Origin of the sequence: Agreia sp. PsM10, from assembly GCF_030433855.1 — a bacterium.
Taxonomy (GTDB): Bacteria; Actinomycetota; Actinomycetes; order Actinomycetales; family Microbacteriaceae; genus Agreia.
The window spans coordinates 56,019-112,935 of the sequence record NZ_JARUXC010000012.1; the positions used below are offsets into that span (position 1 = coordinate 56,019).

The window sequence follows — 56,917 nt, forward strand, 5'->3', positions numbered from 1 at the left end:
AGGAGACGGGGCGGCTCCAGCGCATGTGTGTCGATGTCGTGGCGGCCGTACTCCGAGATTAAGGGGCCGTGGCGTCGTCGACGGCCTGGGATGCCTGGGCCAAGGCGCGTCGGGCGCGCGAGATGCGTTGTCGTACGTTTGCGCTGCTGATGCCCATCGCCGAAGCGATGTCGTCTGCAGAGGTGCCCTCGATCGCACTCATCAACAGGGGAACGCGGAGCGTCTCCGGCAGCTTCTGGATCGCCTGGAGAGTGCGTCGAAGCCGATCTCTGAGCTCGGTGTCGACCTCGATGTCGTCTGCGGAGGGCTCGTCGTCGTCGAGCTCGACCTCGCTGCGTCGCGAGCGCTGGCGAACGACGTCGACCACGGTGTTTCGGGCGATCGTGTCGAGCCAGGAGCACATGGGTCGATATTCGGTTGCCCTGACGCCGTTCACGGAATGCCAGGCGCGCAGCGCGACCGTCTGCGCGACATCGTCGGCCTCGGATGGATGGACGCCGAGGGAGATGCTGCGTCGTCGCAGGCGAAGGGGTTCGGCCGTGAACATCGAGGCCAGCGATGACTGCGCCTGCGAGTAGGTGCTTCTCTCCATGGGTGTCCCCTTCGATCGAGTGCCGGTGTCACTCATTAAGACGGTGTTCGCCGTTGATTGTGACATCGATTCGCAAAAATATCTCGAGATGCATGGAGCGAGGCGAGGTGCGTCACATCTCGCACGGTTCTCCGTCTCTCTCTGGGGCGTCTCGACGCGAGGCGCATAATCAAGAGAAAGCAGACCCATGACCGTCATCTCCGAACTCAGCCAGCTGCACCCCGCATGGGCCGACGCCTTCAACGCGTCCGACATCGATGCGATGCTCGCCCTCGCCGAGACCGACCAGGTGTTCGTTCCGGCACCGGGCGCCGCGCTCCAGGGCGAGCATGCGAAGGGTGCTCTCGAGCAGTTCCTCTCGCTTGGCCTGCCCATCTCAATGGCCGTGCGCCACGCTTTCGAGGCGAACGAGATCGGCCTCGTGATCGTCGACTGGAGCATTTCGGGAATGGGCCCGGATGGATCGCCGGTAGAACTGGCCGGAACGACTGCGGATGTCGCCCGTCGTGGTGCCGACGGCTGGAAGTTCGTGATCGACAACCCGTTCGGTACCGCCTGATCAGGCCCGCCCGGCGACCCGCCAGCAGGAGGGACGCGCGTCAGAGGCTGCGGGGCATAGATTCGACTTCTGACGGCGGAAGCGTTCCTGCCTGGTCTGTGTCCACGGGCGAGAGGGGCCTCGAATGCCGCGTAGCATCGACGGGCGTCTGGGTCGCCGTTCCGGCAGGACGAGGGCCACGGTGCCGCTCGATCAACTGGACACCCGTGCGATCGCCCTGCTCGGGGTCGGGTGGCCTGTGATTGCATTGATCGGAGCCGTCGTCTTCGGCCTCGTCGTGGCTCCCGCCATCGGGGGCACCTTCGTCATCGACCTCTGGGGACGAGGAAGGGCCACGTCTCTCGAAACAGACACCGACGCGTTCGCTGTCGTGCAGTTCGTCTGCGCTGGAGTCGCCCTCATCGCGAGCGTGGTCGCCGCCGTGGTGGCTCGACGTGCCGCGCGCTTCTCGGTGTGCATCGGCGTGCTGGTCTCGATCCTCACGCCGCTTCTGCAGGGAATCGTCATCGTCAACGCGGTCGTCCCCTCCTACAGCGACCTCGACCGCGCGGGTCTCGCTTCTCTGGGGATGCTCGGCGGCACGATTCTCGGTGCCGTCTCGTTCTTGCTCGTGGTTGTCATCACGCGACGGCGGGATACGCAGGCGACGGCCTGATCGCATCCGAGGTCTCGACACCACGAACGCGGCCTGCCGTGTCAAGATCGATCATGGCCGACCGATTGATGCTGCTCGACACCGCCTCGCTCTACTTCCGCGCGTTCTACGGGGTGCCTGACGCCATCAAACGAGACGACGGCACGCCTGTGAACGCGGTGCGCGGCCTGCTCGACATGATCGCGCGGCTCACGACGGAGTTCGAGGCCACGCAGCTCATCGCCTGCTGGGACGACAACTGGCGCCCGCAGTGGCGGGTCGATCTGCTTCCGAGCTACAAGGCGCAGCGGGTGGCCGAGACGGTGTCGAGCGGCAATGACATCGAAGAGGTGCCCGAGGGGCTGGTCGCCCAGATTCCGCTCATCCGCCACGTGCTCGACCTTGCCGGGATCGCCATCGTGGGCGCGGAGGACCACGAGGCCGACGACGTGATCGGCGCCTACGCCGCCCACGCGAACTCCGCCGTCGATGTCGTGACCGGCGACCGCGACCTCTTCCAGCTGGTCGACGACGCGCACGATGTGCGAGTGATCTACACGGCGCGCGGCATGAAGAACCTCGAGCTCGTCACCGATGAGGTGATCGTGGGCAAGTACAAGGTTCTGCCGAGCCAGTACGTCGACTACGCGACCCTCAGGGGTGACGCCTCGGACGGGCTGCCCGGGGTCGCGGGCATCGGCGAGAAGACGGCCGCGACGCTCCTCGCCGAGCACGGCACGCTCGAGTCGATTCGCGACGCCGCGCAGGATGCCGACAGCGGCTTGAGCGCGTCGGTGCGGTCGAAGATCGTGGCGGCCGGCGACTACCTCGACGTGGCACCCACGGTCGTGACCGTGGTGCGCGACCTCGACCTGCCCTCGCCGGCCAAGACCGGCGCGCGTCTCGCGCCCGTGGGCGGCGACGCACGCGACGAGCTCGAGAGGCTGTCGAAGGACTGGAACCTGGGTGGTTCCGTCACCCGACTGTTGGCCGCCCTCGACAGCTACGCCTGACGATCCGAAAGTTACAACGTGACCACGAACTTCGTCGCCGACGCCCCGGCTCGAAGTGCGTCGAGAGCGGGCTGAATGCTCTCGAGGCCCGTGCCGATGACCTCTGACCTCGGCGCGGTCACGTAACGGCCCTCGGCGAGCGCCTCGGGCAAGAACCGTCCCCACAGCATGGGCCCGACCTCGTTCGTCATCAACGAGCTGCCCCAGACGAAGCGGGTGCGAATTCCCCGAAGGCGGCTGCGGACCATCAGCGGCGCAGTGCGCGCGAGCATCCGCAGCCCGAAGCGTGCCAGCGCCAGCGGCGCGCGACGGCGAGGGAGGCTGCTCATCGACACCGACGGGCTGGCGAGGCTGACCCGGCGCGCGCCGGTCGCGATGGCGATCGACAGAGCCGGTTCGGCAGAGCCCGTTCCGACGGCGAACACGCCGGCCACCGGGCGGCCGCCGACGAGGTCGACCACCTCGTGCGCGGCCGACCCGCTGCGGTAGTCGACGACATGCCGGGCCCCGAGCGCCCGCATCCGGTCGTGGTTGATCGGCGACGCCGTCGTGATCACGGAGTATCCGGCCGCGACGGCGAGCTGGATGGCGTTGCTTCCGACGCTCGTCGATCCTCCCCAGACGATCACCCACTCCGCCGCGTCGGTGTCTGCGTCCGCGTCTGCAGGAACGGCGCCGCTCGTGGGATGCCGGAGGCCGAGCTGGTCGGTCTGGAACAGGGCGGACGCAGCCGTCGAGATGGCGAGGGGGAGAACGACGGCGTTCTCGAACGACAGCTCATCGGGGATGCGCGCTGTCAACTGCGCCTGCACGACGGTGAACAGCTGGAAGGCGCCCTCGGTGGCATGGTTGCGATTCTTCTCCATGCCCACCGCATAGCCGATGACGCGGTCGCCCGCCGTGAAGCCCGACACGCCCGCGCCGACCTCCACGACCTCACCCGCGACATCCTCGCCGAGGACCGCAGGGCTGGGCAGCCACCCGTACATCACGTTTCCGGTGGACTGCTTGATCTCGTCGAGGGGGTTCACGGCGACGGCGCGTGCCCGGATCACCAGTTCACCCGCAGCGGCAGACGTGTAGGGAGCTTCGGCGACGGTCAGATCGGCGTAGGGGGCGGCCAGATAGGCGGCGGAATTTGTGGGCATGACTGGCGTCCTCTGCGTGATCGACAAGTGATGGCATTGCGTGACATCAGAATACACGTGATGGCACGCCGTGTCATCACTAGACTGACCTCATGGCTCGTTGGCAACCGAATGCGCGTGGGCGGCTCGAACGTGCGGCGTTCGAGCTCTTCGTCGAGCAGGGATTCCAGGCCACGACGGTTCCCCAGATTGCGGAACGCGCCGGACTGTCGACGCGCACCTTTTTCCGGCACTTCGCCGACAAGCGCGACGCCCTCTTCGCCGAGGAGCACGCCGTACCGGAGCAGGCGGCGCGCATCATCGCCGAGGCTCCCGCGTCGCTCGGCCCCCTGCAGATCGTCGCCGACGGATTCGACGCAGTCGCGGCGGCGCAGTTCTCGCGGGAGAAGAGCTACTACATCGCCCGCCATCGGATCATCCAGTCCGATGACGGACTGAGAGAACGGCAACTGCGCATGCCTGCCGCCCTGGTCGAGGCGCTGCGCACCGGTTTCGAGCATCGCGGCGTCGACCCCGTCGACGCGACGCTCGCGGCGCACCTCACGGCCACCGTGTTCAGCGTCTCGATCGGTCGCTGGCTCGCCTCGCCTTCCGATGAGCCTCTCGCCGCGCTGCTCCGCGACACCTTCGATCGGATGCGGCGCACCGCCTCGTCGTAGGCCGGGCGACGGCGGTCAGTAAGGCGAAGACACTCCGCCGATGCGCCGCGACAGCTCGCGGGCGTGCCGCTGGGTCTCCTCCACCAGTCGTGCGCGGCTGGGCTCGTCGTGCGATTCGCGCTCGAACGTCACCGCGATCGCCGCTGCGGGCCATCCCGCATGGTCGATGACCGCGACCGCGATGGAGGCGAGCCCGGGCGTGATCGTCTGGTCTTCGATCGCGAATCCTCGAGTGCGGGTCTCCGTGAGGATGCGACGGAGTCGACCGTACGTCTCCGGTCCGGTCTCCTCGCCGCGCCGTGTGAAGGCAGCGGCGTCGGGAAACAGGGCGCGCACCTGGGCGGCGGGCATCGCGGCGAGCATGGCGATGCCGCTGGCCGTGAGGTGTGCGGGCAGTCGCACCCCCACGTCACTGACGAGCGCCTGCTTGCGAGGAGCCCGTTCCTCGATGAGATACAGCACGTCGCGGCCGTGCATCACGGCCAGATGCGCGCTCTCGACGATGCGGTCGACGAGCAGGGCGAGAACCGGGTGGCCGAGTCGGGAGAGCGGCTCCTGCCGGCCGAATCCGGAACCGAGCTCGAACGCCGCGATTCCGAGGCCGTACCGCCTGATGTCGGCGAAATGCAGCACGAAGCCGGCATCCACGAGCACCCCGAGCAGCTTGTAGACCGACGAGCGGGGCAGCGAGAGAGCGGATGCCAGGGTCGCGGCGGGCACGGGCCGGCTCTGGGCTGCCAGATGGCTGAGGATGCGCAGCGCCGCGCTCGCGGCGGGTGCTCCCGATTCGATGGACACACTCAACTGTCTCGCATACGAGACGGTTTCGTCGCATCCGGACCACCGGCATCCGCTCGCCCGCGGTCGAATGGGTGTCATGACCGCGCCAACTCCGACCTCCTCCCGCATCTCGGCCCCCGTGCGTATCGGCACCGGCCCCATCGATATCGACGACGTGGTCGCGGTGGCGCGTCACGACGCTCATGTCGAGATCGACGCCGACGCTCGCGCCGCGGTGGCGGACAGTCGAGCGGTCGTCGAGGCGCTCGCGGCGGACCCCGCGCCGCACTATGGAATCTCGACCGGCTTCGGGGCCCTCGCCTCGACCTTCATCGCGAGCGAGCAGCGCACGCAGCTGCAGCGCAGCCTGGTTCGATCCCACGCGGCCGGCTCGGGGCCCGAGGTCGAGCGCGAGGTCATCCGCAGCCTGATGCTGCTGCGCATCTCGACACTGCTGACCGGGCGCACCGGCATCCGCCTGTCGACGGTCGACAGCTACGTCGCCATGCTCAACGCGGGCATCACGCCCATTGTGCGCGAATACGGCTCTCTCGGCTGCTCGGGCGACCTGGCGCCTCTGGCGCACTGCGCGCTCGCGCTGATGGGGGAGGGCGAGGTGCGCGACGCCTTCGGGGTCGTGATGCCGGCCGCGGAGGCGCTCGCGGCGGCGGGCATCGATGCCGTGGTGCTGGCAGAGAAGGAGGGGCTCGCCCTGATCAACGGCACCGACGGCATGCTCGGCCAGCTGAGTCTCGCCATTCACGACCTGCGGATGCTGCTGACGAGCGCTGACATCGCCGCCGGCATGAGCGTCGAGGCCCTGCTCGGAACCGATGCCGTGTTCGCCGCCGATCTGCAGGCGCTGCGGCCGCAGCACGGCCAGGCACTGTCCGCCTCCAACCTGCGCTCGATGCTCGCGGGGTCACCGATCGTCGCGAGCCACAAGCCCTCCACCCACACGGTGGTGCAGGACGCGTACTCGCTGCGCTGCGCGCCGCAGGTGCACGGCGCTGCTCGAGACACGGTGGACCACGCCGCCCTGGTCGCGGGCCGCGAGCTGGCCTCGGCGGTCGACAACCCGGTCGTGACGATCGACGGGCGTGTCGAGTCGAACGGCAACTTCCACGGTGCGCCCGTGGCCTATGTGCTCGATTTTCTCGCCATCGTGGCGGCCGACGTCGCGAGCATGTCGGAGCGACGCACCGACCGTATGCTCGACCCGGCTCGCAACCACGGGCTCCCCGCGTTCCTGGCTCACGACGCGGGAGTCGACAGCGGCCTCATGATCGCCCAGTACACGGCCGCGGGGATCGTGTCGGAACTGAAGCGGCTCGCGGTTCCCTCATCGGTCGATTCGATCCCCTCCTCGGCGATGCAGGAGGATCACGTGTCGATGGGGTGGGCCGGCGCCCGCAAGCTCCGCACCGCCATCGACGGGCTGACCAGGGTCATCGCGATCGAGGTGATGACGGCGGCCCGCGCGCTCGACCTGCGCGCACCGCTCGAGCCCGGCGATGGATCGAGCGCCGTGCTCGAGCTTGTGCGGGCCGAGATCGACGGGCCGGGGCCCGACCGGTTTCTCTCGCCCGAGATCGAGGCCGTCGCATCCCTCGTTCGACGGGGAGCCGTGCGCGATGCCGCGGCCGAGCGGCTGGGCGGACTGAACTGACCGGGCGCGGCCCGGGACGGCGCGCCCGCTACTGTACGGCGGCGGTGAGACGGGCGACGGTGTCGAGCGCCTGCGCCACCGCGGGGCGTGCCAGCCACTGTTCGAGCGTGATCTCGCGCGACCGCTCGCGATAACCGTCTTCGATGGCGCGCAGACGTTCGACGAAGTCGGCGCTGCGCACCATGAGTGACACCTCGAAGTTCAGGCTGAACGAGCGCATGTCCATGTTGCTCGACCCGACGACGGCCACGTCGTCGTCGACCGTGAAGTGCTTCGAGTGCAGCACCGTCGGCTCCTGGTAGAGGAAGATGCGCACGCCGGAGCGCAGAAGCGTCTCGTAGTACGAGCGCTGCGCGTGGTAGACCACGTACTGGTCGGCGACGGCGCAGGCGAAGAGCTGCACGTCGACTCCCCGCTCGGCGGCCGTCGTGATGGCGTAGAGCATGGAGTCGTCGGGCACGAAGTACGGGCTCGCGATGATCAGGCGTTCCTGGGCTCCGTAGACGAGCGCGTTGAAGAGGCGCAGGTTGTTCTCGCCGTCGAATCCCGGCCCGCTCGGAACGACCTGGCACTCGATGCTGTCGGGGGATTGCGACGGGGTGGCACGCGTGTCGTCGGTCTCGACGATGTCGCCCGTCTCGCTGTACCAGTCGGTGACGAAGAGCGCGTCCAGACCGAGGGCTGCCGGGCCTTCGAGCCGCACCATCAGGTCCTTCCACTTCAGGCCGCGGCGGATGTTTCCCTGTTTGTCGTAGCTCGAGTCGATCATGTTCTGCGACCCCGTGAACGCGATGTGGCCGTCGACGACGACGATCTTGCGGTGGTTGCGCAGATCGGGTCGACGCCAGTTTCCCTGCCAGGGACGGAACGGCAGCATCTCCTCGAACGGGATGCCGTTCTCCCGCAGCCAGGCGCGTGTCGAGCGACCGCGCGGATTGCGCATGGTGGCCCAGTGGTCGTAGAGCACGCGCACGGTGACGCCCCGCTCGTGGGCCGACTTCAGCGCGTCGAAGAATGCGCGGGTGGTGTCGTCGCGGCCCAGGATGTAGAACTCGACGTGCACGTACAGGGTTGCGGATGCGACGGCGTCGGTCATCGCCTGGATCGACGCCTCGTAGTCGGGCAGCAGGGTGGCGGTGTTGCCCGCGATCAGAGGCATGGCGCCGAGGGTGCGGTTGAGGTGCACGACCGAACCGAACCAGGCGGGTTCGGCCGTCGTGGTCTCGGCGCCGTCGAACGGACCGGCCGCGTCGAGGATGAAGGCGTTGACCTCGCGCTGCTTGTCGCGTCTGTCTTTCGGCAGCCGAGAACTGCCGAGCAGTGCGTAGAGAAGGCTGCCGGGGATGGGGGAGATGAAGATGGCGAGGAGCCAGGCCATGGCGGAGCTGGGCCGGCGGTTGCGGGGCACGGTGACGACGGCGCCGATGCGGATGAGGATGTCGACCACCAGGATGACGATGGGGAAGATCTTGAGGATCGAGCGCCAGGTCGTGCGGGCCATCAGGCGGCCGGAAGCGTTCTGAGCAGGCGCTCGGTGGCGGTCACCATGTGCGCTCGCATCGCGTCTGCCGCGGCCTGGGGATCGCGGGAGAGCAGCGCCTCGTGCACCGCCACGTGCTCGTCGTAGGCCTGCTCGGCGTCGGACGTGTCGTGCAGGCCGCGTTCGACCCAGATGCGAAGCAGCGATCGAATGCTCTGGAGCAGGGTGACGAGAACCGAGTTGTCGACGCCGCGTGCGATCTCGAGGTGGAACTTGAGGTCGGCCTCGATGAAGCGGGTGCGGTTGTCGCCCGCCTCCTTCATGGCCGTGAGGTGCTGGTTGAGCCGCTTCATCGCGTCGTCGGACATGCGGCTCGCTGCGAGCTCTGTGGCGAAGACCTCGAGGGCGCCGCGAACCTCGATCAGTTCACGGGTGCGTGGCTCGCCGAGCATGAGGCCCCAGCTCAGAGTCTCGGGAAGCAGCTCGGAGGCTGTTCCACGGAGGTACGTGCCGCTGCCGGGACGCACGTCGACGATGCCCAGGATCTCGAGTGCGGCGAGGGCCTCGCGCACCGCCGAGCGGCCTATTCCCAGGGCCGTGGCGAGCTGACGCTCCGGCGGCAGCCGGGTTCCCGGCGCGATGTCGCCGCCCATGAATAGGTCGAGCAGGCGTTTCGCGACGGCGGACACGGCTGTGCCGCTGGCCACGGAGCTGAGGGCCGCGCTGATCTCGTCGGTCGCGGGTCGATCGGGGAAGGCGGGCACACGCTCAGATTAGCAACGACGTCTGACGCGGTGCCGTCCACGCCCGCGCTTGTTGCCAAAAACGGACATGTGGCGCTATTCTGGTGAAATTGGTCAACCGGTTGCTACCACTTGACCGTCGCTGCTCGTTGCGATGGCTCAACCCGTTGGCGTTAACAAGGGAGTTATTCATGTCAACCGCGAACGCGGCGAGCGCCGTCTCCGCCGTCGAGAAATCGACAATCAAGAAAGTTGCGTGGCGGCTCGTTCCGTTCGTGGCCTTCATGTTCTTCATCAACTACCTCGACCGATCCGCCATCGGTTTCGCCGCTCCGAACGGCATGAACGACGATCTGGCCCTGACCGTCACCCAGGTCGGATTCGCCTCGGGCGTCTTCTTCATCGGGTACATCCTTCTCGAGGTCCCGTCGAACCTGGCGCTCGCCCGCTTCGGCGCACGCCGCTGGCTCTCGCGCATCATGGTCACCTGGGGAATCGTCGCGGTTCTGTTCACCTGGGTCGGCAACTTCGAGCAGCTCGCCATCCTGCGCTTCGTTCTCGGTGTGGCAGAGGCCGGATTCTTCCCCGGCGCCATTCTGTTCCTCAGCCTGTGGGTGCCCGCGCGGCACCGAGGCAAGATCCTCGCGCTCTTCTACCTGGCTCAGCCCCTGACCACCGTCATCGGAGCTCCGCTGGCCGGCCTGCTCATCGGAGCCCACGGACTGTTCGGCCTCGAGGGCTGGCGCGTCATGTTCCTCGGAGTCGGACTGCCGGCCATCATCATCGGTGTCGTCGCCTGGTTCTACCTCAAGGACAAGCCCAGCGACGCCAAGTGGCTCACCAAGGAGGAGCAGGTCTGGCTCACCGAGGAGCTCGCCGCAGAGAAGACCAAGACCGAGTCGTTGCAGGCGGTCACCGCCGGCAAGCAGCGCGGTGGTTTCATGCAGGCCTTCACCAGCGGTCGCGTCTGGATTCTCGCGTTCATCTACTTCGGCTTCATCTACGGCCTCTACACTCTGGCGTTCTTCCTGCCGACGATCATCAACGGCTTCCAGGAGCTGTACGGCACGGAGTACAACGTCTTCGAGAAGGGCCTCATCACGGCCGTCCCCTACATTCCGGCCGCGATCGCACTGTGGCTGTGGACCAAGGACGTCTCGAAGCGCGGACTGAAGACCTGGCACATCGCGGGCCCCGCGGTCGTCGGCGCCCTCACGATTCCCCTCGCCCTGTTCGCCGGGTCGCCCGTGGCCACGATCGCCGTCATCGCGATCACCGCCATGGCCATCTTCGCCGTGCTGCCGAACTTCTGGACACTGCCTACCCAGTTCCTCACCGGCGTCGCCGCCGCGGCGGGTGTCGCCCTGATCAACACCGTCGGAAACCTCGCCGGATTCGGCGCACCGTACATCACGGGTGCTGTCGCCGACCTCACGAAGGACTCCGCAGGAGAACCCCAGTACTTCGTGCCGATGGCGATCGTGGGCTTCTTCCTGCTGCTCTCCGCAGTGCTGATGGTCGTGCTCTCGTACCGGGGCAAGAAGGACGGTTCCTTCAACCCCGACGCGAAGGCACCGGCGATCGTCCACTGACCGCCGACCCGACTATCGACACCCCAGGAGATATCAGATGACTCGCCTTTTCAACGATCCGACCGAGTTCGCCGACGAGATGATCGACGGCTTCGTGGCCGCGAACGCGAATCAGGTGCGCCGTGTCGCGGGCGGAGTGGTGCGCAGCACCCGCACGCCCGAGGGAACGGTCGCGCTCGTCGTCGGCGGCGGTTCGGGCCACTACCCGGCATTCGGCGGCATCGTCGGCCAGGGGCTCGCGCACGGCGCCGCCATGGGCAACCTGTTCGCGTCGCCGTCTGCGCAGCAGGTCGAGTCGGTCGCGCTCGCCGCCAACCGCGGCGGGGGAGTGCTGCTCAGCTTCGGCAACTACGCCGGAGACGTGCTGCACTTCACCCAGGCCGAGCAGAAGCTCAACGCCGCCGGAATCCAGACGCGCAGCGTCGCGGTGACCGACGACATCTCGTCCGCCCCGGCGGCCGAGAAGCACAAGCGCCGCGGCATCGCGGGTGACCTCACGGTGTTCAAGTCGGCCGCAGCCGCGGCCGAGGAGGGCTACTCGCTCGACGAGGTCGTGCGCGTCGCCGAGCTGGCGAACGAACGCACCCGCTCCTTCGGCGTCGCCTTCTCGGGCTGCACGCTCCCGGGTGCCGACGCGCCCCTCTTCACGGTTCCCGACGGCCGCATGGCCGTGGGAATGGGCATCCACGGTGAGCCGGGAATCGACGAGACCGACGTGCCCACCGCCGACGGCCTCGCGTCGCTGTTCGTCGAGTCGCTGCTCGCCGAGCTGCCCGAGGGCATCTCGTCGCCCGAGGGTCGGCGGGTCGGCGTGATCCTCAACGGGCTCGGCTCGGTGAAATACGAGGAGCTCTTCGTCGTCTACCGTCGCATCGCCGTGCTCCTGGCGGAGGCCGGCCTCGAGGTCGTCGACCCCGAAGTGGGCGAGCTCGTCACCAGCTTCGACATGGCGGGCGCCTCGCTCACGCTGTTCTGGCTCGACGACGAACTCGAACGCTTCTGGCGTGCACCGGCCGACACCCCCGCCTACCGCAAGGGTTCGGTGGCAGCGGTGCAGCAGCTCGACCCCAGCGAGATCGAGGCCGCACAGGCGGTCGTCATCCCCGAGTCCGACGAGGACTCCAGGCAGGCTGCAGCCGTCGTCGCCCACGCGATCGAGGCGATCGCCCGGGTCGTCGACGCCAACGCCGACGAGCTGGGCCGCATCGACGCGGTCGCCGGCGACGGCGACCACGGCATCGGGATGCAGCGGGGCGCGCGGGCCGCATCGGCCGCGGCCTCCGAGGCGCTCGCCCTGGGCGCCGGTGCGAGAACCCTTCTCGAGCTGTCGGCGAACGCCTGGGCGAACAAGGCCGGCGGCACGTCGGGAGCGTTGTGGGGCGTCGCCCTGTCGGCGGTCGGCGACGCGCTGGGCGACGAGGGCAGGCCGACGGCCGACTCGGTGTCTGTCGGAGTCGCGGCCGCGGTCGACGGCATCATGTCGTTCGGCAAGGCCGAGGTGGGCGACAAGACGATGGTCGACGCCCTCGTGCCCTTCCGAGACACATTGACGAGCGGAGTCGAGGGGGGAGCCTCTCTCGCCGATGCCTGGCAGAGCGCGGCCGATGCCGCTTCCGCAGCGGCGACAGCCACGGCCGACCTGCTGCCCCGCATGGGCCGCGCGCGTCCGCACGCGGAGAAGAGCCTCGGAACCCCCGACGCCGGAGCGTACTCGTTCGGCCTCATCGTGCAATCCATCGCCGCCGTCCTGGCCGGCGCCACTGAAGGAGAGAAATGACTGACAAGCTCCGCATCGTCATCGGCTGCGATGACGCGGGATTCGACTACAAGGAGATCCTGAAGAAGGACCTCGAGGCGAGCGATCTCGTCGAGAGCGTCACCGACATCGGTGTCGACGCCGACGGCCACACCGCCTACCCGAAGATCGGTGTCGCCGCCGGTGAGCTCGTCGCCGCCGGCGAGGCCGACCGCGCGCTCCTCTTCTGCGGCACGGGAATCGGCGTCGCAATGGCCGCCGGCAAGGTCGCGGGAATCCGCGCATCCGTCGCCCACGACAGCTTCTCGGTCGAGCGACTGATCCTGAGCAACAACGCCCAGGTGCTCACCATGGGCCAGCGCGTCATCGGCATCGAGCTCGCCCGCCGCCTCGTGAGCGAGTGGCTGACGTACCGCTTCGACGAATCCAGCGCGAGCGCCGAGAAGGTCGCCGTGCTCTCGGAGTACGAGGCAACGGGCTCCTGCTGATGACCACCCCCACCCTCGTCGGCGTGAGCCTGAAGATGTACTTCGGGCACGCGCAGACGCTCGATTGGATCTCGAAGGTCGGTGACCTCGCCCGTCGCCATCCGGCGGTGCGAGACGGCTCCGTCGAGGTCTTCGTGATTCCGGGATTCGTGTCGCTCGCGCAGAGCGTCGGCGTTCTCGAGGGAACACCCGTGCTCGTGGGGGCGCAGGACCTGGCGACGGAGGATGCGGGAGCGTTCACCGGCGAAGTCAGTGGGGTCGAACTCGCCGAGGTCGGCGCGCGGGTCGTCGAGGTGGGCCACGCGGAGCGTCGCGCCCTGTTCGGCGAGACCGACGAGGTCGTGGCACGCAAGACCTCCGCTGCACTGCGCAACGGTCTCGCTCCCGTGCTCTGCGTGGGCGAGAAGACGCGTACCTCTCCTGAGGACGCCGCCGCGGAGTGCCTGCGCCAGCTCGACTCGGCGCTCGACGGCGCTCCCGCGGGCCGCGTGATCGTGGCCTACGAGCCCGTCTGGGCGATCGGAGCGGCGGAGCCCGCGGAACCCGCGTACGTGCGGGCCGTCTGCGGCCGACTTCACGCGGCCGTGGCCGACCGGCCCGACAGCGCCGTCATCTACGGCGGCAGCGCCGGCCCCGGACTGCTGGCCGAGCTCGGTGACGAGGTCGACGGCATCTTCCTCGGTCGATTCGCCCACGACACGGATGCGTTGGGGCGCGTTCTCGACGAAGCGGGGGCCCGGCGATGATCGGCCTCGGCTCCTACGCGTTCTTCTGGCAGCACTCCGAGCTCGCGCCGAACCGGCTCGACGCCTTCGACATGCTGCGCCGCACGGCGGAACTGAACGTCGAGCTGTTCCAGTTCTGCGACTACGCACCCATCGAGGACCTGAGTCGCGACGACGTCGCACGCCTGTCCGATCTGGCGCACGAGCTCGGGATCACCCTCGAGCTCGGCACGAAGGGGGTGACGCCCGAGCACCTCGAGAAATATCTCGACCTCGCGAACGCGCTCGACGCATCCATCGTGCGCAGCATGCTCTACTCGCCCACGTCGCGGCCCACTCTCGCCGAGGCCGAATCGCAGCTGCGACAGGTTCTCGGCGCGTACGACGAGGCCGGCGTCGACCTGGCCCTCGAGACCTACGAGCAGGTGACGTCGACCGACCTCGTGGGGCTCGTCGAGCAGGTGGCGCATTCCCGGCTCGGCATATGCCTCGATCCGGCGAACAGCGTGGCGGCGCTCGAGAACCCGCGTGACGTGATCGATCGCACGGCGCCCTACGTCAAGAACATCCACGTGAAGGACTTCGCGTTCACCCGGCGTGGCGGCTGGGTGGGCTTCACCCTGGAGGGCGCCCCGCTCGGCACGGGCCTCCTCGACTACGACTACCTGCTCGAGACCGTGCGTCCGAACGACCGCGGCATCAACCAGGTGATCGAACACTGGCTTCCCCTGCACGACACCATCGACGAGACGGTGCAGCTGGAGAACGACTGGAACGACCACAACCTCGCATATCTAAGGAGCAAGAATGTCTACTGACAACCTCACCATCGCCGTCATCGGCGCGGGCGGCAAGATGGGCATGCGCGTGTCCAACAACCTCGTCAAGACCGACTACACCGTGTACTACAGCGAGGTCTCGCCCGCAGGGCAGGAGCGCGTCACGGCGACCGGCCGCGTGCTCACCGACACCCCCACCGCTGTGGCGGACGCCGATGTCGTGGTGCTCGCCGTTCCCGACCTCGCACTGAAGGCCGTCTCGGCCGACGTGGTTCCGCAGATGAAGAGCGGTGCCGTGGTGCTCACCCTCGACCCCGCCGCCGCCTACGCGGGTCTGCTGACCCGCCGCGACGACGTGATCGAGGCCGTGACGCACCCGTGCCACCCGTCGATCTTCGTCGAGCGCCACACGCCCGAGGAGTACGCCGACACCTTCGGCGGAATCGCAGCCCTGCAGGATGCGATCGCCGCGATCGAGAGCGACGACGAGTCGAAGAAGGCTCAGGTCGAGCAGGTCGTGCGCGCGATCTTCGCCCCGGTCGGCGACGTGCACTGGACCACCGTCAAGCAGCTCGCCCAGCTCGAGCCCACCCTGGTGGAGACCATCGCCTGCATGATCGGTGCCCTGCTCAAGGAGTCGCTCGACGAGGCCGTGAACACGATGGGCGTTCCCGAGCCCGCCGCGCGCGCCATCCTGCTCGGCCACACGCAGGTCGCCCTGGCGAACACGCTCAAGGGTGACAACCCCTTCTCGGACGCCTGCCTGATCGCCATGGACTACGGCCGCGGCGCCATCATCAAGGAGGACTGGAAGAAGGTCTTCAGCGACGAGGAGCTCGACAAGAACCTCGCGAAGATGCTGCACCTCGACAAGATCGAGCGCTAGAAGTCGGAGAGAAGAGCGGGCGACGACTCCATCAGGGGTCGTCGCCCGTATCTGCTTGTTAGGCTTGCCTAAGTTCGTCTCGAAGTTAGGTCATGCCATGTCCCTCACCGCCCCAGCCGCGGGCGCCCGCAAGCCGCGTACCCAGATCACGTTCTCGGTCGTTCGCAGCCTCAGGCTCTCTCCCCACCTCGTTCGCGTGGTTCTCGGAGGTGCCGGCTTCGACGCCTTCGAGAGCAACGACAAGACCGACAAGTACGTGAAGATGCTGTTCACCGATGTCGACGGACATCAGGTGACCCGCACTTACACCGTGCGCGAGGTGAACGAGGCAGACAAGACGATCTCGATCGACTTCGTCGTGCACGGTGACGAGGGCCTCGCGGGGCCCTGGGCGGCCGCCGCGAAGCCGGGCGACGTCGCCGTCGTCTCCGGCCCGGGTGGGGGATACGCCCCCGATCCGACGGCTGACTGGCATCTGTTCGCCGGCGACGAGTCGGCCCTTCCCGCCATCGCGTCGGCTCTGGATGCCCTCCCCGCGACCGCGCGGGGCGTCGCGTTCATCGAGACCTACTCCGAGGTCGACGCCATCGAGCTGCGAGCCCCCGAGGGTGTCGAGGTGCGCTGGCTGCTGCGCCGCGATGCGCAGGCGGGGGAGACGACCCTGCTCGCCGACGCGGTCGCCGACCACGACTGGGACGAGGGTCGGGTGCAGGTCTTCGCCCACGGGGAGCGCGGCGCCATGAAGCAGCTCCGTGAGGTCTTCAAGGAACGCGGCGTCACGCGCACGCAGCTGTCGCTCTCGGGCTACTGGGCGTTCGGACGCACCGAGGATCGATTCCAGGCGGAGAAGCGCGAGCCCGTCGGCGTCATCGAGCCCGTCTCCGATTGAGTCTGCGCGTTCCAAAACGATCGCGTTGGTTCGCGGGCCATCGGGCACAATGATCGTATGAATCGTGCCCAGCGCAGAGCGCCCCTCGTCGTCATCGCCACGGTTCTGCTCGTCGGTCTCAGTGCGTGCGTTCCGGCGCCCGAGCCCGCCCCGACGGTCACGATCACCCAGAGCGCGCCCGCGGTCACCATCACGCCGACACCCACGCCGACCCCCACACCCACGCCGGCTGCCGAGCCCGAACCCGAGCCGGCACCCGCTCCCGAGCCGCCCGCTCCTCCCGTCTCGCCCAACGCCATGGGCGGGCAGACAGACGGGGGAAACACGGCGACGACGCCGTGGGTCAGCGACTCGGGTCCGCAGCAGTTCGCCACGGGACCGGCTGTCGCGCTGAACGACTACGAATACAGCTACACGGTCGCCAACCAGGATCAGGTGCTGGCGATCGCCTCCCGCTTCAATCTGCAGGTCGACGACGTGGTCCGCGTGAACTTCCGCTGCTCCGACTACCTCGAGGTGCAGCCGGGCGACGTGCTCGACATCCGCTGGCCCGTCGATTCCGAGCAGATCGGCGGAGGCTGCTGACGCGCCACCCGCTGCGATGCTCGAGCGGCCCGCCCGCACCACCGCCCGTTGAGTAGGCCACCGCGGCCGCGCCGGTCGAGCAGCCCGTCCGCCCCCGCGCCGGTCGAGTAGGCCGCTCGCGGCCGTATCGAGGCCCGTTCCCTGAGCTTGTCGAAGGGGACCCATCCAGTCCGCGTCCCCTCCTCCACAACCCACCATTAGCGGCACTTATCCACAGTCGTTTCCCCTGATCAAGCATCGAATGCTCGCTCCGACCCAGTGTCGGTGGTCACTGTTTGACTTTCCCCATGACATTCGAAAGCCCACCCCTCGAGCCTGACCCGTACCTGGTCGCGCTCGATGAGGTCGCCGCCCTCGACACGCAGATAGCCCGCCTATCCGCAGTCAGGGCCAGACGCGTCACCGCGGCAAGAAACCACCTCGACCGGCAGGCGCCGGTCGACACGTCCACCGCCGGACCGCAATGGTCCACGGCCCGGGTCGAACGCGTCGAGCTCCTTACCGAGCTCGCCCTGCTGACCCGACGAACCGAGTACCGCGCCGCCACGCTGATCGACACGAGTACGGCCCTCGTCGATCGGCTCCCCGCGACTCTGGCCGCGGTGGCCGCAGGGCTCATGTCGTGGGAGCACGCTGAGGTCATCGCGAAGCACGCCGAAGGGTTAGAGGGCGACGCGTTGGCCACGTACGACACGAGGCTCGCTTCTCTGGCTGTCGAGGTGAACCCGAAGCAGCTCGAGAAGAAAACCCGCCACGAGGTCGAACTCGCCCAACCCACCACCGCCGTCGAACGAGCAGAGAAAGCCGCGGGGACCCGCCGCATCTACGTGGATCCGGCGGCGGACGGCATGGCCTGCCTCACCCTATTCGCCCCGGCGCCGGAGATCCACGCGATCGCGGACAGGGCCGTGCGATTGGCGGCCGGACTGAAAACAGGTGGTGACCCTCGCAGCATGGGGCACCTGAAAGTCGACGTCCTGACCGATCTGCTGCTCAACGGGGAACCCTCGATCCCCGGAGCCACCCGGGGTATTCGGGGTCGGGTGCATGTGATGGTTCCCGCGATGACGCTCCTCGGGGTGGGTGAGGAGGCGGCGATCCTCCGCGGGTACGGTCCCATCGACCCGGCCACTGCCGCCCAGTTGACCGCGGAGGCGACATCGTGGCGGAGGATCCTCACAGACCCGATCATGGGGCGGATCCTGGCCACCGACCCCCGCGACTATCGGCCGACCGCGGCGATGATCGACCACGCCCGGCTCGTGCATCCGGAATGCGTGTTCCCGGGGTGCACGGTTCCGTCGGAGCAGGCGGACATGGACCACACCGAAGACCATGCCTACGGTGGCGGCACCATCCCCGAGAACCTGGCCCCGTTGAGCGCGGGGCATCATCGGGTGAAGCACCACACGAGGTGGGAGTTCGTCCAGAACGGAGACGACACCCTCACGGCGACCTCTCCGGCCGGCCACGTCTACACGGTTCGGCCAGAAGGCCGGATGCGGCCCGCACCACAAGCCCTCTTCAAGGCCACAGCGGCAGCAGCAACCGCGGCCGCGGCCGCGGCCGCGACGACGACGACGATCACGGAAGAGGAGGAGCTCGCCGACTGCCCCTTCTAACCACCAGCGGGTCTCGATACAGCCCAGGCGGCCCACTCGATCAGCGCAGAAGATCTCCGGGTCTCGATATAGCCGCAGCGGCCTACTCGTCCGGCGCCAGCGGGTAAGGCCGAGGCGTTCCCCGAGCTTGTCGAAGGGCGGCCACCTCGATCAGCGCTAGGGAGACGAGAGCGCCTCCGCACAGCGCCGATAATCCAGCGCGCCCGACACCCACCACCACCCGCGCGCTGATCGAGTAGCGGGGCGAGGAACGAGCACCGCGTATCGAGATCACCCCGGGCTCCCATCGGAACGCTGGGGCGGGCACGCTCCGCGCTTTCGTGCGCCTCGAAACTCTCCCGAACACCGGGTTGGTGTCGGCTGACGTCAGCGGTTCGTGCGAGACAGGTTGAGAACCTCGCCGGTGAAGGCCTGCGAGTCCTCGGGGTTCGGCGAGCGCCGCGGGTTCAGGTAGAACAGGTCGTCGAGGGCGATGCCGAAGCGATCCGCCACGGCCGCGAGCGTGTCTCCCTGTGCGACGGTGTATGCCGTTGGGTCGTCGCCGTCGAGTGCCACGGTGCCCATGGCTCCCGTGACCGGACCGGAGTCGACGACGTCCAGGCCGGGCCGCATGTCGGGAGTGCTCCATGCGAGGGGAGCGTGCGAGAGCAGCGGGATGGGGCAGGCCTTGTCGGGGGCGCCTCCGGAGGCTGCGCGGGTGACCACGACCTCGCGGATGAACGAGAGATCGCCCTGGCCGATACCGTCGCTGCCGCCGATGGGAAACACCAGCGGAACCGACGGATCGTGACCCTGCTCTGCCTGGCCGAGGCCGAATCGCCAGTCGGAATCGAGACACTGCTCGTCGGGGGAGAGCGCGTCGGCCGTGAGCGTGAACTGCACGGCGGAGGAATCCGGAACAACAAGGTCTGTCACGACGAGCTCGAAGATGCCGGCGTCGTTCACCCGGATGGAGACCGAACCGGTCACGGCTGCAGTGTCGACGAATGCGCCCGTGGCGGCTGTCGTGCCGGGGGCGACCACGGGGCGCAGGTCGTCGGCGGCCGCGCCATCCTGAGCCGTGCCGGTCACACTGGGCGCCGGCGCGCCGTCTGCCGAGCATCCGGCCAGAAGCAGAATGCCGAGCGCCATGGCCAGAGGGCCGACTCCTCGTGTCATAGCGCAAGTATGCCTCGCCGCGACCCTCGTGCGCACCGCTCGCGTGCAGCATGGGCGAGCCCGCTGCCGGTATCGTTGAGGCGACGCACACCGCACCGCGGCCGACGATGGACGTCGCGCCGCAGCCAGAAACCGGAGCAGAGCATTGACCGATTCCCACCTGGCCATCGTGATCCTGGCTGCAGGCCAGGGCACGCGCATGAAGTCCGCCAAGCCCAAGCTGCTGCACACCCTCGCGGGCATCCCGATCGTGAGCCATGTGCTCGCCACCGCCCGTGAAATGGATGCCGCTTACACGGTCGCCGTCGTCCGTCACGAGCGCGATCAGCTGGCCGAGGTGATCGACGAACAGCTGCCCGGCGGCATGATCGTCGACCAGGACGAGGTTCCCGGCACGGGCCGCGCGGTCGAACAGGCCGTCGCCGCCCTTCCCGCCGACTTCTCCGGCGAGGTGCTCGTCGTCAACGGCGACGTGCCCCTGCTCGACGCGGCGACGCTCACGGCCCTCATCGAGTCGCACCGCGCCGGATCGTCGTCGGCGACGCTGCTGTCGGCCTTCCTCGACGACGCCACAGGTTACGGCCGCATCGTGCGCGACGGCGACGGTCGGCTGCAGAGCATCGTTGAGCACCGCGATGCGTCCGAGTCCGAACTCGCGATCGCCGAGATCAACGCGGGCGTCTACCTCTTCGGCCTGTCGGAGCTGCGCGACACCCTCGCCTCGCTCGACACCCAGAATTCGCAGGGCGAGAAGTACCTCACCGACGTCGTCGGCCTGCTGCGCGCGGCCGGCTCCGAGGTCGCGGCCGTCCCCGTCTCGGAGCCCTGGCTGGTGGAGGGCATCAACGACCGGGCGCAGCTGAGCGTGGCGGCCGCCAAGCTCAACGCCCTCATCGTGCGGGGCTGGCAGCTCGCCGGCGTGACCGTGCAGGATCCGGCCACCACCTGGATCGACCTCAAGGCGACCATCGCCAACGACGTCGAGCTCCTTCCCGGAACGCAGATCCGCGGGGCCACGGTGATCGCGACCGGCGCGGTGATCGGCCCCGACACGACCCTGGTCGACTGCGAGATCGGCGAGGGCGCCGAGGTGAAACGAACGGATGCGACCCTGTCGGTCATCGGTGCCGGTGCCAGCGTCGGCCCCTTCGCCTACCTGCGCCCGAACACGATCCTCGAGGCCGGCGGCAAGATCGGCACCTTCGTCGAGACGAAGAACTCGACCATCGGAGCGGGCAGCAAGGTTCCGCACCTCTCGTACATCGGCGACACCACGGTGGGGGTCGCCTCGAACGTGGGCGCGGGCACCATCACCGCGAACTACGACGGGGTGAACAAGAACAAGACGATCGTCGGGTCGCACGTGCGCACCGGGTCGCACAACGTGTTCGTCGCCCCCGTTAGAATTGGCGACGGAGCGTACACAGGTGCAGGAACGGTCGTCCGAAAGGACGTGCCGGCCGGAGCGCTGGCAATTAACGTCGCTCCGCAGCGGAACCTCGAGGGCTGGGTCGCCACGAACCGACCGGGAACAGCTGCGGCGATCGCCGCCGACGACCATGCGTCAGAACAGAGTGGAGACTAATTTGTCGGACATCACCTCCACCGGGGAGAAGCGCCTTCTGGTCGCATCCGGACGCGCCCACCCGCAGCTGGCGATCGATGTCGCGGCCGCACTCGGCACCGACCTGCTTCCCACCGACGCCCGCACTTTCGCCAACGGCGAGCTCTACGTGCGCTACGACGAGAGCGTGCGAGGCGCCGACGTCTTCGTCATCCAGTCGCACAGCGCGCCCATCAACGAGTGGCTCATGGAGCAGCTCATCATGGTCGACGCCCTGAAGCGCGCATCCGCCAAGCGCATCACCGTCGTCGCCCCCTTCTATCCCTATGCGAGGCAAGACAAGAAGGGTCGCGGGCGCGAGCCCATCTCGGCCCGTCTCGTGGCCGACCTGTTCAAGGCCGCCGGCGCCGACCGCATCATGTCGGTCGACCTGCACGCCGCCCAGATCCAGGGATTCTTCGACGGTCCCGTCGATCACCTCTTCGCGATGCCCGTTCTTCTGGCGCACATGCGCACCGAGCTCGACCCGTCGACCCTCACCGTGGTCTCGCCCGACATGGGGCGCGTGCGCGTGGCCGACATCTGGAGCGACAAGCTCGGCGCACCGCTGGCCATCATCCACAAGCGCCGCGATCCGCTCGTTCCCAACCAGGTCTCCGTTCACGAGATCGTCGGCGACGTCAGTGGGCGTGTCTGCCTGCTCGTCGACGACCTCATCGACACCGGCCGCACGATCGTCGCGGCATCCGAGGCGCTCAAGAAGGCCGGCGCGCTCAGCGTCGTCGTCGCGGCCACCCACGCGGTGTTCTCCGACCCGGCCACCGAGATCCTGCAGTCGGACTTCATCGACTCGGTCGTCGTCACCGACACGCTTCCCCTGCCCCTCGACAAGCGTTTCGACAAGCTGACGATCCTCCCGATCGCTCCGCTGATCGCGCGAGCCATCCACGAGGTGTTCGAAGACGGCTCCGTCACGAGCATGTTCGACGGGGACGCCTGAGCACGATTCGAGCGTAGGCTTTCAGCTATGGATTACACCCCCGCAGCCGGCACCATCACGATGTTCTCCACCTCCTGGTGCGGGTACTGTGCACGATTGAAGAGCCAGCTCGACAAGCAGGGCATCGGCTACACCGAGGTCAACATCGAAGAGGTCGACGGCACCGCCGAACTGGTGGCGTCGCTCAACGGCGGCAACCAGACGGTTCCGACCGTCATCTTCCCCGATGGCACCAGCGCCACGAACCCCTCGGCTCACGAGGTCGCGACGCGCCTCAGCTGACCTGGCCCGGCTCCGGCCGGGTAGGAATGGCGGGGAAGAGCCCGAGAGGCGCGACATTGCGGTCGCCGCCGTAGGCTCCGACCGTGTAGCACTGCCATCCCAGGCCGCCGTCGCCGAACAGCTCGAAGTGCGCAGACGACCCCTGGGTCGTGGGGTCCTGGTACGGGGCGATGATGGCGCATGCCCGCTCCGCGGTGGCATGGCTGAAACTGGCCGTCGTGAGAATGCCGGGGAGCACAAGACAGATCAGACCGACGATCACGACGATGCGCATCGCCCTGCGCATGCGCTCGCTTCTGAGGGGGCGATCGCCATGCGGCACGTACCCCTCGAGTTCCGGTTCGTCTGAGTAGAAGGACATAGCCTCACCAGTCTCGCATCCCGAGCGGCCTTCGTTCCCTGAGCCCATCGAAGGGGCCTTCAGGGGCAGCCCTTCGACAGGCTCAGGAACGGTGTCCTAGTGCGAGGAGCCCTCGGACTCGATCTCGGTGCGGTCGCCCGACCAGAGCGTGTGGAACGTGCCCTCCTTGTCGATGCGCTTGTAGGTGTGCGCGCCGAAGAAGTCGCGCTGTCCCTGGACGATCGACGCCGGGAGGCGGTCTGCGCGCAGCCCGTCGTAGTACGCGAGCGACGACGAGAATGCGGGGGTCGGGATTCCGGCCTGCACGGCGCTCACGACGACCCGGCGCCAGGCATCCTGCGTGCCGGCGATCGCCTCTGTGAAGTAGGGCGCGGTGACCAGCGCGACCAGACCCGGGTTCTCGGCGTACGCCTCGGTGATGCGGTTCAGGAAGCGGGCGCGGATGATGCAGCCACCGCGCCAGATCTTGGCGATCTCGCCCTTCTTGATATCCCAGCCGTAGTGCTCGGCGCCGGCGACGATGGCGTCGAAGCCCTGCGAGTACGCGATGATCTTCGACGCGTAGAGCGCCTTGCGCACGTCTTCGATGAACGCGGCAGGGTCATCGACAGCGACGGTCTCGCTGGGGCCGGGCAGGTCGCTGGATGCGGCGCGCTGGGCGGGCTTGGACGACAGGGCCCGGGCGAAGACGGCTTCGGCGATGCCCGATACGGGGATTCCGAGGTCGAGCGCCGTCTGCACGGTCCAGACTCCGGTTCCCTTCGAGCCGGCCTGGTCGAGGATCACGTCGACGAGCGGGCGGCCCGTCTCGGCGTCGACCTGTCGCAGCACCTCTGCGGTGATCTCGATGAGGTAGCTCTCGAGCTCGCCCTTGTTCCATTCGGCGAACACATCGGCGATCTGCGCGGGGGAGTAGCCCGTGCCGCGGCGGATCAGGTCGTAGGCCTCGGCGATGAGCTGCATGTCGGCGTACTCGATGCCGTTGTGGATCATCTTGACGAAGTGGCCGGCACCGTCGGTTCCGACGTGGGTGACGCACGGCTCGCCCTCGGCGACGGCCGCGATCGACGCGAGGATCGGGCCGAGCGTCTCATACGCCTCGGCGGATCCGCCGGGCATGATGCTCGGGCCGTTGAGCGCACCCTCCTCGCCGCCGGAGATTCCGGCGCCGACGAAGTTCAGGCCGCGTTCGCGGGCAGCCTTCTCGCGGCGGATGGTGTCGGTGAAGAGCGCGTTTCCGCCGTCGACGATGATGTCGCCCTCTTCGAAGAGGTCGGAGAGCTGGCTGATGACGGCGTCGGTACCCTTGCCGGCCTGCACCATGATGATCGCGGTGCGCGGCTTCTGCAGTGATGCCACGAAGTCCTCGATCGTCTTCGACGCCACGAACTCGGCCTCGGGGTGCTCCGAGGTGAGGAGATCGGTGCGTTCGGGGGAACGGTTGTACACGGCAACCGTGTTGCCCTCGCGGCTGGCGAGGTTGCGGGCGAGGTTGGACCCCATCACGGCGAGGCCGACCACGCCGATGTTGGCGGTGGCCGTCGAACTTGAAGTGTCTGACACTGTCTGGTCTCCTAGGTGTTGTTCCGTCGTCTACAGAGTAGCTAACGAGGGTGGTCGAGGTCTTCGATATAGCGGTGAATGACGGCCAGGTCGTCGTCGCCGAGACCCGCCGCGACGAGGCCGTCGAACTGGGAGCGGAGCGCATCCAGAATCGGCGTCGACGTGGCCGTCTCGACGGCCGCAGCGTGGGCGAATGACAGATCTTTGACCATGAAGCGGGCGACGCCGGAGGGCGAGTAGTCGCGGGCGACGAGCCGGTCCTTCTTGGTCTCGAGGACGCGACTGCCCGCGTAGCCGCCCTGCAGGAGCGTCAGGAGGGTGTCGAGGTCGAGGCCCGACCGTTCGGCGATGACGCTGGCCTCGCTGACGGCGGCCATCGTCGCGGCCACGATGAGCTGGTTGCAGGCCTTGGCGATGTCGCCCGAGCCGAGGGGGCCGAGGTGCACGGGAGTGCCGCAGGCTGCGAGAACCGGCAGGGCGATGGCGACATCGCTGTCGGCGCCGCCGACCATGATCGAGAGGGTTGCCGCGGATGCTCCCTCTGTGCCGCCGGAGACGGGAGCATCGACGATGCGCATGCGACCGTCGGTCTGGCCGCGCAGCCGTTCGTCGGTCGAGCGGATGCCCGTGGGCGAGACCGAGGAGCAGACGACGACCACGCACTCCGTGTCGGCAGCGGCGATGCCGTTGTCGCCGAAGAGAAGCTCGTCGACCTGGGGCAGATCGGGGACCATGAGGATGAGGATGCTCGCCGCCGCCGCCAGCTCGACGGGCGAGTCGCGCCACGTCGCACCCGCGTCGAGAACGTCTCGGGCCCGTTCTCGAGAGCGGCCGGTCACGGAGACCCGGCCTGGAAAGGCCTTGATGAGATTCCGGGCCATGGGTGTTCCCATGTTGCCGAGTCCGATCATGCCGATCGAGGGATGTGCCGGGTGGGGGATCTCATGCGCCATTGACATGCGACCAGCATATAGAACACTGTTCACTGGAGTGAATAGCCGGGTAGACTGATTCATCCCAGCTTACGGATTTCTAAGGACGACGACGTGACCCGAGAAGACCAACGACTCCGCGTGGTGGCGGCGACCCCGATCAGCGAAGAGCTCATCGAGATGGTCGTTTCGCGAGAACCACGCATCGATTTCATCCGCGACCAGGCCCTGCTGCCTCCGATGAGATTCGCCGGAGACCATTCGGGTGACCCCGCGTTCGAGCGCACTCCCGACCAGCAGGTGCGGTTCGAGGAGCTGATCGACAGCGCCGAGGTGCTCTACGGGCTGCCCGACGAGTCGGCCACGGCGCTGAAGCGGGCGGCCGACTCGAACCCCGGGCTGCGCTGGGTGCAGGGGATGCCCGCCGGTGTCGGCGGCCAGGTGAAGAAGGCAGGTTTGACGGAGGAACAGCTCGAGCGTGTGGCCGTCACCTCATCGGCCGGGGTGCACGTCGGGCCCCTCGCCGAGTTCGCCCTGTTCGGACTGCTCGCCGGTGCGAAGACGCTTCCGCGCCTGCAGCAGCAGCAGCGCGAGCACCGCTGGACCGACCGGTGGAACATGAAGCACCTCGGCCAGCAGACGATCCTCGTCGTGGGGCTCGGAAGCATCGGACGCGAGACCGCGCGCAAACTGAAAGCGCTCGGCGCCACGGTCATCGGAACCAGCAGGCACGGCACACCGGTGGAGAACGTCGACGAGCTCGTGAGCACCGACGACCTCGCCGACGTCGTGGCCCGGGTCGACGGGATCGTCGTGACTCTGCCGGGCACGGCGGCCACGGAGAAGATGATCGACGCGCGCGTTCTGGCGAACGTCGTGCCGGGAACGACCCTGGTGAACGTGGGTCGAGGAACGGTCATCGACGAGGAGGCGCTCGTCGTCGCCCTCGACGACGGCCGTATCGGCTTCGCCGCTCTCGATGTGTTCGCGTCCGAGCCTCTTGCTGCTCAGAGCCCGCTCTGGGACTCGCCGCAGGTGCTCGTGAGTCCGCACACCGCGGCCGTCAATTCGGAGGAGGACAGGCTGATCGCCGAGCTCTTCGCCGAGAACGCGCGACGGTACCTCGACGGTGAGGAACTCATCAACCGGGTTGATACGGTCGAGTTCTACTAACCGACGGGCCACGGGTCCGAGCCGAGAGGGAGACGATGGCGATTCCAGACATCGACGCCGACAAGGGTGCGCTCGCCCCCGCGGTCGTGAAAGCCGTCAAGATCCTCGATCTGTTGGCCGAGACCCCGGGGCGTGCGCGGGCCCTCAGTGACATTGCGCGGGAGCTCGGCATCGCCAAGTCGTCCACCTCCAACCTCTGCGCATCCCTGGAGGAGGGCGGCCTGGTGCGCCGCACCGAAGGGGGTTTTCTGCTCGGGCGCCGCGCGGTCGAGCTGGGCAGCGCATATCTCGCCGGCTTCGACCAGATTCGAGAGTTCTATCGCATCTGCGAGGAATCCGAGGTGCTCCGCTCGCACCTCGTGCAGATCGCCATGCTCGACGGAGCGAGGGTTCTGTATCTCGCGGTCTACGAGGGGCGCGAGCGCTTTCCGCTCTCGGCCAGTGTGGGGGACCGCTATCCGGCATCGGCGACGGCCGTGGGCACGGCACTGCTTGCCGAGCTCGAGCCCGAGCGCATCGAGGCGCTCTTCCGGGAGCCGAGCCACCTCGTGACCCTGACGAATCGCTCCACCGCCGACCTGGCGTCGCTCCAGGCGAAGCTCGAAGAGACTCGCGCACAGGGATACGCGGTCGACGACGGCGAGGTGCACCTCAGCGTGCTCGGATTGGCCGTGCTCATACCGTCGAGTCGGGTGGGCGAGCCGTCGTTCAGCATCGGTGCCTCGCTCGTGCATCCGGGAGACACGGACGAGTTGCGCACCGAGGTTCTGAACGCCCTGCGCGCCGCCGCAGACGAGTTGACGAGGCCGCTTCTCGTCGCGTGACGGGCCACGAGAAAGTGACCCGAATTTAATTCGTTCAGAATGTTGAACTCCGTTCAGCATGGTGTTAGCGTCGGTCTCGTCGGGCAGAGCAGCCCGGGCAAGGGGAACGACCGTGACGACGAACCAACCATCCACACCCGCCAGGGCATCAGACGACCCGGACTACGCGGCGAATCTCAGGCGGGCCACCCTGGCCTCCAGTGTCGGGAGTGCTCTCGAGTACTACGACTTCGCGCTGTACGGCCTGGCCTCGGCGCTCATCTTCTCGAAGGTCTTCTTCACCGACCTCGACCCGGCCGCCGGTCTGGTGGCCAGCTTCGCGACATTCGGAGTCGGTTTCATCGCACGCCCGCTCGGAGGCATCTTCTTCGGAACCATCGGTGACAGGCTCGGCCGCAAGTGGGTGCTGCTGGTCACCATCGCGTTGATGGGCGGGGCATCCACGCTTGTGGGTGCGTTGCCGACCTACGACCAGATCGGGCTCTGGGCCCCAGCCCTGCTCGTGCTCATGCGCCTGCTGCAGGGATTCGGCGCCGGGGCCGAGCAAGCAGGAGCGACTGTGCTGATGGCCGAGTATGCTCCCGTGCGTCGGCGCGGATTCTTCGCTGCCCTCCCGTTCATCGGCATCCAGGCGGGCACGCTGCTCGCAGCGGGTGTCTTCGTGTACCTCGGCACGCTGCCCACCGAGGTGCTGCTCGCCGGCGTATGGCGCATCCCGTTCCTGGCATCGATCGTGCTCATCGGCGTCGCGCTGTTCATCCGGCTCCGCCTGCGCGAGAGCCCGACGTTCGTGCAGCTCGAGAAGCAGGACCAGGTCGCGGACAGCCCCCTCAAGGAGATCTTCACCAGCTCATTCCCCAACGTGCTTCGCGGCATCGGACTGCGCATGGCCGAGAACGGCGGCTCCTACCTCTTCAACACGCTGGCCGTGAGCTTCGTCGTCGGCACCATCGGCGTCGGCGCGTGGATCGGTCCGCTGGCCGTCGCCGTGGGATCGCTCGTCGGCATCGTGTCGGTGCCGTTCGCCGGTCACCTCTCCGACCGATTCGGTCGGCTGCCCGTCTACCGGTTCGGCGCGCTGTTCCTTCTGGTGCTCGCCTTCCCCGGCTGGTGGCTGCTCTCACTCGGCAACCCCGTCATCGTGATCGTGGTGATCGCCGTGGCCATCGGCTTCGGTGTGAACACGATGCTCGGATCGCAGTGCGCGCTGCTGCCCGAACTGTTCGGAAATCGGCACCGGTACATCGGCGTCGCCACGTCGCGCGAACTGAGCGCCGTCCTCGCCGGAGGACTGGCTCCCGTTCTCGGCGCATGGTTCATCGGAATCTCCGGCGGGGCCTGGTGGCCCCTGGCGACCTACGTGTTCGTGCTCGCCGCGATCACGTTCGCCACCACATTCATCGTGCCGGAGACCCGCGGTCGCGATCTGACCTCGCTGCAGGATGCGTCGCTCGACACGGACGAGGACGTGCGCACCCGCCCCACCGCCATCGTCTCGCGGAAGGAATACCTTGCCCGCGCCTCGCGCTGAGTCGGCCGTCACGCTCGCGGTCGCCCCCATCGTGATGATGGGGGTGACCGGGTCGGGAAAGTCCACGATCGGCGCGCTCCTGGCCGAGAGACTCGGGGTGCCGTTCATCGACGGCGACGACCTGCATCCCGAAGCCAATCGCGAGAAGATGCGCGCCGGCATCCCGCTCGACGACGACGACAGGGCGCCGTGGCTCGACCGGATCGGCGCGACGATCGCCGAAGCCCGGCGCGACGGCGTCGACGTGGTGGTGGCGTGTTCGGCGCTCAAGCGCCGCTATCGCGACGCCCTGCGTCGAGAGGCGGGAGACCTCGTGGTCGTGCACCTGCAGGGCGAACGTGATGTCATCGCGTCGCGACTGGATGCCCGGTCGCACGACTTCATGCCCGTCACGTTGCTGGCGTCCCAGGTCGACGCGCTCGAACCGCTCGGAGACGACGAGGTCCATCTCGTGGCCGACGTCACCCTCACCCCGGATGCGATGGTCACCTCGATCGTCGACCGCCTCGCCCCCTTCGCAAAGGATGCCCGATGACAGACCTCTTCGACCTCACGGGCCGCACCGCCCTCGTGACCGGCTCCAGCCGCGGAATCGGCCTCACGCTCGCCGGCGGGCTGGCGGCTGCGGGTGCGCGGATCGTGCTGCACGGTCGCGACCAGAAGACCCTCGACACGGCCCGGCGATCGTTGTCGGACGCCACCGACGCCGGGATCGGCACCGCCACGTTCGACGTCACCGATCCCGACGCCGTCGACTCGGGCATCTCGCGCATCGAGGACGAGGTGGGCGACATCGACATCCTCGTCAACAACGCCGGCATCCAGCGCCGCGCGCCCTTCACCGAGTTCAGCCTCGTCGACTGGAACGACCTGGTCGCCACGAACCTGTCGAGCGCGTTCCTCGTCGGACAGCGGGTCGCACGGGGCATGGTGCGCCGCGGATCCGGAAAGATCGTGAACATCGGTTCGGTGCAATCGCAGCTCGGTCGTCCCGGCATCGCCGCCTACGCGGCGACCAAGGGCGGCATCGCCATGCTGACCAAGGGCATGTGCGCCGATCTCGGTCCGAGCGGCGTCCAGGTCAACGCGCTCGCCCCCGGTTATTTCGCGACGGAGCTCACGAAGGCGCTCGTCGACGATGAAGCGTTCAGCGCGTGGGTGAAGACACGCACCCCGGCGGGTCGGTGGGGTGACACCCAAGACCTCGTGGGCGCACTCGTGTTCCTCTCGTCGCGCGCCTCGGACTTCGTCAACGGCCAGGTCGTCTACGTCGACGGCGGAATGACGGCGGTCGTCTGATGCGTATCGCGCGACTCGCGACGTCCACAGGCCCGAGCTACGCCGTGGCCGACGCGGCCGGCTGGCAGCACATCGTCGATCCCTTCGCGGATCGACTGCAGTACACCGGCGCCTCGACGGCCTTCGAGGACGCCGTGCTGCTCGCCCCGGCCGACCCTCGTGTTCTGCTCGGCATCGCGCAGAACAGAGGCAACAACGACCACGTGCTGCCCATTCAGGCCTGGTACAAGTCGCCGCACAGCGTCACCGGCCCGGAGGCCCGCGTCGCGATCGTGCGCGACGTCGGCACGGTGAACATCGAGGGAGAGCTGGCCGTGGTGATCGGTCGTCACGCGTCGAAGCTCACCCCGGAGAACGCCCTCGATGCGGTCCTCGGCTACACGATCGCCAACGATGTGACCAACGTCGACCAGGTTCCGATCGACGAGAAGAACTTCCAGAGCAAGAGCGGGGCGAATTACACGCCTCTCGGGCCGTGGATCGAGACGGACATCGCCGACCCCGAGTCCGTGCCCACCGGAGTGGCGATCAACGGAGTCGTGCTCGCCGAGTCGGGCTCGTTCAACCTCGGTTCGACCGTGGTGCAGACCCTCGTCTACGTGACCGGCTGGCTCGACCTCGAGGCGGGCGACGTCATCATGACGGGTGCTCCGCGAACCTACCTCCCCGTCGTGCCCGGCGACCGGGTCGACATCAGCCTCGGGGGCATCGGAACCCTCAGCAGCACGATCGTCTAGGAGGCGCATCCGATGAATTCCACTACTGAAGCACGTGAGGTCGACGACTCGACCGCGATCGGGGTTGTCGCGCACGCGAAGGACGACCTGCGCGTCGAGAACGTCGTGGTATCGACACCCCGGGCAGACCAGGCCGTCGTCGACATCGCCTACGGGGGCATCTGCGGCTCAGATCTGCACTACTGGCTGCACGGCGCGGCCGGAGAGTCGATCCTTCGGCGCCCCATGCTGCTGGGTCACGAGGTCGTGGGCACGGTGCGCATCGCCGCCGCGGACGGCAGCGGTCCCGCAGCGGGCACTCCGGTAGCCGTGCATCCGGCCACCCCCGGTGCGGGCGACGGCTCGCGCTATCCGGAAGACCGCCCCAACCTGTCTCCGGGGTGCACCTACCTCGGCAGTGCGGCCAGGGATCCGCACACCGACGGCGCCTTCGCCTCGCGCGTCGTGCTCGACAGCCGGATGCTCCGCGCGCTTCCCGAGGGACTGTCGCTTCGAGACGCCGCCCTGGTCGAGCCGGCCAGTGTGGCCTGGCATGCGGTCGCGCGCGCGGGAGACGTGCGGGGCAAGCGCGTACTGGTGATCGGAAGCGGTCCGATCGGAACCCTCATCGTCGCGGTGCTGAAACGCGCCGGTGCAGCGGAGATCATCGCGACCGACATGTTCGACGGCCCGCTCGCCATCGCATCCGCCGTCGGTGCAGACAGGGCGATCCTGGCGACGGATACCGACGCCATCGACGCGGTCGACGCCGACATCGCGCTCGAATCATCCGGCAGCCACCGCGGACTCGCCTCCGCCGTTCGCGGGGTCACCCGCGGCGGACGCGTCGTCATGGTCGGACTGCTGCCCTCGGGCGAACAGCCGGCACTCATCTCGATCGCGATCACACGGGAACTCGAGCTCGTCGGGTCGTTCAGATTCAACGACGAGATCGACGACGTGATCGCGGCGCTCGCGGACGGGTCGCTTCAGGTGGGCCCGGTAGTCACGCACGATTTCGCCGTCGAGGAGTCCCTGCGGGCTTTCGAGGTGGCCCGGGATTCGGCCGTGTCGGGCAAGGTGCTTCTGCGGTTCTGATGCGATTCAGCCGACAGCGGGTGCGTACTGGAGCCGCCTGCTGGACGGAACGTCGTAATCGCCCGTTTCTGGAAGCACGGACCGCAGGTAACGCTGGTTCGTTCCGCTGACGCTCAGGCCGTCGCCTCCGTATTGCTCGCAGCAGATGACTCCCTGGAATCCGCTCGATATGGCGATGTCGAGGGCTTCCCGGTAGTTGATGACGCCACCCTCCAAGGTTGAGGGCATTGCGCTGTACCTACCTGATTTCCTGTCTTCATCGCGCTGGTAGTTCTTCACGTGCCAGTAGTTCGCGAAGGGGAGCGTCCGCTCGAGAAGATCCCTCCAGTCGTCGATCGCGCGGTGCAGCCGCAGCAGGTTTCCGGTGTCGGGATTGAGGCCCACTGATTCCAGCCCGATGTCCTCGACGAGGTGCACGGCGGAATCGGCCGTGCCGAGGTAGGTGTCCTCGTACATTTCGAGGCTCAGAAGAACCCCGACCTCCGCCGCGTGTCTACCCAGCTCGCCTAGTCGCCTGACGGCCCGGTCCCACATGTCCGGGTCTCCCACCGGATCCTGGTGGCCCGTGACTGTCCAGAACCACAGCTGGTCCTTCTGTTCGTCGGTGAGTTCCTGGTGCAGTCCCACTGAAACGACTCCGGCGCCCAGGGCCGCGGCGGCATCTATCGCCCTATGACTGTAGGCGAGGTTGTCGTCGCCGTGTCGCGCGTGCAGCACACTGCGACGGATGAGCGAGATCGCGGGCGTGGTGAGGCCCGCGTCGAGGGCCGCGTCGGCGAAGTCCGTCAGTCTGCCGGGCGACAGATCGGCGGCACGCACCCACACATCCGTGAGGTCCACGCTTGAGAAGCCCGCCCTCGCGACCTGCCTGAACGCTGTGGCCCAGGCATCCGGTGTCGCATCCTGGGCCCGAGTGCCATCGCGCGCGATGGCGGGAAACTGAAGGAGTGCGACGGTGATGGGCCATGTGTCGGCACTGTAGAGCATAACTTTCCCTTTCGTTCGGGGTGCATCATGTACTCGTCGCCCGGGGCGGTGCGCTGAGAGAGCGCCCGCCCCGGCCAAGAGTCGGCCTACTTGCCCCAGACCTTTGTGAACACGTCGCGGTAGCCACTGTCGGGATCGAAGACGTCGCCAGTCGGCACATTCTTCACGGTGATGAGGCCGGGTGCCGGAACGAATGTCGACGGATCGGCGCCGGCGAACGCGCGGTTGGTCTCGTCGATCAGCTGCCAGGCCTCGAGTACGAGCGGCTCGGCGACGGTCGCCGACTGATAGTCGACGCTACGGATGCGCTGAAGCTCGGCGGGGTCGCCGTCGCCCGCAGCGACCGACTTCGGCGTGCCGGCCGGGTCCTTGCCTGCTGCGCGCAGGGCCTGCTGTGCTCCTCCGAAGTAGTTGCCGTTGATCGCGAGCAGGTAGGTGAGCTTGTCGCCCTGCTCCTGGAGGAGGTTCGAGATGAGTCCGGGCATCCTCTGGCTGGCCTCCGCTATGGGCGAATCGTTGTAGCTCAGCACGGAACAGCCGGAACACGCCTCAATGTAGGCCTTCATGGCATCCGCCTTCTTGACGGCGATGGGGTACTGACCGTCTGTGAAAATCGCGACGCCGGCCTTTCCATCCGAGTCTGCTACCGCGTAGGCGGCGGCGAGTTGCGATACCTGCAGCGGATCGGTGCTCACATTTGTGAATAGCCCGTTGCCGGGGCCTGTGTCGGCTCCGGCGTGCCAACCGATGACCGGAATTCCAGCATCGGCTGCCTGCTTGATCGAGCTTGCCGACTCGGTCGGGTCGGAGCCACCGAGGATGATCGCGTCGGACTTCGCGGCGATGGCCTGGTTGATCGCTGTCGTGCGGCCCTGGGCGGATGCTTTTCCGTCGTAGACGTCGACTGTCCAGCCCATAACGGCCGCGGCTTCCTGAAGACCGGTGGCGATGGCGTTGACCCCGCCGTTCGTCAGGTCGCCACCGACGTAGGCGATCTTTGCTCCCGGCTTCTGGGCCTTTGGCCCGTCGGCCGACGGAGTGAATCCGGTGGATGCGTTGAGGCTGTCATCGACGAGCTTCTTCGAGGCCTCGACGATGTCGCCCTCGGGGATGATCGAGGAGAAGTCCTCGGCGGCTGCGGTCGCAGCACCGGTGCCGCCGGACTCGCTGGACACGCTGCCGCTCGAGCATGCCGAGACGCCGAGGAGGGTGGCGACGGTCAGGCTCGCCAAGGCGACCCGGCCAACCGTTCTAATGATGGTCATGGCTCATCTCTCTTCTCTGTTGGTGAAGGACGCGGCGGCGTCGCCGCGCGGTTCTTCAGTGGTTTCTGTGGTGTCGGTGGTTTCTGCTGGTGGGGCGACGACGGGCGTATCGGCACGGGATGCGCGCCGGCGGCTCGCGAGGGAGGCGATGGTGATGGCGGCAACGAGGGTGAGGCCGTTGAAGAGCGGTTCGAGGAAGAACTGGCCGGGGATGAGCTGTTGCAGGCCCGAGATGCCGATCGTGGCGATGACCACACCGAGGATCGTTCCGAGCGCGTTGACGCGGCCGGGTTTGATCGTCGTCGACCCGAGGAAGGCCGCGGTCAGGGCGGGGAGGAGGTACTCCGGGCCGATGTTGGCCTGGGCGACGCCGGCCTGCTTCGACGCCAGTAGCACTCCGGCCACGGCAGTGAGCACGCCGGATGCGACCATGGCGGCCACCACGTACCGGCGTCGGTTGACGCCGGTCAGCTCGGCGGCCCGGGGGTTGGCGCCGACGGCGTAGAGGTAGCGTCCGGCCGGCAGGAACTCGAGCACGAGCCACAGCAGCAGGGCGAGCACGAGGGCGATCACGAACGGCCCGGGGATGGGCCCGAGCGACCACGTCGACAGAGCGTCGAAGGCGCTGGCCCGCACGCCGGCGTTGTCGGTCACCTGGCGTCCGCCCGTGGTCCAATAGGTGATCGCGAAGATGACCTGGCCGGTGGCGAGCGTCGCGATGAACGCGTCGACTTGGGCGAGCTCTACCAGCAGGGCGTTGAACAACCCCACGAGGGCGCCACCGAGCAGACTCAGGAAGATCACCAGTCGGTAGTCCATGCCGGCGATCTGCCATTGCAGGGCCATCACCTGCCACAGTCCGACTCCGTAGCCGATAGACAGGTCGATCTTGCCGGCCACCATCGGAATGGTCACGGCGATCGCGAGGATCAGCAGCGTCGACTGGCTCGATGCGAGCAGCTGAAAATTCAACAGTGTCGCGAAGGTGTCTGGCCGGGCTATCGCGAAGATCACGAAGAGAACCCCGGTCAGCACGACCATGCCGTAGACGGTCGTGAGCTTGCGGTACCAGGGAGCGGATTTCGGCGGCTCGAGTGCCGTCGACTTCAGCGATGTGTTCATTGTCATGATGCGCTCCCTTCGAGCACGGTGGTCTGTCGATCGAGGTCGGATGCGGCCGCAATCAGGTTTGAGATAGTCAGGTCTGCACCGGTGATCTCGGCGACTACCCGGCCCCTGCCGAAAACGATTGCCCGGTGGGCGATCGCGGTGACCTCCTCCATGTCGGTCGAGACCACGACGGCTGCGGTGCCTTCTCGGGCGGCATCGCGCAGGAGGGCGTAGATATCGGCCTTTGCTCCCACGTCGACGCCCATAGTCGGCTCTTCGAGCACGACGGCCTTGCGTCCCACGCCGAACCAGCGGGCCAGGATGACCTTCTGCTGATTCCCTCCGGAGAAGGTGTCGAGCGGCAGCTCAGGGTCGGACGGGCGCACGCCGAAATCGTTGATGTAGCGGCGGGCCGCGATCTTCTCTGCCCGCGCTCCGCGGAACTGCCAGAAACGCCTACCCCAAACCGCCGGATTCAGGAAGAGGTTCTCGCGCGCCGAGAGTCCGGCACCTACGGCCTCGCTCTCCCGATTAGAGGTCGCGAAGCCGACACCCGCTTGAACGGCGACGCGGGGGTTCTTGGGTGCGAACGCGGTTCCATCGAGCTCAAACGAGCCCGCAGAGACTCTGGCGTCTCCCGCAATGGCGCGGCCTATGTGCTCGTGGCCAGCCCCGCGAAGTCCGCACAGTGCGACGACCTCGCCGCGGTGCACAGCGAGTGAGACGGGGCCGACGTTTCCGACCTCCACTCGGTCGAGACGCAGTCGAACCTCACTCTGCGGGGCGTCGAAGGTCGGATTGACCGTGTTTCGCCCCACGATCAGATCGACCAGTTCGCGGTGACTGAGCGACGCCACCGCTCGATCGCCCACGACCTGCCCGCTGCGCATCACGACCGTGCGAGTAGAGATCTGATAGATCTCGTCGAGTCGGTGCGACACGTAGATCATGCCAACGCCAGAATCTCTGAGCCGCCTCAGCACCGAGAACAGGCGCTCCACGTCTTCGGCGGGCAGTGAGGCGGTGGGCTCGTCGAGCACGAGAAGCTTCGGCTTCGTGACGAGACCGCGCGCGATGGCAAGGAGGCTTCGTTCGGTGCGTGGCAGATCGAAGACCCTGGCATTCGGATCGATTCCTCCGCCGACGAGCTCGAGCACCTCGCTCGCTCGCCTCATCACCGCAGCATGGTCGATGAATCCCAACCGTTTCTGGTAGCCGAGCACTTGGGCGATGTTCTCAGCTACCGTCATCCATTCGATGAGGCCGAGGTTCTGATGGATGAAGGAGATGCTGCGGCGGGTCTGGCCGCTCGCGAGGTCGGCACCGGCGAGAGTCATCGTTCCGCTGTCGGGCTTGTAGACGCCCGCGAGCATCTTGATGACCGTCGACTTTCCTGCGCCGTTCTCTCCGAGCAGCGAGACGACCTCGCCCTGGTGAACATCGAAGCTCACGCTCTGAGCGGCGCGGGTGGCGAAGAACGACTTGTCGAGATTCCTGACTTCGAGCAGAGGAATCATGGGTACTCCCGTTCGGGTTGAGGGTGGGATCTTGCTGTTTTCGGCATGGCTGAGAGCCCCCGGTGTCGTGTGCTGAGACGCGGGTGAGAAAGGCCGGGATTGTGCGGGTCTAGGTCGCGGCTCCGGCGAGCTGCCTCGACAGCTTGCGCAGGTCGAGGATCAAACGGTCACGCAGCTCGGGTGTGGCGCGATACGACAGGAGGGTCGAACTCACGGCCGTGGGTTGGCGCAGCCCCGTGATGGCGACACCGAAGCACGTCACTCCTGTCGTGTTCTGCTGGTCGTCGATCGAGTATCCGCGTACGCGGATAGCGGCGAGGTCTCGTCGCAATTCGTCGACCGTGCGAAAGGAATGATTCGTGAGCCGAGGCATCTCCGTGACAGTTTCGAGACGGGCATTCATCTCGTCTTCGGGAAGCGACGCAAGCATCGCCTTGCCGAGGCCCGTCACCACAGCCGGCAGCCGGTGGCCCACGTCAGTGGCGAGGCGCACGGGCTGATTCCCGTTGTGCCGTGAGAGATAGAGCACGTCGAGACCGTCGAGAACAGCGATCAGAGCGGTCTCCTCGCGGAGCGTCGGCAGCATGTTCGCAAGGCGACGAAATTCCGAGACGAGATCGGTCGACGAGAGCACCGACTGGCCCAGCTCGAGCACCTTGTATCCGAGAACCCAGCCGCGAGAGAGCTGGCGCGCCATGCCCGCCGCCTGCAGTGTGGTCATCAGATTGGAGATCGAGGACTTCGCCATCCCCGTTGCTCTGGCGATCTCAGAGAGTGTGACCGGACCTTTGTTCTGGGCCATGACATCGAGGATGCGGACGGCGCGCATCACGGCGGGAACAGGGGTGGACGACTCCCTGGCGTCAGTGAGATCGATGAGCGTCATCGTCACGCCTCCTGCGCGCAAGCAGGCGTCGTCGTCGCATCTCTGGTCGACGTGGCGATGGAGTAGAGACTCGTGGTCGCGGTGATGAAGAGTGTCGTGCCGTCGGGGCCGCCGAAGCACAGATTCGAGACGGTTTCAGGAACGGCGATGTGGCCCAGTCGGCCGCCGTCGGGTGAGTAGATGGTGACTCCTGACGCGGTCGAGGTCCATACGTTGCCCTCGATGTCGACCCGGAAGCCATCCGACATACCGTCCTCGATGACGGCGAAGACGCGGCCGTTCTTGCATCGGGTGCCGTCGACGTCGTATGCGCGGATGTGATGATTGCCGCCGACGGATCGCAGTGCGGCTGACGTATCGGAGACGTAGAGGATCGACCCGTCGGGCGAGAATGCCAGTCCGTTCGGCTCCTCGATGTCGATGATGACCGGTCGCGTCTCACCGGTCTCGAGATCGTGGCGGAAGACGAAATTGTCGCCATATTCTCGTTCGCCGGGGTGGCCCTCGATCGACACGACGATGCCGTAGGGCGGGTCGGAGAACCATATGCTGCCGTCTGCTGCCACGACGACGTCATTGGGTGAGTTCAGGCGCACCCCGTTGTAGGAATCGACGATCGGTGTGACGGCACCGCCCCGATCGCGTTCGACCCTTCTGCGTCCGTGGGAACACTGAATGACCGACCCGTCGCGATCGAGGGTCCGCCCGTTCGTGAACTCGACGTCGGTGGCATAGACGGAGAGGGACCCATCGATGGTGGAATACTCCAGGATCCGGTCAGCCGGAATGTCACTCCACCGGACGGACTGCGTCGCGGGTATCCATACGGGGCCTTCGGACCAGGTCGCACCCGTCCCGAGTACCGCGAGCTCGGCTCCAGTGGGAATCAATCCACTGAGACCGGATGTCTCGGGGGAACGAGCGTCCATGGTCACCTCCGTTGGTTGATAGCTACTACAGCACCACCGGAGTCGGCACGCAATGCAGTGTTCGAAATACCGAACGCTGTTTATTCCTCTGAATCAGGCGGCGACTCGACCTGCGCGTCCGCGAGCCCGGCCTGCGACATGAGCTCGTCGAGAACGAGGCCCACGGCACGCCTGGCCGCACGATCCGGGCGCATCAGAACCTCGATGCGCCGTCCGGCCCGCAGGTCGGTGAGGGGGAGCAGCACGTACCGCCCCGGCGCACGTTCCAGTGATGTGTTGCGTGGCAGCAGCGCGACCCCGTGGCCCGCGGCGACCAGCTTCTCGGTGAGGGGCAGGTGGGTGGTCCGGTGCACCACCTTGGCAGGGGCGCCCACCTGAGCCGACATCGCCTGAAGCACCCGATCGAGTGGGAAGTCGACCGGAACGCCGATCCAGTCCTCGTGGATGACGTCGGCAGGGGAGACCCTCCGGTGTGCGGCGAGGGGGTGACCGATCGGGAGAGCGACGTCGAGCGGCTCCCTCAGCAGGGGAACCACGCTCAGGCGCTCGCGGTCGGGCGGCAGTACATCGTCGGAGCGGTGAGCCACGACGATGTCGAAGTCGCTCGTGAGCGCGGCGAAGTCGTCCTGCGAGACGTCGCGGTCGGAGATCTCCAGCGTGATGCCGGGATGCGCGCGCATGCGCGTGAGCAGGCCGGGCACGAGGAGCTCGGCCGCCGAGTAGAAGATCGCGAGCCGCACGGTGCCGGATGCTCCGCCCTGGAACGCGCTCCAGGTCGTCTCAGCCTCGGCCATCGCGGTCGCCACGCGTACCGAGCTCGCTGCCAGCGCGTGCCCCGCGTCGGTGAGACGCACCCCTCGTCCGACACGTTCGACGAGTGCCGTGCCCATCTGCCTCTGCAGGGTGCGCAGCTGCTGCGACACGGCGCTCGGCGTCTTGCCGAGGGCGTCGGCGACCTCGGTGACGCTCCCGCGCTCGGCCAGCTCCCGAAGCAGGGCCAGGTGATTCAGATCCATGTAGGCAGGCTACAAAGTCGATGAGGTCGGATGCAATTGTCCTTCAGTGACATCTCGGACACGATGGGCACATGTCTCCTCGCGATCGACTCCTCGCCGTGCTCGTCGCCGTCTGCTGGGGACTCAACTTCCCGGCCACGGCGCTCGCCCTCGACCACTTCCCGCCGTTCTTCATGGTGGCCCTGCGGTTCGCCCTGATCGCGGTTCCGACGGTGCTGTTCGTGCCACGCCCGGAGATCCGGTTCCGCTGGCTGCTCGGCGCCGGGCTCGGCATCGGCCTCCTGCAGTTCGCCTTCCTCTACGCCGGCATGGCCGCCGGGATGCCGAGCGGACTCGCCTCGCTCGTGCTGCAGGCATCCGCGCCTTTCACCGTGCTGATCGCCGGTATCTGGCTGCGCGAGAGGATCACTCCGCGCCAGGCCACAGGCATAGCGATCGCCGTTCTGGGGCTCGCCGCGATCGCCGTGCACCGCGCCCAGGTGGCCGCCCTGCTGCCCGTCATCCTCACCCTGTGCGGAGCGCTCGGCTGGGCGATCGGCAACATCTCGACGCGCAAGGCCGAGGCGCCGAATCCGTTCCGTCTCACGCTCTGGATGTCGGTGGTGCCGCCGGTGCCGATGCTCGCGTTGGCCCTGTTGGTCGAGGGCCCGGATCGGATCGGCGACAGTCTCGCGACGAGCTTCACCCTGGACGCCCTCCCGGCCGTTCTCGGACTCCTCTACATCGTGCTCATCGCCACTCTCGTGGGCTACGGGATCTGGGGCGGCCTGCTCAAGCGGAATCCGTCGAGCGTCGTCGCTCCGTTCTCGATGCTGGTTCCGGTCGTGGGTGTGCTGGCCTCGTGGTTGGCCTTCGGCGAAGTGATCGACCAGGTCGAACTGATCGCGGGAATCTTCGTCGTGGGCGGTGTGCTCTTCGCGAGCACCCGACGCCGCCGTGTGGCGGTGGCGGCCGTGGGCTGACAGGATCGCTGCATGTCCCAGCGCATCTTCTCCGCATCAGACTTCCAGGATCCTCCCGCTCGCGGCGGGCGTTCGAACGGCCGATCAGGGGGCGGGTCGGTCGCGGCGCGTGTCGTCAGCGCCCTCGTCGCGCTGCTCATCACGGCTCCTGCGCTCCTTCTCGTGATGGCCGGTGGAGCACGCTCCTACTCCGAGACCCTCCAGCGCCTGAACACCGAGCCCGTGCCGGCGGCGATCCTGCTGCTCTCCGCGGGACTCGTGCTCGTGCTCATCGTCTCGTTGACCGGTCTCTTCTCCTCGCTCGGGCCGCTCGTCGCCGGTCTCGTCGCGACGGGCCTCGGCATCGCGTTCCTGGCGATCCCGACACTGTCGGGCACGCTCGCGGGAAGCCTGCCGGCCATGGGTGTGAGCCCGCTCAGTCTTCTCGTGTTCTGGTGCCAGTCCGGACTCCTGCTCGCGACCGGCATCGTGTTCCTCGGGGCGGCGCTCGGTCGGGCGATCGCAGCCCGCACGCACGGTGGTGGCAGAGGAGGGGTGAAGGCGGTCGTCTCCCTCGTCGTCGGTCTGGTCGCGACGCCTCTCGGCATCGTTCTGGTCGCCTTCGGGTCGGCCGGCCTCCTTCGCTCGTTCGGCACCGCCGCCGAGTCGACCACGCCGGTGCCGAGCACGCTCGGCCTGCTGCTCGCCGGGGCCGTCGTGCTGGCCGGTGTCGCCCTCACCTCGGGGTGGAGCTCCATCGGCGTCTCGGTGGCGGGCATCCTCTCCCTGCTCCTCGGCCTCCTCGCCGTGGTGCCGTCGGCCGTCGTCCGGATCTTCACGACGGCGTCGGGGCCGCTGGGCAGTGACGGGGCGAGCGGACTGGGCTCCGCCGTAGCTCTGGGATTCATCGCCGTGCTGGGCATCGTGTTCCTCGGATCGGCGGCCTCGGGTGCCAGGGCGCGACGCATCCGGCGCTGATCCGGCCGTGTACACTGACTACTGAACTTCGGCGAGGGATGCCGTTCGGCGTGCGATCACGTGCCCGGGCACATCCGTTATCGACGCGGTGGATGAGGCACGCAACACCCCTGTCTTTCCTCTCGCTACACGCGGTCGAGTTGAATCATTGACACTAACGATGCGGGCCTCACGGCTCGCCAAGGAGCACATTCTCATGGCTGACAAGAACACCCAGTCCGAAAACCGCGTTTCCGCCGAGGTCCGCACCTCGTTCGGCAAGGGCGCCGCGCGCAAGATCCGCGCAATCGGCAAGATCCCCGCCGTCCTCTACGGCCACGGAACGGAGCCGGTGCACATCACGCTGCCCGGCCACCAGGTCGCGCTCATCCTGCGCAAGGCGAACGCCGTTCTCGACCTCGACATCGAGGGCACCGAGCAGGCCGCGCTGGTCAAGGACGTTCAGAAGGACCCCGTGCTGCAGATCATCGAGCACATCGACCTCATCGTGCTGCGCAAGGGCGAGAAGGTCCAGGTCGAGGTCCCGATCCACGTCGAGGGAGAGTCCTTCGCCGGAACGCTGGCCTCGCTCGACGAGAACACGCTGCTCGTCGAGGTGCTGGCCATCAGCATCCCCGAGCGCATCACCGTCGACATCGAGGGTGCCGTCGAAGGCACCCAGATCTTCGCGAAAGACGTCGTGCTGCCCGAGGGCGCAACGCTGGTCAGCGACCCCGAGCTTCTCGTCATCAACGTCACCGTTCCCGAAGAGGCCGACCTCGGCGACTCGCTGAGCGCCGGCGACGAGGCCACGGGCACGCCCGAGACTGCCGAGTAGTTCACTGTCTGACAACGTCTGGCTCGTAGCCGGGCTCGGGAATCCCGGGCCCGGCTACGCTGGCAACCGGCACAATGTGGGCCAGATGGTGCTCGACGAGCTCGCGTCGCGCATCGGCTCGAAATTCGGCAGGCACAAGACGAATTCGACCGTGGCGGAGGGTTTTCTGCGCCCCGGCGGCCCGAAGCTGATCCTGGCCAAGCCCAACTCCTACATGAACAATTCGGGTGGCCCTGTCTCTCAGCTGCTCAACTTCTACAGCCTTGCCCCGTCTCGCCTGATCGTGGTGCACGACGAGCTCGACATCCCCTTCGACACGGTCCGGTTGAAGTCAGGGGGAGGCCCCGGCGGCCACAACGGTATCCGCGACATCATCAGCGCCGCGGGCACGCCCGAGTTCATCCGCGTGCGCGTGGGCGTGGGCCGCCCGCCCGGTCGTATGGATGCGGCGGACTTCGTGCTGCGCGACTTCTCCGGCACCGAGCGCCAGGCCCTGCCGAATCTCCTGGTGGATGCCGCGGACGCGGTCGAGAAGATCGCCGACGACGGTCTCACGGCCGCCCAGCAGCAATTTCATTCACCCGCGTGACGCCGAGTAGTATCGCACCGAAGCATCACGCATGTACCATGCTGCTTGGCAACCGCTCAGGGTTTGGTTGGAAATGTCACGCCAGACTGAGATTGGTGCTCTTTATCATCTTCTGGACTAACGGCTTACGAACGATTGTCCTCGAATGGTGGCGTCACGTCACGCTCGGACATGAAGTGAGTCTCTATGCGGCGCATTTCGTCTAGCCGCAGCCTCAGGAATCCGTCAAGATCTTTAACCAGAAGCGACTCGAGCGCCTTGAGCGGGATGGCGTGGCTAGTAAGAATTTTTGAATCTCGAGGCACTTCAGGCTTCAAGCCCTCCAACCAGGACTTCGCTTGTCGGCGATCGCTCATCTCATCATTCAGGATCCGGTTCGCGGGTCCCCGACGAAGCTCACGGTCTCCGGAAGTGTTTGAAATATAGCCGAGAGCTAACGGCCCATATGTCTGGACCTCCAGTTCGGGGGATTCGATGAGGTCTCCGTTCCGAGTGAGAGGCTTAAGTGAGAACAAGACAAGTAGAAGGACTCGTGTTCTGGCTGCTCGCATATCGAAAGATCTGGGAATCGGAACGGCTTGGGTTTTCATATCGAACGAAACAAACTTCGGATCTGATCGGTTGACTGCAACGTTATCGATGACGTCGCGCATCAAGGTGTTGACCCGGGACGGGTTAGCGCTACCGAACCAGGCGGAAAAGGACGAGACCCAGAACCATTTCTTGATCAGCGCTAGTTGGACGTCTGACGGGTCCGGGCAGGCAAAGAAGAATGACGAGATAACAAATAACTGCATCCCATAGGGAATGAGTCTTTCGGTCCTGACGCCTTCGTCTCGCAGGAACTCGATTGCTGCCGCAATACTGATATTGACACCCGGAATCACGCTTCTTAGTCTGCGGAGGAGTTCTTCTCTCCGTTCCAACGCGATACGAGTCCAGTCCGTCCGGTAGATGTCTTCGCCGATTGCTGCCAGCAGTGCACGAAGGACGAGCGTCCGATCTATTTCGCCGAATCCGACCGAATTTAGGTACTCCATCGTCTGAGTGATTTCCCCCGCCAAATCGAAAGGATCGACTGTGTCCTCCCGGTAAAGAAGGGCGGACACCATCTGGTCCGCCGTCATCGCCTGGCCCTTTGAGTTGAGGCGCGCAAATATTTCAACGGCTTCAGTTAGACCAGTCTGCTTTATCTGTATGACTGGAATCTTGTAGGTCTGAAATGTCCGGGACACAGCTTGCATCTCTTGAACGTAGGCGCGACCATTCAGGGGGTCCTGCACGATTACGCGCTGGCACTCCTCAAGGAATTCGAATGTGTCGAGAATGCGGGACATAGGGAATTGATGTGCACCAGGCGCTGTCCCAAGAGGCAAATGCTCAAAATAGGAATCCTTGATGTTGTAATAAATGTTCCAGACGGAGTCTTCGTCGCCTGGACCTTGCACCCGATCAGACTCGCCAACGAGTGCGCCCGCGATCGTAGAAAGTCGTTGGTGACCGTCGAGAATGTATAGAGCCGAAGACTGGGAATCAGAGCGGTCGCTGAGTCTTATGGGCCCCACGGAATCTAGTGTGACGATGTCAGTCGCTGTTTCCCAAGCCAAAAGACTTCCAATCGGGTATTGGAGATTAATGCTGTCTAGTAGGTCCAACATTTGATCAGGACGCCAAACGAATTTGCGCTGAAAGCGGGGGATCCGAATCTGTCCGTCCACCAACTGGCGTACGAGGTCGAAGATGAACACAATCTCGGGCTTGAGCTCGGAATACTGCTTTTGGTCACTCACGGCTAGGAAGCCTTTCTTATCTGGTCAACAATCGATTCAAATTCATGTACAGCATCAACTGATCTGAGGTCCTCAAGGGTGAATTCGCCTGACGGGTGATCCAGAAAATACGCCATTGCCCGTCCGAGCTTTCGATGCTCAAGGTCATCCTGGCTGAGACCGACGTATATCGCCGCCTCGTGACCCACGGGCAAATGCTTGAAACCATTTTTCATCGGAAAATGGTCGCGCTGCACTTGGCTCATGCCTTTAACGAAGTTCACATTTCTCTCCAGATCTTCTGACTGAAAAGTCGCCAAATATTCGTCAAGATGACGGTCGCTGAGATAATTTTCTATAGAGCGTTTTTCCAGCACGATCGCGGATGCCCCATGAGCACTGCATTCTTTCCGAACGTCCGACACTGATGTCGGCACATGCGAGGGATATTTAGAATCACCGTCCACCAGAACGATTAGTCGGTCCGGAACGCCTGTCTGCAAAGACTTCGCTCGTCGGCTGCGTACAATCTTTGACACTTCCTCGATGCCACCACCGTTGGAGAAGACGATGGGTGGCGAAGCGCTGTCAAAGGTTCGCACCAAGTCCGGTGAAAGGGCAGCAATTCCGCGCCTATAAAATAGGCCATCGTTTAACATGTTTTCGACAAGTAGAGTCAATGGCTGGGTTAAAAACAGCCGGCCGACCGAGAGACTGAGATCGACAGCTTCCGCAGGACCGTCACCGACAGTAATTGACGACTCGTACTTCGGATATTTCTGCGCATCTGCAAAAGACTTTTCGAATAATTCGCGGAAGCCAACGTGAGCGGTGAAAAATGCATCGAGGACATCTGTGTCTGGATCCGGCCCAGCCCACTCGTGCCACCCGTCGATGAGAGTCCATGTGATGGCAGCAAGGTCGTTCACCTCACCAGCCGTCAAACCTGAGTGGGCCACGGCGAGTTGCACTCTCAAGATTTAGCCGACTTGATGATTGCGCGGACTTCTTGAAGATCTTCCGAGAAGACACCATCGGGCCAGGAGTCCACCGCTCCATTCTTGTCGATCAATATCTCGCGAACCGACGATTGTTCATTAAGTCGGTCGAACCAGAGGATATTGACCATATCTGGACTCAGAAGCCCAGATGCGACATGGCGCCTCAATCGAAGGATCAGGTTTTCTGAGTGCGTCTCGAGGATTGTTTGGAAATTGGACTGCTGGTTTACAGCCTCGGTTGCTAGGTCTGCAATCCCGGCCTGGGCCGCGGGATGAAGGTGCACCTCGGGCTCCTCGATGGTGAGTATGGTGCTCTCATTCCGTCCACCAGTCACGGCCTTATAACTTGCGACAATAGGAAGAACCTGCTGCAAGCCTTGTCCGGATTGAGCTAAGTTCTGTGGATTCCTGACTCCGGCCTTGATCTGAAAGGACGACGCTTCAGCTTCGATGGTGAGGCGCGTACCTAAGTTTTTTTCGTACCATCCGTTGACTTGATCGAGGAGAGACTCGCTTGCCATCATGAGATAAGGAATCTCGCTGCCGTCTGAAAAGTTTGTCTCGTCAGGCTCACGATTCTCGTAAATCGGGCTTAGCGTGCGGCGAAGCGAAGAGATATGCGTAATGCCAGTCAACTCATCCCTGAGGCGGGCCAATTCTTCGTAGGTATCGATGTCGGTTCGCGGTGGCAGGAGGGGATGAAGTCCAATGAAATCGACATCCAAGACCGACAATCTGTCCTCTGTTGGACGAGATCTGCGGTCCCAATCGAGCCGCAGCGTTTCACCCATGTGATATCGGGAGATGAAGCCCTGGTTGCTCGTCGTTAGCGACTGACGGAGCTGTATGTCGACATCGAGTTTGCTCGATCTCCCAAGGACATCGGAGACAGAGAAACCCAGGCTGATCTGCCCATGCGGGTTCTGGCCATGAATCAAGTCGTTTAATGACGATCCGAAGCGGATTGAACCGACCGCAAGCGGGAGTGGGCCCATCGGGCGAGTTCGCTTAGGATCAATGGCCGCATTCAAGAGAAGGGGCAACCTAGTCGCAGCCGTTTTGCCGGAATTGTTCTTACCTATGAGGACAGTTATCGGACGAAGCGGAATGCTCGTTGATCCCGAGAAAGATTTATAGTTGGTGACTCTAAGTTCATCGAGCATGGGTCGAATGTATCCACTTATGCCGGCCCATCAGAGCCGACGCGCGTGAATTGTTCGCATAGAACGATTTTGAACGTGTACACCTGATGCCGATTCGAGTACAGATGTGCTCGTTAGGTCTCGTCGATATCAAGGCCCGCCAGTAGCGGCCTTGAAGAGTCAGCCGACGGAGCTGAAGATTTCCGGAGCCGACGCGAAGGTCACGCCGTAGAACACGACGAACGAGATCACGGGCGTCGCCACGGCCAGGGCCATGGCCACGATTCCGAACCCCCGGCCGCGCTTCTTGATCGTGGCGATCAGGCCCTGCACGAGGGCCCACAGGCCCAGCAGGGTTCCGCCGACGAAGTACGCCATGCTCAGCACGCCGAAGGCGGCGACACCGGGATCGTCTGCTGAGACGGCCGACTGGTCGATCGTGCCGCCGTCGGTGATCATCTGCCCGGCGAGGGGCGCGAAGGCGAGCCCGGCGACGACCGAGAGCACGAGAGCGAACACGAGCACCACGAGGGCCGCGATGAAGGCGACCACGCCGAGGGTCTTCGGCAGCGCCGGAGGCGCGTTGTGGAACACCGCGGCCGACGGGACGTGGCTCGACGCGGCGAACGGACTCTGCTGCGCGGGCGCCGCAGGTGTGTGCGGCGCGGGCGGCTGCGGCTGCTGCTGCGACTCGGGGGCGTATTCGCCGAAGCGCGGTCGCGGCCGCTCGTCGCGAACCGGCTCGGATGGCTCGATGGGGGGAACGTGGGACATTCACCGAACTCTACCCGCGCCCGGGGGTGCGTGTCGGTGGGCCCGCGTAAGCTTGAACGGTGATCCTCCAGGGCTTGACTCGTGCGCTTTCGCGCGCCTCCACGTTCGACAACGCCCTCGCGTACGCGGCACGCGATGTGGACTTCTCGCTCACCGAGGGGCTGCGGGCTCCTCTTCTCGCCGGTCTTCTCGACCAGCGTGGGGCGAACGATCTCCCGCAGGCGCTGCTGGTCGTGACCGCCACCGGCCGCGAGTCCGAGATGCTCCGCGGCACCCTCGCATCCATGAGCCCCGACGCCGAGATCGTCGAGTTCCCGGCGTGGGAGACCCTGCCCCACGAGCGTCTCAGCCCGAGTGCCGAGATCGTCGGCAAGCGCATCGACGCGCTGCGCCGGCTCGCCACGTGGAACGGCGAGAAGCCGATCGTCGTCGTCGCCTCGGTGCGCGCGGCTCTGCAGCCCCTCGCCGACAATCTGGCCGACCTCGAACCCATCCACCTGGTCACGGGTGGTCGGGGGTACGACCTCGCCCGGCTCTCGCTCGACCTGGTGAACCTGGCGTACTCGCGCGTCGACATGGTCACGCGCCGAGGCGAATACGCGGTGCGCGGCGGAATCCTCGACGTGTTCCCTCCTGTGGCCGAGCACCCGTATCGCGTCGACTTCTTCGGCGACGAGGTCGAGTCCATCCGCGCATTCTCCGTGGCCGACCAGCGGTCGCTCGACACGGCTGTTCCCAGCGTCGACCTGCCGCCCAGCCGCGAGCTGCTGCTCTCCGACGCGGTGCGCCAGCGCGCCCGTGAGATGCAGCACGAGTTCCCGAGCATCGCCGGTCTGCTCGCCAAGATCGCCGAGGGCATCCCGGTCGAGGGCATGGAGTCGCTGGCCCCCGCCCTGCTCGACAGGCTGGTCACGGTCGCCCACTACCTGCCCGCGGGCGCAGCCATCGCTGTTCTCTCGCCCGAGAAGGTCGCGAGCCGCGCCGTCAGTCTCGCCGAGACGAACCGAGAGTTCCTCGCCGCGGCCTGGACGGCCGCGACCGCGGGCGCCGAGGCGCCCATCGACCTCACCAGCGGCGAGTTCATCACGCTCAACGATCTGCGGGCCGCCGCCGGCACCGATCGCGCCTGGTGGACCCTGTCGACCTTCCAGTCGGCGCCGGGCGCGGCCGATGGGCTCATCGAGGTGCTGCCCGAGCACCGCGATATCGAGGAGCACCTCACGGTGCGCATCGACGCCGATCCGGTGCCGAGCTTCCAGGGCAACGTCGACGGCGCGATCGAGCATGTGCGCGGCCTCGTCGCCGACGGCTGGACGGTGGCGGTGGTCGCCCAGGGCGCCGGCCTCGTCGAGCGGGCCGCCGACGTCCTGGCCGAGAACGAGATCGCGGCGCGCGTCGTCGACCTCTTCCCCGACGACGCCGAATCGGGCGTCGCCTACCTGCTGAAGGCCACGGTCGACCACGGTTTCCAGCTGCCCGAGATCAAGCTCGCGCTCATCGCCGAGTCCGAGTTCTACGGGCGCACCGTGGGCTACGACTCCCGCCAGGTCAAGAAGCTGGCCTCACGGCGGCGCAACGTCGTCGACCCCCTGCAGCTCAAGCAGGGCGACTACGTCGTTCACACCACCCACGGCATCGGCAAGTTCATCGAATTGACGCAGCGCGAGGTCAAGTCTGGCGGGCGCAACCCCATCAAGACCACCCGCGAATACCTCGTCATCGAGTACGCGCCCTCTAAGCGCGGCTATCCCGGCGACAAGCTCTACGTGCCCACAGATCAGCTCGACCTCCTGTCGCGCTACGTCGGCGGCGAGGCGCCGGGTCTGTCGAAGATGGGCGGCAGCGACTGGTCTGCAGCCAAGGGAAAGGCCCGCAAGGCCGTGCGCGACATCGCGGTCGAGCTCGTCAAGCTCTACTCGGCGCGCATGGCGTCGAAGGGCCACGCTTTCGGTCCGGACACTCCCTGGCAGCGCGAGCTCGAAGAGGCGTTCCCCTTCGCCGAGACGCCCGACCAGCTCACCGTGATCGACGAGGTGAAGGCCGACATGGAGCGGCCCATTCCCATGGATCGACTGCTGTCGGGCGACGTCGGCTTCGGCAAGACCGAGGTCGCCGTGCGTGCCGCCTTCAAAGCGGTGCAAGACGGCAAGCAGGTGGCCGTGCTCGTACCCACCACACTGCTCGTGCGGCAGCACCTCGAGACCTTCCAGGAGCGCTTCGCCGGATTCCCGGTTCACCTCCGCCCCTTGAGCCGGTTCCAGACCGAGAAGGAGTCAAAGGAGACGATCGCCGGAATGAAGGACGGCACCGTCGACGTGGTGATCGCCACGCACCGGCTGCTCTCCGAGAACATCGGCTTCAAAGACCTCGGCCTCATGATCATCGACGAGGAGCAGCGCTTCGGTGTCGAGCACAAAGATGCGCTGAAGAAGCTCAAGACCAACGTCGACATCCTCTCGATGAGCGCCACCCCCATTCCCCGCACACTCGAGATGGCGGTCACCGGCATCCGTGAGATGTCGACGCTCGCCACCCCGCCAGAAGACCGGCACCCGATCCTCACCTTCGTCGGTCCCTACTCCGACAAGCAGGTCGGGGCCGCCATTCGGCGCGAACTGCTGCGCGAGGGCCAGGTCTTCTTCGTACACAACCGCGTCTCGAGCATCAACAAGGTCGCCGCGCAGCTCGCCGAGCTCGTTCCCGAGGCGCGCATCGGTGTGGCGCACGGCCAGCTCGGAGAGCACCAGCTCGAACAGGTGATCGTCGACTTCTGGGAGCGCAAGTTCGACGTGCTCGTGTCGACGACCATCATCGAGACAGGCCTCGACATCGCCAACGCGAACACGCTCATCGTCGATCGGGCCGACAAGTACGGCCTCAGCCAGTTGCACCAGCTGCGAGGGCGAGTGGGCCGCGGGCGCGAGCGGGCATACGCCTACCTGCTCTACGACGAGCACAAGCCGCTCACCGAGCTGGCGAACGACCGGCTCACCACCCTGGCGGCCAACAACGAGCTCGGCTCGGGCATCCAGGTGGCACTGAAAGACCTCGAGATCCGTGGTGCCGGAAACCTGCTCGGCGGCGAGCAGTCGGGCCACATCGCGGGCGTCGGCTTCGACCTCTACCTGCGCATGATCGGCGAGGCCGTGTCGACCTTCCGAGGAGACGTTGCCGAGGGCCAGACCGAGCTCCGGCTCGAGCTTCCGGTCGACGCCCACATCCCCGACGACTACGTCGACAGCGAGCGGCTGCGCCTCGAGGCCTACCAGAAGCTCTCGACCGCCAGTTCGCCCACGTCGAACGACGAGCAGATCGACCTCGTCATCGACGAGCTCACCGACCGTTACGGCCAGCCCCCGGCGCAGGTCGCGAACCTCGTGGCGGTGTCGCGCCTGCGTCGCCAGGCCCAGAAGTCCGGTCTCGGCGAGGTCGTGACGATGGGGTCGAACCTGCGCCTGGCTCCGGCCGACCTTCCCGACTCCATCCAGGTGCGCATGCGCCGCATGTACCCCGACGCGAAGTACTTCGCCCAGGCGGCGGCCGTCTCCATTCCGCTGCCCGTCGTCGACGGCGAAGTTCTGGAGGACGCCGCCCTCATCGACTGGACGAAGAGCGTGCTCACGGCGCTCTTTCCTGCGCCGGTGGTGGCAGAGAAGGAGACGCAGTCGTGACCTATCCGAAGCTCGACGAGCTCGTTCGCACGGTCGCTCGACTGCGCGGTCCGGGCGGTTGCGCCTGGGACGCGGAACAGACGCACGAGTCGCTCGTGCAGTACCTCGTGGAAGAGAGCTACGAGCTCGTCGAGGCGCTCGAGTCGGGAACACGCGACGACATCATCGAGGAGCTGGGCGACGTGCTCTACCAGGTGCTGTTCCACGCCGACCTCGCGGCGCACACGCCCGGTGAGGATTTCGACATCGAGACGGTCGCCGAACGCATGACCGCGAAGATGATCGGCAGGCATCCGCACGTCTTCGGCGACGCCGTCGCCCACACGGCTGACGACGTGGTGGCGGTCTGGGACGACCTGAAGGCCGTCGAGAAGCCGGGTCGCACGAGCGTGCTCGACGGCATCCCGCAGGGCATGCCGGCGCTCGCGCTCGCCGACAAGGTCATCGGGCGGGCGCAGAAGATCGGTGTGCTCGAGAAAGATTCAACGGGGTCGATCCCCATGCAGTCCGAAGACGAGCTGGGTGGCCTGCTGCTGGCGATCGTGGCATCGGCCAAGGCACAAGGCCTCGATGCCGAGCGCGCGCTGCGCTCCACGCTGCGCGAGCTGCAGAACGAGATCCGCGAGTCCGAGGCCGACGTCGCCAATGCCGACGATCAATAGAATCGAACAATGGCTTCTGCAGTAACCCCTCCCCGTGGCATGCGCGATTTCCTCCCTCGAGAGAAGGCCGCGAGGGAGCACGCCCTCGCCGTGATCCGTCGCAGCTACTCGGCGCACGGCTTCGACGAGATCGAGACTCCGGTGATGGAAGACATCCAGCGCCTGCACTCGGGCCTCGGCGGCGACAATGAAAAGCTGTCGTTCAGTGTGCTGAAGCGCGGCATCGAGAAGTCCGACCTCGAGGCGGCGGTCGACGCCGACGACGCGCAGGCCCTCGCCGACCTCGGGCTGCGCTTCGACCTCACCGTTCCCCTTGCACGTTTCTACGCCACTCACAGGGCGGAGCTTCCCGCGGTCTTCCGCAGCGTGCAGATCGCGCCCGTGTGGAGGGCGGAGCGGCCGCAGAAGGGCCGCTACCGGCAGTTCATGCAGTGCGACATCGACATCATCGGCGATGCCTCCGCGCTCGCCGAGGTCGAGCTGATCTCCGCGACGCTCTCGACGTTGGATGCGCTCGGCCTGCAGGGGTGCACTGTGCGCATCAACGACCGTCGGCTGCTCATCGGCATGCTCGAGCTGTTCGGGTTTCCGACCGAGAGTCACGAGGCGGTTCTGATCGTGATCGACAAGATCGACAAGGTCGGCACAGCGGGCGTGGTCGACGAGCTGCGCACCAAGTCTCCCCAGCTGGCCGGAGCCACCGACGCGCTGGAGGCGTTCTTCCTGCGCCCGCAGGACCGCATGATGCGCCCGTTCGGCCACGACGCCATCGCGCATGCTCTGCCCGAGGGCATCGACGCCGAGCTCGTCGCCGAGCTCGCCTCGATCGGCGACGCGCTCGACGCCGACCGCATCCGATTCGACCCGTTCCTCGTGCGAGGCATGGGGTACTACACGGGCACCATCTTCGAGATCGCGCACCCCGACTTCTCGTTCTCGCTCGGGGGCGGCGGGCGCTACGACGGCATGATCGGTCGGTTCCTGGGAACGGATGTTCCCGCCGTCGGCTTCTCCATCGGGTTCGAGCGCATCGTCGACCTCGTCGACCTCCCCGACCAGAAGGCGACGGAGTCGGTGGCGCTGCTGCACGACGCCTCGACCTCCGCGGTGCTGCTGCAGTCGCTGAAGACCGAGCTGATCGCATCCGGATCGCGGGTGCGGCTCGAGCGCAAGGCCAAGAACGCCAAACTGCAGCTCGAACGGCTCTCCGCGGCGGGCTTCACGCGCGTGGCCACCGTGCAGACCGCAGACCAGAGCGTCGACGACCTGAGATTCCGCGCACTGGGGCAGTAGACCATAGCCAGGCTATACACTGAATCAAGTGAACAGCGAACTCAGCACCATTCTCGGCGACCTCGTATCGGTCACCCACCGTCTCACCCGCCTCGCTGCGCAGGCCACCGGCGATTCGACGTCACCTGCCACCTGGCGCACGCTCAGCGTGCTCACCTCCTTCGGCCCCATGCGTCTCGGCGAACTCGCCAAGCACAGCCGGGTCAGCCAACCCACCATGACCAAGATCGTCGCCAACCTCAACGAGGTGGAGTGGATCAAGCGCATCGCCGACAGCACCGATGCGCGCGCCTGGCAGATCGCCATCGCGCCGAAGGGCCAGCGCGCCCTCGCCGACTGGCGCGACCGTCTCGGCGAGGCGCTCGAACCGCTCTTCGAGGAGCTCGACCCCGATGATGTCGCCGTGCTGCAGCGCACGGTCGACCTGCTCGAGTGCAGCATCGCCGTGCGCGGCGAGGTCATCGCCGCCTGACCCACGTGGCGGCCGCACGGCCCACCCCCTGACGACCCCCGGAGAAATCCGGGGGTCGTTGCGGTTTATCAACTACTTCGCTATAGTTGATGCAAGTCAACTTTCTCCTCATCGATGAGCGGTGGGGAGTTTTCTTTTGGGAGTTCCGTGTCCACTCGTTCCATCGCCGAATCGCAACCCGGCACCACGTCGACCGGCATGACCCAGCGCCAGACCCTTCAGGCGCTGTCCGGTCTGCTGCTCGGCATGTTCGTCGCCCTCCTCGCCTCGACCGTCGTCTCGAGCTCGCTGCCGAAGATCATCGGCGACCTCAACGGAAACCAGGCCGCATTCACCTGGGTGGTCACGGCCACCCTGCTCGCCACCACCGTGTCGACGCCCATCTGGGGCAAGCTCGCCGACCTCACGAACCGCAAGCTGCTCATCCAGATCTCGCTGGTCATCTTCACCCTCGGGTCGATGCTGGCGGGCTTCTCGCAGGACACGGGCACGCTGATCCTGTTCCGCGTTCTGCAGGGTCTCGGTGCCGGCGGTCTCACAGCGCTCGTGCAGGTCGTGATGGCCGACATCATCAGCCCTCGTGAGCGCGGCAAGTACATGGGCCTGCTCGGCGCGGTCATGGCCGTGGCCACCGTCGGCGGGCCGCTGGTGGGCGGCATCGTCACCGACTCGATCGGATGGCGCTGGAACTTCTACATCGCGGTTCCCTTCGCCGTCGCCGCCATCATCCTGCTCCAGTTCACGCTGAAGCTGCCGAAGATCCGCAAGAAGGTCACCATCGACTACCTGGGCGCGGTGCTGATCGCGGCCGGCGTCTCCCTTCTGCTCATCTGGGTCACGCTCGCGGGCAACAACTTCGAGTGGAACTCGTGGCAGACCTACCTCATGGTGGGCGGCAGCATCGTGCTTCTCGGCCTGGCCGTGTGGGTCGAGCTCACGGTGAAGGAGCCCATCATCCCGATGACGCTGTTCACGAACCGCACGTTCACCCTGGCGGTCGTCGCCAGCATCTCCGTCGGTGTCGCCATGTTCGGCACGAGCGTCTTCCTGGGTCAGTACATGCAGTTGGCCCGCGGCGCCACGCCGACGGAGTCCGGTCTGCTGACGATCCCGATGATCGGTGGCGTGCTCGTCTCCTCGACCATCGTCGGACAGCTGATCAGCCGCACCGGCAAGTGGAAGCGCTACATGGTCGCCGGATCCATCCTGCTCACCATCGGCGTCTCGCTGATGTCGACGCTGCGCTACGACACGAGCTACGTTCTCGTCGCGGTCTTCATGTTCATCATGGGATCCGGCGTCGGAATGGTCATGCAGAACCTCGTGCTCGTCGTGCAGAACTCCGTCGACCCCCGCCAGCTCGGTGTGGCCAGTGCGTCGGTCGCCTTCTTCAGGAGCCTCGGCGGAACGATCGGAGTCTCGGTCATGGGAGCCGTGCTCGGCACGCAGGTGGCGCAGTTCGTGAAAGACGGATTGGCGTCGCTCGGCGCGGCCGGAGCGCAGGCCGCCCAGGGGCTGAGCGGGGGAGCGATCCCCGATCTGAGCACGCTGCCGGCGCCGGTGCGCGTGATCGTCGAGGCCGCCTACGGCCACGCGATCGGAGACGTGTTCATGCTCGCGATTCCGCTGGCCGTGATCACGGTCGTCGCCATCGCCCTGCTGCCCGCCAAGCCTCTCGGCACGATGACCGCTCTCGAGCAGATGACGGACACTCCGGCCGACACTCTCGTGGCCGTGAGCGCCGACGAGGTCGGCGCGACGCCCCGAACCGGCTCGATGCCCGCCGTGAGAGAACGGTAATCTGGTGGCTGTGACCGACCCGACGATTTCAGAGCAGGAGCTGATGCTCGGAATCGAGGCCGGCATCGTGCAGCTCTTCCGTTCCGGTCGGTCCGCCCTGCGGGACTACGCAAAGGGGTTCCACCCCGATCTGCAGCCCACCGGCTTCAACATCCTGCGCATGATCTTCACGTGCGCTCCGGCGCAGGCCAGCACGATCATCCAGCAGATGGGGCTCGACAAGAGCGCCGTGAGCAGGCAGATCAAGGTGCTGCGCGACCTCGGCCTGGTCGACACCCAGCCGGATCCGCACGACGGGCGATCGAGCTTCCTCGTTCCCACGCCGCTGGCTGAGGAGCGCATGGAGATCCTGCGGCAGCGGGTGAAGAACGACTATCGCGACAGACTCGGCGAATGGACCTCCGACGATCTCGCGACCTTCTCGGCGCTTCTCGCCCGCTTCAACGCCAGCGACCCGAGGGCCTGACTCAGCCACGCGCATCCGGCGGGTCGTTAGACTTGCGAGCGGACAGCGGAAGGCGCTCTCCATGCAAACCACCTTGCTCTGATAGAGGAGATACACCAGTGGCATTGATCGAAGCCGTAGGCGCTCGCGAGATTCTTGATTCCCGGGGAAACCCGACCGTTGAGGTAGAGGTGCTGCTCGAAGACGGCATCGTCTCGCGCGCGGCCGTTCCCTCGGGAGCCTCCACCGGTGCCTTCGAGGCATACGAACTGCGCGACGGCGACAAGAGCCGTTACCTCGGCAAGGGCGTGCAGAAGGCCGTCGCCGCCGTGATCGACGAGCTCGGCCCGGCGATCGAGGGACTCGACGCCACCGACCAGCGCCTGATCGATGCCGAGCTCATCAACGTCGACGGCACCGAGAACAAGAAGCGCGTGGGCGCCAACGCCATCCTCGGCGTCTCGCTCGCCGTGGCCAAGGCCGCCGCCGACTCGGCCGACCTGCCCCTGTTCCGCTACGTCGGAGGGCCGAACGCGCACACGCTGCCCGTTCCGCTGCTCAACATCATCAACGGCGGGTCGCACGCCGACAACGACATCGACGTGCAGGAGTTCATGATCGTTCCCCTGGGTGCGGAGTCGTTCTCCGAGGCTCTGCGCTGGGGCGTCGAGACCTACCACTCGCTCAAGTCGCTGCTGCACTCCAAGGGTCTGAGCACCGGACTCGGCGACGAGGGCGGATTCGCCCCCAACC

General features: G+C 66.4%; 56 protein-coding genes (2 of these 56 only partly in view). 36 read left to right on the forward strand and 20 right to left on the reverse strand.

What is annotated here, in order from left to right; genetic code table 11:
* Positions 1–62 carry the 3' portion of a TetR/AcrR family transcriptional regulator gene (locus QCD70_RS14455; RefSeq protein WP_301217466.1) on the forward strand. Its footprint begins 541 nt before the window's first position, so 62 of the gene's 603 nt are visible here — the last part of the coding sequence; the start codon falls outside the window, past its left edge; the stop codon is at positions 60–62.
* On the opposite strand, the gene QCD70_RS14460 is transcribed toward QCD70_RS14455, so the two are convergent.
* A complete protein-coding gene (locus tag QCD70_RS14460) occupies positions 59–592 on the reverse strand; it encodes an RNA polymerase sigma factor (protein WP_301217468.1) in 534 nt (177 codons plus the stop codon). The two genes, QCD70_RS14455 and QCD70_RS14460, sit on opposite strands and share 4 nt — an antisense overlap.
* Positions 593–779: 187 nt before the next feature.
* On the opposite strand from QCD70_RS14460, the gene QCD70_RS14465 reads away from it, so the two are divergent.
* From QCD70_RS14465 to QCD70_RS14475, 3 genes are all read left to right on the forward strand, one after another.
* Positions 780–1,151: a YybH family protein gene (locus QCD70_RS14465; RefSeq protein ID WP_301217470.1), complete on the forward strand. Its 372-nt coding sequence runs from the start codon at positions 780–782 to the stop codon at positions 1,149–1,151.
* 124 nt (positions 1,152–1,275) lie between these two features.
* Entirely contained in the window at positions 1,276–1,806 is a 531-nt protein-coding gene (locus tag QCD70_RS14470) for a hypothetical protein (RefSeq protein ID WP_301217472.1), read from the forward strand.
* A 53-nt stretch (positions 1,807–1,859) separates the two neighbouring features.
* The gene (locus QCD70_RS14475) at positions 1,860–2,798 is read left to right on the forward strand and encodes a 5'-3' exonuclease (RefSeq protein WP_301217575.1); all 939 of its coding nucleotides are present in this window, start codon (positions 1,860–1,862) and stop codon (positions 2,796–2,798) included.
* An 11-nt stretch (positions 2,799–2,809) separates the two neighbouring features.
* Here the strand turns inward: QCD70_RS14475 and QCD70_RS14480 are convergent, their stop codons facing one another.
* On the reverse strand, positions 2,810–3,946 hold the full coding sequence (locus QCD70_RS14480; RefSeq protein ID WP_301217474.1) for a zinc-binding alcohol dehydrogenase family protein: 1,137 nt from the start codon (positions 3,944–3,946) through the stop codon (positions 2,810–2,812).
* 92 nt (positions 3,947–4,038) lie between these two features.
* Between QCD70_RS14480 and QCD70_RS14485 the strand changes: the two genes are divergently transcribed.
* Positions 4,039–4,605, forward strand: coding sequence for a TetR/AcrR family transcriptional regulator (locus QCD70_RS14485; protein WP_301217476.1), 567 nt, complete (start codon positions 4,039–4,041; stop codon positions 4,603–4,605).
* Positions 4,606–4,620: 15 nt separating this feature from the next.
* Here QCD70_RS14485 and QCD70_RS14490 read toward each other — a convergent pair whose 3' ends face one another.
* Positions 4,621–5,403 (reverse strand): IclR family transcriptional regulator, encoded by a 783-nt coding sequence (locus tag QCD70_RS14490; protein WP_301217478.1) that lies wholly within the window; start codon positions 5,401–5,403, stop codon positions 4,621–4,623.
* 79 nt (positions 5,404–5,482) lie between these two features.
* Between QCD70_RS14490 and hutH the strand changes: the two genes are divergently transcribed.
* Positions 5,483–7,054 carry a histidine ammonia-lyase gene (gene hutH, locus QCD70_RS14495; RefSeq protein WP_301217480.1) on the forward strand — a complete coding sequence of 524 codons (1,572 nt, stop codon included), beginning with the start codon at positions 5,483–5,485 and terminating at the stop codon, positions 7,052–7,054.
* Between the two features lie 28 nt (positions 7,055–7,082).
* On the opposite strand, the gene cls is transcribed toward hutH, so the two are convergent.
* Both cls and QCD70_RS14505 read right to left on the reverse strand, forming a co-directional pair.
* Entirely contained in the window at positions 7,083–8,555 is a 1,473-nt protein-coding gene (cls, locus tag QCD70_RS14500; RefSeq protein WP_301217482.1) for a cardiolipin synthase, read from the reverse strand.
* On the reverse strand, positions 8,555–9,298 hold the full coding sequence (locus tag QCD70_RS14505; RefSeq protein WP_055930369.1) for a FadR/GntR family transcriptional regulator: 744 nt from the start codon (positions 9,296–9,298) through the stop codon (positions 8,555–8,557). The genes cls and QCD70_RS14505 overlap by 1 nt, the downstream gene beginning before the upstream one ends.
* A 170-nt stretch (positions 9,299–9,468) precedes the next feature.
* Between QCD70_RS14505 and QCD70_RS14510 the strand changes: the two genes are divergently transcribed.
* The 9 genes from QCD70_RS14510 (at position 9,469) to QCD70_RS14550 (ending at position 18,599) form a co-directional block, all read left to right on the forward strand.
* Positions 9,469–10,869 (forward strand): MFS transporter, encoded by a 1,401-nt coding sequence (locus QCD70_RS14510; RefSeq protein ID WP_301217484.1) that lies wholly within the window; start codon positions 9,469–9,471, stop codon positions 10,867–10,869.
* Between the two features lie 37 nt (positions 10,870–10,906).
* Positions 10,907–12,646, forward strand: a complete 1,740-nt coding sequence (locus QCD70_RS14515) for a dihydroxyacetone kinase family protein (RefSeq protein WP_301217486.1) — start codon at positions 10,907–10,909, stop codon at positions 12,644–12,646.
* Positions 12,643–13,113, forward strand: coding sequence for a ribose-5-phosphate isomerase (locus tag QCD70_RS14520; RefSeq protein ID WP_301217488.1), 471 nt, complete (start codon positions 12,643–12,645; stop codon positions 13,111–13,113). Before QCD70_RS14515 ends, QCD70_RS14520 begins: the two co-directional genes overlap by 4 nt.
* A complete protein-coding gene (locus tag QCD70_RS14525) occupies positions 13,113–13,859 on the forward strand; it encodes a triose-phosphate isomerase family protein (protein ID WP_301217490.1) in 747 nt (248 codons plus the stop codon). The genes QCD70_RS14520 and QCD70_RS14525 overlap by 1 nt, the downstream gene beginning before the upstream one ends.
* On the forward strand, positions 13,856–14,656 hold the full coding sequence (locus QCD70_RS14530; protein ID WP_301217492.1) for a sugar phosphate isomerase/epimerase family protein: 801 nt from the start codon (positions 13,856–13,858) through the stop codon (positions 14,654–14,656). Before QCD70_RS14525 ends, QCD70_RS14530 begins: the two co-directional genes overlap by 4 nt.
* Positions 14,646–15,503, forward strand: coding sequence for a phosphogluconate dehydrogenase C-terminal domain-containing protein (locus QCD70_RS14535; protein WP_301217494.1), 858 nt, complete (start codon positions 14,646–14,648; stop codon positions 15,501–15,503). The genes QCD70_RS14530 and QCD70_RS14535 overlap by 11 nt, the downstream gene beginning before the upstream one ends.
* Before the next feature lie 97 nt (positions 15,504–15,600).
* On the forward strand, positions 15,601–16,392 hold the full coding sequence (locus tag QCD70_RS14540) for a siderophore-interacting protein (protein WP_301217496.1): 792 nt from the start codon (positions 15,601–15,603) through the stop codon (positions 16,390–16,392).
* Between the two features lie 57 nt (positions 16,393–16,449).
* On the forward strand, positions 16,450–16,977 hold the full coding sequence (locus tag QCD70_RS14545) for a hypothetical protein (RefSeq protein WP_301217499.1): 528 nt from the start codon (positions 16,450–16,452) through the stop codon (positions 16,975–16,977).
* A 287-nt stretch (positions 16,978–17,264) separates the two neighbouring features.
* The gene (locus QCD70_RS14550) at positions 17,265–18,599 is read left to right on the forward strand and encodes an HNH endonuclease signature motif containing protein (RefSeq protein WP_301217501.1); all 1,335 of its coding nucleotides are present in this window, start codon (positions 17,265–17,267) and stop codon (positions 18,597–18,599) included.
* A gap of 366 nt (positions 18,600–18,965) precedes the next feature.
* On the opposite strand, the gene QCD70_RS14555 is transcribed toward QCD70_RS14550, so the two are convergent.
* Entirely contained in the window at positions 18,966–19,757 is a 792-nt protein-coding gene (locus QCD70_RS14555) for a LysM peptidoglycan-binding domain-containing protein (protein ID WP_301217503.1), read from the reverse strand.
* Positions 19,758–19,902: 145 nt separating this feature from the next.
* Here QCD70_RS14555 and glmU point away from each other — a divergent pair, with 145 nt between their 5' ends.
* The 3 genes from glmU to QCD70_RS14570 are packed head-to-tail and all read left to right on the forward strand — an operon-like array spanning position 19,903 to position 22,603.
* The gene (gene glmU, locus QCD70_RS14560; protein ID WP_301217505.1) at positions 19,903–21,342 is read left to right on the forward strand and encodes a bifunctional UDP-N-acetylglucosamine diphosphorylase/glucosamine-1-phosphate N-acetyltransferase GlmU; all 1,440 of its coding nucleotides are present in this window, start codon (positions 19,903–19,905) and stop codon (positions 21,340–21,342) included.
* Positions 21,317–22,321, forward strand: coding sequence for a ribose-phosphate diphosphokinase (locus QCD70_RS14565; protein WP_441004947.1), 1,005 nt, complete (start codon positions 21,317–21,319; stop codon positions 22,319–22,321). Before glmU ends, QCD70_RS14565 begins: the two co-directional genes overlap by 26 nt.
* A 27-nt stretch (positions 22,322–22,348) precedes the next feature.
* On the forward strand, positions 22,349–22,603 hold the full coding sequence (locus QCD70_RS14570) for a mycoredoxin (RefSeq protein ID WP_301217509.1): 255 nt from the start codon (positions 22,349–22,351) through the stop codon (positions 22,601–22,603).
* On the opposite strand, the gene QCD70_RS14575 is transcribed toward QCD70_RS14570, so the two are convergent.
* The 3 genes from QCD70_RS14575 to QCD70_RS14585 form a co-directional block, all read right to left on the reverse strand.
* A complete protein-coding gene (locus tag QCD70_RS14575) occupies positions 22,596–22,964 on the reverse strand; it encodes a hypothetical protein (protein WP_301217511.1) in 369 nt (122 codons plus the stop codon). The genes QCD70_RS14570 and QCD70_RS14575 overlap by 8 nt on opposite strands.
* Positions 22,965–23,060: 96 nt before the next feature.
* Positions 23,061–24,527 carry an NADP-dependent phosphogluconate dehydrogenase gene (gndA, locus tag QCD70_RS14580; RefSeq protein WP_301217513.1) on the reverse strand — a complete coding sequence of 489 codons (1,467 nt, stop codon included), beginning with the start codon at positions 24,525–24,527 and terminating at the stop codon, positions 23,061–23,063.
* Positions 24,528–24,568: 41 nt separating this feature from the next.
* A complete protein-coding gene (locus QCD70_RS14585; protein WP_301217515.1) occupies positions 24,569–25,486 on the reverse strand; it encodes an NAD(P)-dependent oxidoreductase in 918 nt (305 codons plus the stop codon).
* 87 nt (positions 25,487–25,573) lie between these two features.
* Between QCD70_RS14585 and QCD70_RS14590 the strand changes: the two genes are divergently transcribed.
* From QCD70_RS14590 to QCD70_RS14620, 7 genes are all read left to right on the forward strand, one after another.
* Positions 25,574–26,632, forward strand: a complete 1,059-nt coding sequence (locus QCD70_RS14590; RefSeq protein ID WP_301217517.1) for a D-2-hydroxyacid dehydrogenase — start codon at positions 25,574–25,576, stop codon at positions 26,630–26,632.
* 35 nt (positions 26,633–26,667) lie between these two features.
* Positions 26,668–27,456: an IclR family transcriptional regulator gene (locus QCD70_RS14595; protein WP_301217519.1), complete on the forward strand. Its 789-nt coding sequence runs from the start codon at positions 26,668–26,670 to the stop codon at positions 27,454–27,456.
* Between the two features lie 112 nt (positions 27,457–27,568).
* Complete coding sequence (locus QCD70_RS14600; RefSeq protein ID WP_055930299.1) at positions 27,569–28,987, forward strand: MFS transporter; 1,419 nt, start codon at positions 27,569–27,571, stop codon at positions 28,985–28,987.
* Positions 28,968–29,522 (forward strand): gluconokinase, encoded by a 555-nt coding sequence (locus QCD70_RS14605; RefSeq protein ID WP_301217523.1) that lies wholly within the window; start codon positions 28,968–28,970, stop codon positions 29,520–29,522. Before QCD70_RS14600 ends, QCD70_RS14605 begins: the two co-directional genes overlap by 20 nt.
* Positions 29,519–30,286, forward strand: coding sequence for an SDR family oxidoreductase (locus QCD70_RS14610; RefSeq protein WP_301217525.1), 768 nt, complete (start codon positions 29,519–29,521; stop codon positions 30,284–30,286). Before QCD70_RS14605 ends, QCD70_RS14610 begins: the two co-directional genes overlap by 4 nt.
* Positions 30,286–31,023 (forward strand): fumarylacetoacetate hydrolase family protein, encoded by a 738-nt coding sequence (locus tag QCD70_RS14615; RefSeq protein ID WP_301217527.1) that lies wholly within the window; start codon positions 30,286–30,288, stop codon positions 31,021–31,023. The genes QCD70_RS14610 and QCD70_RS14615 overlap by 1 nt, the downstream gene beginning before the upstream one ends.
* Positions 31,024–31,035: 12 nt before the next feature.
* Entirely contained in the window at positions 31,036–32,100 is a 1,065-nt protein-coding gene (locus QCD70_RS14620; protein WP_301217530.1) for an L-idonate 5-dehydrogenase, read from the forward strand.
* Positions 32,101–32,106: 6 nt separating this feature from the next.
* Here the strand turns inward: QCD70_RS14620 and QCD70_RS14625 are convergent, their stop codons facing one another.
* The 7 genes from QCD70_RS14625 to QCD70_RS14655 form a co-directional block, all read right to left on the reverse strand.
* Positions 32,107–33,087 (reverse strand): sugar phosphate isomerase/epimerase family protein, encoded by a 981-nt coding sequence (locus tag QCD70_RS14625; RefSeq protein ID WP_301217532.1) that lies wholly within the window; start codon positions 33,085–33,087, stop codon positions 32,107–32,109.
* 86 nt (positions 33,088–33,173) lie between these two features.
* A complete protein-coding gene (locus tag QCD70_RS14630) occupies positions 33,174–34,352 on the reverse strand; it encodes a substrate-binding domain-containing protein (protein ID WP_301217534.1) in 1,179 nt (392 codons plus the stop codon).
* Between the two features lie 3 nt (positions 34,353–34,355).
* On the reverse strand, positions 34,356–35,480 hold the full coding sequence (locus QCD70_RS14635; RefSeq protein WP_301217536.1) for an ABC transporter permease: 1,125 nt from the start codon (positions 35,478–35,480) through the stop codon (positions 34,356–34,358).
* Positions 35,477–36,979, reverse strand: a complete 1,503-nt coding sequence (locus QCD70_RS14640; protein WP_301217538.1) for a sugar ABC transporter ATP-binding protein — start codon at positions 36,977–36,979, stop codon at positions 35,477–35,479. Before QCD70_RS14640 ends, QCD70_RS14635 begins: the two co-directional genes overlap by 4 nt.
* A 109-nt stretch (positions 36,980–37,088) precedes the next feature.
* Complete coding sequence (locus QCD70_RS14645) at positions 37,089–37,865, reverse strand: IclR family transcriptional regulator (protein WP_301217540.1); 777 nt, start codon at positions 37,863–37,865, stop codon at positions 37,089–37,091.
* A 2-nt stretch (positions 37,866–37,867) separates the two neighbouring features.
* Positions 37,868–38,794 (reverse strand): SMP-30/gluconolactonase/LRE family protein, encoded by a 927-nt coding sequence (locus QCD70_RS14650; protein ID WP_301217542.1) that lies wholly within the window; start codon positions 38,792–38,794, stop codon positions 37,868–37,870.
* Positions 38,795–38,874: 80 nt separating this feature from the next.
* The gene (locus QCD70_RS14655) at positions 38,875–39,810 is read right to left on the reverse strand and encodes a LysR family transcriptional regulator (protein WP_301217544.1); all 936 of its coding nucleotides are present in this window, start codon (positions 39,808–39,810) and stop codon (positions 38,875–38,877) included.
* A gap of 71 nt (positions 39,811–39,881) precedes the next feature.
* Between QCD70_RS14655 and QCD70_RS14660 the strand changes: the two genes are divergently transcribed.
* From QCD70_RS14660 to pth, 4 genes are all read left to right on the forward strand, one after another.
* Positions 39,882–40,772: an EamA family transporter gene (locus QCD70_RS14660; RefSeq protein WP_301217546.1), complete on the forward strand. Its 891-nt coding sequence runs from the start codon at positions 39,882–39,884 to the stop codon at positions 40,770–40,772.
* A gap of 12 nt (positions 40,773–40,784) precedes the next feature.
* A complete protein-coding gene (locus QCD70_RS14665) occupies positions 40,785–41,729 on the forward strand; it encodes a hypothetical protein (RefSeq protein WP_301217548.1) in 945 nt (314 codons plus the stop codon).
* A 196-nt stretch (positions 41,730–41,925) separates the two neighbouring features.
* Positions 41,926–42,546 carry a 50S ribosomal protein L25/general stress protein Ctc gene (locus QCD70_RS14670; protein WP_055948459.1) on the forward strand — a complete coding sequence of 207 codons (621 nt, stop codon included), beginning with the start codon at positions 41,926–41,928 and terminating at the stop codon, positions 42,544–42,546.
* Positions 42,547–42,550: 4 nt separating this feature from the next.
* Complete coding sequence (pth, locus tag QCD70_RS14675) at positions 42,551–43,135, forward strand: aminoacyl-tRNA hydrolase (protein WP_301217577.1); 585 nt, start codon at positions 42,551–42,553, stop codon at positions 43,133–43,135.
* A 125-nt stretch (positions 43,136–43,260) separates the two neighbouring features.
* Here pth and QCD70_RS14680 read toward each other — a convergent pair whose 3' ends face one another.
* The 4 genes from QCD70_RS14680 to QCD70_RS14695 form a co-directional block, all read right to left on the reverse strand.
* Positions 43,261–44,925 (reverse strand): DUF262 domain-containing protein, encoded by a 1,665-nt coding sequence (locus QCD70_RS14680; protein ID WP_301217551.1) that lies wholly within the window; start codon positions 44,923–44,925, stop codon positions 43,261–43,263.
* Between the two features lie 2 nt (positions 44,926–44,927).
* Positions 44,928–45,863: a hypothetical protein gene (locus tag QCD70_RS14685; protein ID WP_301217553.1), complete on the reverse strand. Its 936-nt coding sequence runs from the start codon at positions 45,861–45,863 to the stop codon at positions 44,928–44,930.
* A 14-nt stretch (positions 45,864–45,877) separates the two neighbouring features.
* Positions 45,878–47,068, reverse strand: coding sequence for an AAA family ATPase (locus tag QCD70_RS14690; protein ID WP_301217555.1), 1,191 nt, complete (start codon positions 47,066–47,068; stop codon positions 45,878–45,880).
* A 159-nt stretch (positions 47,069–47,227) separates the two neighbouring features.
* Complete coding sequence (locus tag QCD70_RS14695) at positions 47,228–47,821, reverse strand: hypothetical protein (RefSeq protein ID WP_301217557.1); 594 nt, start codon at positions 47,819–47,821, stop codon at positions 47,228–47,230.
* A 59-nt stretch (positions 47,822–47,880) separates the two neighbouring features.
* Here QCD70_RS14695 and mfd point away from each other — a divergent pair, with 59 nt between their 5' ends.
* The 7 genes from mfd to eno form a co-directional block, all read left to right on the forward strand.
* On the forward strand, positions 47,881–51,492 hold the full coding sequence (gene mfd, locus QCD70_RS14700) for a transcription-repair coupling factor (protein ID WP_301217559.1): 3,612 nt from the start codon (positions 47,881–47,883) through the stop codon (positions 51,490–51,492).
* Positions 51,489–52,154, forward strand: a complete 666-nt coding sequence (locus tag QCD70_RS14705; RefSeq protein ID WP_301217561.1) for a MazG family protein — start codon at positions 51,489–51,491, stop codon at positions 52,152–52,154. Before mfd ends, QCD70_RS14705 begins: the two co-directional genes overlap by 4 nt.
* A gap of 9 nt (positions 52,155–52,163) precedes the next feature.
* On the forward strand, positions 52,164–53,447 hold the full coding sequence (gene hisS / locus QCD70_RS14710; RefSeq protein WP_301217563.1) for a histidine--tRNA ligase: 1,284 nt from the start codon (positions 52,164–52,166) through the stop codon (positions 53,445–53,447).
* A 28-nt stretch (positions 53,448–53,475) separates the two neighbouring features.
* Positions 53,476–53,919: a MarR family winged helix-turn-helix transcriptional regulator gene (locus tag QCD70_RS14715; RefSeq protein WP_301217565.1), complete on the forward strand. Its 444-nt coding sequence runs from the start codon at positions 53,476–53,478 to the stop codon at positions 53,917–53,919.
* Positions 53,920–54,117: 198 nt separating this feature from the next.
* Positions 54,118–55,719: an MDR family MFS transporter gene (locus QCD70_RS14720; RefSeq protein WP_301217579.1), complete on the forward strand. Its 1,602-nt coding sequence runs from the start codon at positions 54,118–54,120 to the stop codon at positions 55,717–55,719.
* Between the two features lie 10 nt (positions 55,720–55,729).
* Positions 55,730–56,185 carry a MarR family winged helix-turn-helix transcriptional regulator gene (locus QCD70_RS14725; protein WP_301217567.1) on the forward strand — a complete coding sequence of 152 codons (456 nt, stop codon included), beginning with the start codon at positions 55,730–55,732 and terminating at the stop codon, positions 56,183–56,185.
* A gap of 98 nt (positions 56,186–56,283) precedes the next feature.
* Positions 56,284–56,917: the 5' portion of a phosphopyruvate hydratase gene (gene eno / locus QCD70_RS14730; protein ID WP_044439059.1), read on the forward strand. The gene runs 647 nt beyond the window's last position; 634 of the gene's 1,281 nt are visible here — the first part of the coding sequence; its start codon is at positions 56,284–56,286; its stop codon lies off the right edge, out of view.

Bases quoted from the DNA above. Each gene is read 5' to 3' on its own strand.
- hisS (WP_301217563.1), top strand. From the start codon at position 52,164: ATGGCTTCTGCAGTAACCCCTCCCCGTGGCATGCGCGATTTCCTCCCT.
- QCD70_RS14660 (WP_301217546.1), top strand. From the start codon at position 39,882: ATGTCTCCTCGCGATCGACTCCTCGCCGTGCTCGTCGCCGTCTGCTGG.
- QCD70_RS14515 (WP_301217486.1), top strand. From the start codon at position 10,907: ATGACTCGCCTTTTCAACGATCCGACCGAGTTCGCCGACGAGATGATC.
- QCD70_RS14655 (WP_301217544.1), bottom strand. From the start codon at position 39,810: ATGGATCTGAATCACCTGGCCCTGCTTCGGGAGCTGGCCGAGCGCGGG.
- QCD70_RS14640 (WP_301217538.1), bottom strand. From the start codon at position 36,979: ATGATTCCTCTGCTCGAAGTCAGGAATCTCGACAAGTCGTTCTTCGCC.
- QCD70_RS14540 (WP_301217496.1), top strand. From the start codon at position 15,601: ATGTCCCTCACCGCCCCAGCCGCGGGCGCCCGCAAGCCGCGTACCCAG.
- QCD70_RS14665 (WP_301217548.1), top strand. From the start codon at position 40,785: ATGTCCCAGCGCATCTTCTCCGCATCAGACTTCCAGGATCCTCCCGCT.
- QCD70_RS14465 (WP_301217470.1), top strand. From the start codon at position 780: ATGACCGTCATCTCCGAACTCAGCCAGCTGCACCCCGCATGGGCCGAC.
- QCD70_RS14610 (WP_301217525.1), top strand. From the start codon at position 29,519: ATGACAGACCTCTTCGACCTCACGGGCCGCACCGCCCTCGTGACCGGC.
- QCD70_RS14555 (WP_301217503.1), bottom strand. From the start codon at position 19,757: ATGACACGAGGAGTCGGCCCTCTGGCCATGGCGCTCGGCATTCTGCTT.
- QCD70_RS14585 (WP_301217515.1), bottom strand. From the start codon at position 25,486: ATGTCAATGGCGCATGAGATCCCCCACCCGGCACATCCCTCGATCGGC.
- cls (WP_301217482.1), bottom strand. From the start codon at position 8,555: ATGGCCCGCACGACCTGGCGCTCGATCCTCAAGATCTTCCCCATCGTC.
- QCD70_RS14535 (WP_301217494.1), top strand. From the start codon at position 14,646: ATGTCTACTGACAACCTCACCATCGCCGTCATCGGCGCGGGCGGCAAG.
- QCD70_RS14650 (WP_301217542.1), bottom strand. From the start codon at position 38,794: ATGGACGCTCGTTCCCCCGAGACATCCGGTCTCAGTGGATTGATTCCC.
- QCD70_RS14720 (WP_301217579.1), top strand. From the start codon at position 54,118: ATGACCCAGCGCCAGACCCTTCAGGCGCTGTCCGGTCTGCTGCTCGGC.
- QCD70_RS14635 (WP_301217536.1), bottom strand. From the start codon at position 35,480: ATGACAATGAACACATCGCTGAAGTCGACGGCACTCGAGCCGCCGAAA.
- QCD70_RS14480 (WP_301217474.1), bottom strand. From the start codon at position 3,946: ATGCCCACAAATTCCGCCGCCTATCTGGCCGCCCCCTACGCCGATCTG.
- QCD70_RS14620 (WP_301217530.1), top strand. From the start codon at position 31,036: ATGAATTCCACTACTGAAGCACGTGAGGTCGACGACTCGACCGCGATC.
- QCD70_RS14460 (WP_301217468.1), bottom strand. From the start codon at position 592: ATGGAGAGAAGCACCTACTCGCAGGCGCAGTCATCGCTGGCCTCGATG.
- QCD70_RS14530 (WP_301217492.1), top strand. From the start codon at position 13,856: ATGATCGGCCTCGGCTCCTACGCGTTCTTCTGGCAGCACTCCGAGCTC.
- QCD70_RS14625 (WP_301217532.1), bottom strand. From the start codon at position 33,087: ATGCTCTACAGTGCCGACACATGGCCCATCACCGTCGCACTCCTTCAG.
- QCD70_RS14550 (WP_301217501.1), top strand. From the start codon at position 17,265: ATGACATTCGAAAGCCCACCCCTCGAGCCTGACCCGTACCTGGTCGCG.
- QCD70_RS14645 (WP_301217540.1), bottom strand. From the start codon at position 37,865: ATGACGCTCATCGATCTCACTGACGCCAGGGAGTCGTCCACCCCTGTT.
- QCD70_RS14575 (WP_301217511.1), bottom strand. From the start codon at position 22,964: ATGTCCTTCTACTCAGACGAACCGGAACTCGAGGGGTACGTGCCGCAT.
- QCD70_RS14520 (WP_301217488.1), top strand. From the start codon at position 12,643: ATGACTGACAAGCTCCGCATCGTCATCGGCTGCGATGACGCGGGATTC.
- QCD70_RS14690 (WP_301217555.1), bottom strand. From the start codon at position 47,068: ATGCTCGATGAACTTAGAGTCACCAACTATAAATCTTTCTCGGGATCA.
- QCD70_RS14510 (WP_301217484.1), top strand. From the start codon at position 9,469: ATGTCAACCGCGAACGCGGCGAGCGCCGTCTCCGCCGTCGAGAAATCG.
- QCD70_RS14570 (WP_301217509.1), top strand. From the start codon at position 22,349: ATGGATTACACCCCCGCAGCCGGCACCATCACGATGTTCTCCACCTCC.
- QCD70_RS14630 (WP_301217534.1), bottom strand. From the start codon at position 34,352: ATGACCATCATTAGAACGGTTGGCCGGGTCGCCTTGGCGAGCCTGACC.
- QCD70_RS14670 (WP_055948459.1), top strand. From the start codon at position 41,926: ATGGCTGACAAGAACACCCAGTCCGAAAACCGCGTTTCCGCCGAGGTC.
- hutH (WP_301217480.1), top strand. From the start codon at position 5,483: ATGACCGCGCCAACTCCGACCTCCTCCCGCATCTCGGCCCCCGTGCGT.
- QCD70_RS14615 (WP_301217527.1), top strand. From the start codon at position 30,286: ATGCGTATCGCGCGACTCGCGACGTCCACAGGCCCGAGCTACGCCGTG.
- QCD70_RS14475 (WP_301217575.1), top strand. From the start codon at position 1,860: ATGGCCGACCGATTGATGCTGCTCGACACCGCCTCGCTCTACTTCCGC.
- QCD70_RS14545 (WP_301217499.1), top strand. From the start codon at position 16,450: ATGAATCGTGCCCAGCGCAGAGCGCCCCTCGTCGTCATCGCCACGGTT.
- QCD70_RS14525 (WP_301217490.1), top strand. From the start codon at position 13,113: ATGACCACCCCCACCCTCGTCGGCGTGAGCCTGAAGATGTACTTCGGG.
- QCD70_RS14485 (WP_301217476.1), top strand. From the start codon at position 4,039: ATGGCTCGTTGGCAACCGAATGCGCGTGGGCGGCTCGAACGTGCGGCG.
- QCD70_RS14695 (WP_301217557.1), bottom strand. From the start codon at position 47,821: ATGTCCCACGTTCCCCCCATCGAGCCATCCGAGCCGGTTCGCGACGAG.
- QCD70_RS14595 (WP_301217519.1), top strand. From the start codon at position 26,668: ATGGCGATTCCAGACATCGACGCCGACAAGGGTGCGCTCGCCCCCGCG.
- QCD70_RS14470 (WP_301217472.1), top strand. From the start codon at position 1,276: ATGCCGCGTAGCATCGACGGGCGTCTGGGTCGCCGTTCCGGCAGGACG.
- QCD70_RS14565 (WP_441004947.1), top strand. From the start codon at position 21,317: ATGCGTCAGAACAGAGTGGAGACTAATTTGTCGGACATCACCTCCACC.